Annotated in this window: 45 protein-coding genes and 3 tRNA genes (2 of these 48 only partly in view); 30 read left to right on the top strand and 18 right to left on the bottom strand. The window is 72.6% G+C overall.

The genetic code is table 11. From position 1 onward, the window contains the following. A protein-coding gene (locus F8O02_RS01060) for a GIY-YIG nuclease family protein (RefSeq protein WP_158035329.1) crosses the window boundary here: on the top strand, positions 1 to 1,698 show its 3' portion. 936 nt of this gene lie to the left of the window's left edge; the window shows 1,698 of its 2,634 coding nt (coding positions 937–2,634); its start codon lies off the left edge, out of view; it ends in the stop codon at positions 1,696 to 1,698. 217 nt (positions 1,699 to 1,915) lie between these two features. Here F8O02_RS01060 and F8O02_RS01055 read toward each other — a convergent pair whose 3' ends face one another. The 4 genes from F8O02_RS01055 to serS form a co-directional block, all read right to left on the bottom strand. Next, the gene (locus F8O02_RS01055) at positions 1,916 to 2,956 is read right to left on the bottom strand and encodes a glycosyltransferase (protein WP_225734046.1); all 1,041 of its coding nucleotides are present in this window, start codon (positions 2,954 to 2,956) and stop codon (positions 1,916 to 1,918) included. A 28-nt stretch (positions 2,957 to 2,984) separates the two neighbouring features. Beyond that, positions 2,985 to 3,069 (bottom strand) — tRNA-Ser (locus F8O02_RS01050). A gap of 84 nt (positions 3,070 to 3,153) precedes the next feature. Continuing rightward, positions 3,154 to 4,071, bottom strand: coding sequence for an HAD hydrolase family protein (locus F8O02_RS01045; RefSeq protein WP_158035328.1), 918 nt, complete (start codon positions 4,069 to 4,071; stop codon positions 3,154 to 3,156). A gap of 46 nt (positions 4,072 to 4,117) precedes the next feature. After that, positions 4,118 to 5,386 (bottom strand): serine--tRNA ligase, encoded by a 1,269-nt coding sequence (gene serS / locus F8O02_RS01040; protein WP_158035327.1) that lies wholly within the window; start codon positions 5,384 to 5,386, stop codon positions 4,118 to 4,120. Between the two features lie 96 nt (positions 5,387 to 5,482). Between serS and F8O02_RS01035 the strand changes: the two genes are divergently transcribed. Further along, a complete protein-coding gene (locus F8O02_RS01035) occupies positions 5,483 to 6,469 on the top strand; it encodes a diacylglycerol/lipid kinase family protein (protein WP_179416246.1) in 987 nt (328 codons plus the stop codon). Between the two features lies 1 nt (position 6,470). Here the strand turns inward: F8O02_RS01035 and F8O02_RS01030 are convergent, their stop codons facing one another. Together F8O02_RS01030 and pheA are read right to left on the bottom strand one after the other, a co-directional pair. Beyond that, the gene (locus F8O02_RS01030; RefSeq protein WP_158035325.1) at positions 6,471 to 7,412 is read right to left on the bottom strand and encodes a M15 family metallopeptidase; all 942 of its coding nucleotides are present in this window, start codon (positions 7,410 to 7,412) and stop codon (positions 6,471 to 6,473) included. Then, on the bottom strand, positions 7,409 to 8,341 hold the full coding sequence (gene pheA / locus F8O02_RS01025) for a prephenate dehydratase (RefSeq protein WP_158035324.1): 933 nt from the start codon (positions 8,339 to 8,341) through the stop codon (positions 7,409 to 7,411). Before pheA ends, F8O02_RS01030 begins: the two co-directional genes overlap by 4 nt. 73 nt (positions 8,342 to 8,414) lie before the next feature. Between pheA and F8O02_RS01020 the strand changes: the two genes are divergently transcribed. The 4 genes from F8O02_RS01020 (at position 8,415) to F8O02_RS01005 (ending at position 14,023) form a co-directional block, all read left to right on the top strand. Then, complete coding sequence (locus tag F8O02_RS01020) at positions 8,415 to 9,515, top strand: extracellular solute-binding protein (RefSeq protein WP_158035323.1); 1,101 nt, start codon at positions 8,415 to 8,417, stop codon at positions 9,513 to 9,515. 161 nt (positions 9,516 to 9,676) lie between these two features. Further along, positions 9,677 to 11,038, top strand: a complete 1,362-nt coding sequence (locus tag F8O02_RS01015; protein WP_158035322.1) for an alpha/beta hydrolase — start codon at positions 9,677 to 9,679, stop codon at positions 11,036 to 11,038. Next, a complete protein-coding gene (locus F8O02_RS01010) occupies positions 11,035 to 13,689 on the top strand; it encodes a bifunctional lysylphosphatidylglycerol flippase/synthetase MprF (RefSeq protein WP_158035321.1) in 2,655 nt (884 codons plus the stop codon). The genes F8O02_RS01015 and F8O02_RS01010 overlap by 4 nt, the downstream gene beginning before the upstream one ends. A 73-nt stretch (positions 13,690 to 13,762) precedes the next feature. Then, positions 13,763 to 14,023, top strand: coding sequence for a GlsB/YeaQ/YmgE family stress response membrane protein (locus F8O02_RS01005; RefSeq protein ID WP_158035320.1), 261 nt, complete (start codon positions 13,763 to 13,765; stop codon positions 14,021 to 14,023). Between the two features lie 170 nt (positions 14,024 to 14,193). On the opposite strand, the gene F8O02_RS01000 is transcribed toward F8O02_RS01005, so the two are convergent. Continuing rightward, the gene (locus F8O02_RS01000; RefSeq protein WP_158035319.1) at positions 14,194 to 15,585 is read right to left on the bottom strand and encodes an NAD-dependent succinate-semialdehyde dehydrogenase; all 1,392 of its coding nucleotides are present in this window, start codon (positions 15,583 to 15,585) and stop codon (positions 14,194 to 14,196) included. A 410-nt stretch (positions 15,586 to 15,995) separates the two neighbouring features. On the opposite strand from F8O02_RS01000, the gene F8O02_RS00995 reads away from it, so the two are divergent. Next, positions 15,996 to 17,024: a lipoate--protein ligase family protein gene (locus F8O02_RS00995; RefSeq protein WP_225734069.1), complete on the top strand. Its 1,029-nt coding sequence runs from the start codon at positions 15,996 to 15,998 to the stop codon at positions 17,022 to 17,024. A gap of 155 nt (positions 17,025 to 17,179) precedes the next feature. Here F8O02_RS00995 and F8O02_RS00990 read toward each other — a convergent pair whose 3' ends face one another. Together F8O02_RS00990 and F8O02_RS00985 are read right to left on the bottom strand one after the other, a co-directional pair. Then, positions 17,180 to 17,785: a nitroreductase family protein gene (locus tag F8O02_RS00990; protein ID WP_158035318.1), complete on the bottom strand. Its 606-nt coding sequence runs from the start codon at positions 17,783 to 17,785 to the stop codon at positions 17,180 to 17,182. Then, entirely contained in the window at positions 17,782 to 18,294 is a 513-nt protein-coding gene (locus tag F8O02_RS00985) for a YbaK/EbsC family protein (protein ID WP_158035317.1), read from the bottom strand. Before F8O02_RS00985 ends, F8O02_RS00990 begins: the two co-directional genes overlap by 4 nt. A 322-nt stretch (positions 18,295 to 18,616) precedes the next feature. On the opposite strand from F8O02_RS00985, the gene F8O02_RS00980 reads away from it, so the two are divergent. Next, the gene (locus tag F8O02_RS00980) at positions 18,617 to 20,065 is read left to right on the top strand and encodes a D-alanyl-D-alanine carboxypeptidase family protein (protein ID WP_158035316.1); all 1,449 of its coding nucleotides are present in this window, start codon (positions 18,617 to 18,619) and stop codon (positions 20,063 to 20,065) included. A gap of 12 nt (positions 20,066 to 20,077) precedes the next feature. On the opposite strand, the gene F8O02_RS00975 is transcribed toward F8O02_RS00980, so the two are convergent. Next, positions 20,078 to 22,189: a M13 family metallopeptidase gene (locus F8O02_RS00975; RefSeq protein ID WP_158035315.1), complete on the bottom strand. Its 2,112-nt coding sequence runs from the start codon at positions 22,187 to 22,189 to the stop codon at positions 20,078 to 20,080. 77 nt (positions 22,190 to 22,266) lie between these two features. On the opposite strand from F8O02_RS00975, the gene F8O02_RS00970 reads away from it, so the two are divergent. Continuing rightward, the gene (locus tag F8O02_RS00970) at positions 22,267 to 22,803 is read left to right on the top strand and encodes a YbhB/YbcL family Raf kinase inhibitor-like protein (protein ID WP_158035314.1); all 537 of its coding nucleotides are present in this window, start codon (positions 22,267 to 22,269) and stop codon (positions 22,801 to 22,803) included. Positions 22,804 to 22,807: 4 nt separating this feature from the next. Then, entirely contained in the window at positions 22,808 to 24,214 is a 1,407-nt protein-coding gene (locus F8O02_RS00965; protein ID WP_225734045.1) for an MATE family efflux transporter, read from the top strand. 155 nt (positions 24,215 to 24,369) lie between these two features. Here the strand turns inward: F8O02_RS00965 and nucS are convergent, their stop codons facing one another. Beyond that, positions 24,370 to 25,065 (bottom strand): endonuclease NucS, encoded by a 696-nt coding sequence (nucS, locus tag F8O02_RS00960; RefSeq protein ID WP_158035313.1) that lies wholly within the window; start codon positions 25,063 to 25,065, stop codon positions 24,370 to 24,372. A gap of 258 nt (positions 25,066 to 25,323) precedes the next feature. On the opposite strand from nucS, the gene F8O02_RS00955 reads away from it, so the two are divergent. The 11 genes from F8O02_RS00955 to F8O02_RS00905 all read left to right on the top strand — a co-directional run bounded on the left by F8O02_RS00955 (position 25,324) and on the right by F8O02_RS00905 (position 42,132). Further along, complete coding sequence (locus tag F8O02_RS00955; protein ID WP_158035312.1) at positions 25,324 to 26,694, top strand: LCP family protein; 1,371 nt, start codon at positions 25,324 to 25,326, stop codon at positions 26,692 to 26,694. Between the two features lie 65 nt (positions 26,695 to 26,759). Continuing rightward, a tRNA-Ser gene (locus F8O02_RS00950) sits at positions 26,760 to 26,850 on the top strand. 230 nt (positions 26,851 to 27,080) lie between these two features. Beyond that, positions 27,081 to 28,268, top strand: coding sequence for a PP2C family protein-serine/threonine phosphatase (locus tag F8O02_RS09080; protein WP_225734044.1), 1,188 nt, complete (start codon positions 27,081 to 27,083; stop codon positions 28,266 to 28,268). Positions 28,269 to 28,381: 113 nt separating this feature from the next. Beyond that, a complete protein-coding gene (locus F8O02_RS00940) occupies positions 28,382 to 29,500 on the top strand; it encodes a serine/threonine-protein kinase (RefSeq protein WP_158035311.1) in 1,119 nt (372 codons plus the stop codon). A gap of 25 nt (positions 29,501 to 29,525) precedes the next feature. Next, a complete protein-coding gene (locus F8O02_RS00935; protein ID WP_158035310.1) occupies positions 29,526 to 35,396 on the top strand; it encodes an Ig-like domain-containing protein in 5,871 nt (1,956 codons plus the stop codon). A 64-nt stretch (positions 35,397 to 35,460) separates the two neighbouring features. After that, on the top strand, positions 35,461 to 36,432 hold the full coding sequence (locus tag F8O02_RS00930) for an AAA family ATPase (protein ID WP_158035309.1): 972 nt from the start codon (positions 35,461 to 35,463) through the stop codon (positions 36,430 to 36,432). Beyond that, a complete protein-coding gene (locus F8O02_RS00925; protein WP_158035308.1) occupies positions 36,432 to 37,805 on the top strand; it encodes a DUF58 domain-containing protein in 1,374 nt (457 codons plus the stop codon). Before F8O02_RS00930 ends, F8O02_RS00925 begins: the two co-directional genes overlap by 1 nt. Then, positions 37,802 to 40,273: a transglutaminase-like domain-containing protein gene (locus F8O02_RS00920; protein ID WP_158035307.1), complete on the top strand. Its 2,472-nt coding sequence runs from the start codon at positions 37,802 to 37,804 to the stop codon at positions 40,271 to 40,273. Before F8O02_RS00925 ends, F8O02_RS00920 begins: the two co-directional genes overlap by 4 nt. Continuing rightward, a complete protein-coding gene (locus F8O02_RS00915) occupies positions 40,270 to 41,301 on the top strand; it encodes an FHA domain-containing protein (protein ID WP_158035306.1) in 1,032 nt (343 codons plus the stop codon). The genes F8O02_RS00920 and F8O02_RS00915 overlap by 4 nt, the downstream gene beginning before the upstream one ends. Before the next feature lie 106 nt (positions 41,302 to 41,407). After that, a tRNA-Arg gene (locus tag F8O02_RS00910) sits at positions 41,408 to 41,481 on the top strand. 93 nt (positions 41,482 to 41,574) lie between these two features. Then, positions 41,575 to 42,132 carry a hypothetical protein gene (locus F8O02_RS00905; protein WP_158035305.1) on the top strand — a complete coding sequence of 186 codons (558 nt, stop codon included), beginning with the start codon at positions 41,575 to 41,577 and terminating at the stop codon, positions 42,130 to 42,132. Between the two features lie 21 nt (positions 42,133 to 42,153). On the opposite strand, the gene F8O02_RS00900 is transcribed toward F8O02_RS00905, so the two are convergent. From F8O02_RS00900 to F8O02_RS00890, 3 genes are all read right to left on the bottom strand, one after another. After that, a complete protein-coding gene (locus F8O02_RS00900) occupies positions 42,154 to 44,565 on the bottom strand; it encodes an ATP-binding cassette domain-containing protein (protein WP_158035304.1) in 2,412 nt (803 codons plus the stop codon). Between the two features lie 94 nt (positions 44,566 to 44,659). Continuing rightward, positions 44,660 to 45,514, bottom strand: coding sequence for a nitroreductase family protein (locus F8O02_RS00895; protein WP_158035303.1), 855 nt, complete (start codon positions 45,512 to 45,514; stop codon positions 44,660 to 44,662). A gap of 508 nt (positions 45,515 to 46,022) precedes the next feature. Next, entirely contained in the window at positions 46,023 to 46,679 is a 657-nt protein-coding gene (locus F8O02_RS00890; RefSeq protein WP_158035302.1) for a winged helix-turn-helix domain-containing protein, read from the bottom strand. A 533-nt stretch (positions 46,680 to 47,212) separates the two neighbouring features. Here F8O02_RS00890 and tadA point away from each other — a divergent pair. The 6 genes from tadA to F8O02_RS08945 all read left to right on the top strand — a co-directional run bounded on the left by tadA (position 47,213) and on the right by F8O02_RS08945 (position 51,891). After that, positions 47,213 to 47,680: a tRNA adenosine(34) deaminase TadA gene (gene tadA / locus F8O02_RS00885; protein ID WP_158035301.1), complete on the top strand. Its 468-nt coding sequence runs from the start codon at positions 47,213 to 47,215 to the stop codon at positions 47,678 to 47,680. A gap of 232 nt (positions 47,681 to 47,912) precedes the next feature. Further along, the gene (locus F8O02_RS00880) at positions 47,913 to 48,776 is read left to right on the top strand and encodes a universal stress protein (RefSeq protein ID WP_179416247.1); all 864 of its coding nucleotides are present in this window, start codon (positions 47,913 to 47,915) and stop codon (positions 48,774 to 48,776) included. Positions 48,777 to 49,092: 316 nt separating this feature from the next. After that, complete coding sequence (trxA, locus tag F8O02_RS00875; protein WP_158035299.1) at positions 49,093 to 49,494, top strand: thioredoxin; 402 nt, start codon at positions 49,093 to 49,095, stop codon at positions 49,492 to 49,494. A gap of 62 nt (positions 49,495 to 49,556) precedes the next feature. Further along, positions 49,557 to 51,266, top strand: coding sequence for an FAD-dependent oxidoreductase (locus tag F8O02_RS00870; protein WP_158035298.1), 1,710 nt, complete (start codon positions 49,557 to 49,559; stop codon positions 51,264 to 51,266). 31 nt (positions 51,267 to 51,297) lie between these two features. Continuing rightward, positions 51,298 to 51,624 carry a metal-sensitive transcriptional regulator gene (locus F8O02_RS00865; protein ID WP_158035297.1) on the top strand — a complete coding sequence of 109 codons (327 nt, stop codon included), beginning with the start codon at positions 51,298 to 51,300 and terminating at the stop codon, positions 51,622 to 51,624. Positions 51,625 to 51,714: 90 nt separating this feature from the next. Beyond that, positions 51,715 to 51,891 (top strand): hypothetical protein, encoded by a 177-nt coding sequence (locus F8O02_RS08945; protein ID WP_179416248.1) that lies wholly within the window; start codon positions 51,715 to 51,717, stop codon positions 51,889 to 51,891. A 277-nt stretch (positions 51,892 to 52,168) separates the two neighbouring features. On the opposite strand, the gene F8O02_RS00860 is transcribed toward F8O02_RS08945, so the two are convergent. Continuing rightward, positions 52,169 to 53,077 carry a cation diffusion facilitator family transporter gene (locus F8O02_RS00860; RefSeq protein ID WP_263970868.1) on the bottom strand — a complete coding sequence of 303 codons (909 nt, stop codon included), beginning with the start codon at positions 53,075 to 53,077 and terminating at the stop codon, positions 52,169 to 52,171. Between the two features lie 207 nt (positions 53,078 to 53,284). On the opposite strand from F8O02_RS00860, the gene proC reads away from it, so the two are divergent. Continuing rightward, entirely contained in the window at positions 53,285 to 54,178 is an 894-nt protein-coding gene (proC, locus tag F8O02_RS00855; protein WP_158035296.1) for a pyrroline-5-carboxylate reductase, read from the top strand. A gap of 108 nt (positions 54,179 to 54,286) precedes the next feature. On the opposite strand, the gene F8O02_RS00850 is transcribed toward proC, so the two are convergent. Next, complete coding sequence (locus F8O02_RS00850) at positions 54,287 to 54,955, bottom strand: potassium channel family protein (RefSeq protein ID WP_158035295.1); 669 nt, start codon at positions 54,953 to 54,955, stop codon at positions 54,287 to 54,289. Next, positions 54,948 to 56,399, bottom strand: a complete 1,452-nt coding sequence (locus tag F8O02_RS00845) for a TrkH family potassium uptake protein (RefSeq protein ID WP_158035294.1) — start codon at positions 56,397 to 56,399, stop codon at positions 54,948 to 54,950. Before F8O02_RS00845 ends, F8O02_RS00850 begins: the two co-directional genes overlap by 8 nt. A 202-nt stretch (positions 56,400 to 56,601) precedes the next feature. Here F8O02_RS00845 and F8O02_RS00840 point away from each other — a divergent pair, with 202 nt between their 5' ends. Beyond that, entirely contained in the window at positions 56,602 to 57,093 is a 492-nt protein-coding gene (locus F8O02_RS00840) for an ArsR/SmtB family transcription factor (RefSeq protein ID WP_158035293.1), read from the top strand. A 193-nt stretch (positions 57,094 to 57,286) separates the two neighbouring features. Then, positions 57,287 to 57,385 (top strand): 30S ribosomal protein bS22, encoded by a 99-nt coding sequence (locus F8O02_RS00835; protein ID WP_003792170.1) that lies wholly within the window; start codon positions 57,287 to 57,289, stop codon positions 57,383 to 57,385. 57 nt (positions 57,386 to 57,442) lie between these two features. Here the strand turns inward: F8O02_RS00835 and F8O02_RS00830 are convergent, their stop codons facing one another. Beyond that, positions 57,443 to 57,671, bottom strand: the end of a protein-coding gene (locus F8O02_RS00830; RefSeq protein WP_179416249.1) for an HAD family hydrolase. 461 nt of this gene lie beyond the right edge of the window; only the last 229 of its 690 coding nucleotides appear in the window; the start codon falls outside the window, past its right edge — the gene reads right to left on this strand; it ends in the stop codon at positions 57,443 to 57,445.

Genomic DNA, 57,671 nt, shown 5'->3' with positions numbered 1-57,671 from the left:
GTCAACGACCGCAGCGAAGACGACTTCGTGCCCATCGCCGCACGGTCGTATCTGTACCTCTCGGGCACGCCGTTCAAAGCCCTGGCCACCGGGCGCTTCATCGAGGAGCAGATCTTCAACTGGACCTACACCGACGAGCAGCGGGCGAAGGCGCACTTCACCGCAGAGGACCCCGACAAGCCGAACCCGTATGCCCCGCTGCCCGAGATGCGGCTGTTGACCTATCGCATGCCCGATGAGCTGATCGCGATCGCCAGCCAGGGCGAGTTCGACGAGTTCGATCTCAACACCTTCTTCGAGGCCACCGGTGAAGGCGACGCAGCCAGGTTCGTGCATGAAGACGACGTGCAGAAGTGGCTCGACATCGTGCGCGGCGGCTACGCGCCGACCCAGATCGACGACCTGAAGCGCGGGTCGCGCCCGCCGTTCCCCTACTCCGACGCACGGCTGCTGCCCTATCTGCAGCACTCGCTGTGGCTGCTGCCGAAGCGGGCATCCTGCGCGGCGATGAAGAATCTGCTCGAGGCCCGGCACAACACGTTCTGGCACGACTACACCGTGGTCAACGTGTCGGCTCCCGAGGTGGGCGTCGGGCTCGACGCGCTGCCGCCGGTGCGCGAGGCGATCGGCAACGGCTTCGACACCAAGACCATCACGCTCACCGTGGGCAAGCTGACCACGGGCGTCACCGTGCCGCAATGGTCGTCGATTCTGATGCTGCGCAATCTCAAGGCGCCCGAGACGTATTTCCAAGCTGCCTTCCGCGTGCAGTCGCCGTGGGTCATCCGCAACCCCGATGGGGATGACCCGAGCGCGCTCGAGATTCTGAAGCCGGTCTGCTTCGTGTTCGATTTCGCGCCCACCCGGGCGCTGCGGCAGATCAGCGAGTACGGCATCGGACTCGACCCCAAGGCGCACAACCCCGAACACGCGGTGGAGGAGCTCGTGAGCTTTCTACCGGTGCTCGCCTACGACGGGTCGAACATGGTGCCGGTCAACGCCGGCGAGATTCTCGACTGGGCGATGTCGGGCACCTCGGCCACCCTGCTGGCGCGCAAGTGGGAGTCGGCGATTCTGGTCAACGTCGACAACCAGACACTCAAGAACATCATGAACAACCAGGCCGCGATGGATGCCATCATGCGCATCGAGGGATTCCGCGCGCTCGGCTCGGAGGTGTTCGAGACCGTGGTCAACAAGAGCGAGGCGATCAGCGAGACCAAGAAGACGAAGGGCGACGACCTCGATCGCCCCGAGAAGAAGAAGCTCACCGATGAGGAGAAAGAGGTCAAGTCGAAGCGCAAACAGATTCAGGAGAAGCTGATCAAGTTCGCCACGCGCATTCCGGCGTTCATGTATCTGACCGACTACCGCGAGCAGCGCCTCGACGACGTGATCACGAAGATCGAGCCCGATCTGTTCCAGGCGGTCACCGGTCTCACGGTGAAGGACTTCGAGCTGCTCGTCTCACTGGGCGTGTTCAACTCCACGCACATGAATCAGGCGGTGTTCGCCTTCCGCCGCTACGAGGACGCCTCATTGTCATACACGGGCATCGACTCGCAGCACGGCCAAAGGGAAATCGGTCTGTACAACACCGTGGTGGGCGTGGACGCGACCATGCCGGACTCGGCCGAGGTCGACGCCGCCGGACTCCGCGTCAGCGACATGCCGGTCGTGGCGAGCGGGCGTGACTGAGCAGCAGGGACCGTACCTGAGCGGGCGAGTCTGACTCTGTCGTGACTTGTACGAGCCGGGGACGGCTCGCCTCGCCCGATCGCCGGCGGATGAGACCGGGGTCGTGGCGGCCGTGCGGCGAGGTGGCGCCGCTGTCGCGTGCACGGTCGGTTGAGGTCGGTGTGGTGGTGCCGAGGCTGCGTGCCCGCTGTGGTCGCACACTTCCGCTGTGGGCACCTCACTCCAGCGGCGGCATCGGCTTCCAGGCGCGGTCGCGGTAAATGCGGCGTGCCCCGCGCATCCCGCGCACCAGCGCTCGCGTTCCGCTGCGGAACGAGTGGTCGACGGTCGCGATGCGGATGAGCTCCTTGGCGAGAGTGAGCGCGGTGCCGAGGCCGAACACGAACCGGTTGTAGTCGCCGTGCAGGCGGAAGTACCGGGCCATGTAGCCGCGATTGCGCATGATGTGGAACCGCACCATGTCGCTCGTGCCGTTGAGCTTGCGGGGGCCGAGGTCGAGGCGGCGGATCTCGCGGGTGCGGCGCAGGATGAACGTGTCGACCAGGGCGCACCGCGTCACCGTCGAGGCGAGGTAGCCGTAGACGGTGTCGTCCCAGTAGATGAAGAACCGGGGGTCGGGCAGCCCGATGCGGCGCACGACATCGCGGTGGAAGAGCCCGCCCTCGAAGCAGACCGTGTTCATCGGCAGCCAGCCATCGGCGCCGAAATCGTCCTTCGCCACGGGGTTCGGGATGCCGAGGGGCACGTTGAAATCGAACTGCCAGTAGAACGGCGACCCATCGAAGTTGTAGCGGCGGCCCTGGATGACCTGGAACCGCTTCGTCCACGGCAGCAGTCGGTCGATCGCCGGCGGCAGCACGGCCACGTCGTCGTCCATCAGCCACAGCCACTCGGCGCCGAGATCGTACGCGATGCGCACGCCGGCGCTGAAGCCGCCCGAGCCGCCCGTGTTCTCCTCCTGCGGGGCGTGGACGAGCCGGTCGCGTCCGTCGGCGCGGCGCCCGAGCCGCTCGCGGAACGACTCGATGACCTCGCCGGTGTCGTCCTCGGAGTGGTTGTCGACGACCACGACCCAGGACGGCGGGGTCTGCAGGCGGGTGATGCTGTCGAGCAGCACGCGCAGCAGCTGTGACCGCTTGTACGTGACGACGACGATCGCCACGTCGAGCGCGGGGTCACCGGTCGCATCGCCCAGCGCCGGCGCGGCGTCAGAGGACGCGTTCGGCTCGGGCTGGGTCACGTGCTGCGGTTCGGTCAACGCTCGGCTTCCATCGAGGGTGTGTGTGCGGTGGGCCTGGGATTCGAACCCAGGGAGAGTCGCCCCTCACTTGTTTTCAAGACAAGCTCCTTCGGCCGCTCGGACAGCCCACCTTGTCGCCGGCGTGCGGCGACCAGAGCATTCTACCGTGGCCGCTGCATGTCGGGTGCCTCGTCGCGGATGCGAAGGCGGCCCGCTCACCGCCCGCCGGCGAGCACGAGGTCGATCGCCTCGGCCACGCCGTCCTCAGCGAGCGTGCCGACCACGCGGTTCCCGACCGCCTGCACCTCGGGCAGGGCGTGACCCATCGCGCAGCCCAGACCCTCATCCGCTGCCCAGGCGAGCATCTCGCGGTCGTTGAGCCCGTCGCCGACGACGGCGACGCGGCTGCGAGGGATGCCGAGGCGGCGGCGCACCTTCTCCAGCGCGCTGGCCTTGTTCACCCCGTACGGGGCGATGTCGAGCCACGCCGACCAGCCCACCGCGTAGCTCACCTCGTGCAGGCCGATGCCGCGGATGATCCGCTTGAACTCGTCGGTGTCGCGGCCCGGGGAGAACGCGACGATGCGGGTGACGGGCCGCGCCCGCAGCTCGTCGATCGTGGCGAGGCGGGCCGGGGCGCCGAACGTGCCCGCGGTGAACGGGCGCGAGAACCGCCAGCCCTGGTCGGCGTCCTCGACCGCGTACCGGGCCTCGGGCAGGGCGGGCAGGATCGCGTCGATGACCGGGGCCGGGTCGAACAGGGTCATGTCCACGACCCGCCACCCGCCCACGGCGTCGGCGGGCAGCCCGCGCTCGGGCGTCATGTCGCACACCACCGCCCCGTTGGAGCACACGCTGTAGCGGGAGGTGAGGCCGAGCTCGCGCCAGACGCCCTCGATACCCTGGATCGGTCGGCCGCTGGCGATCATGATGACGTGGCCGGCGGCCTGCGCGCGGTCGATCGCGGCCTGCACGGCGGCGCTCGCGCGGTTGTCCTGGTCGACGGTCGTGCCGTCCAGGTCGAGGGCGATCAGCCAGCGTCCGTCGTCGCGCACGGCGGGCAGCGGGATCGCGCTCGTCTGCGGGAACGGCCCCTTGCCGGGCGCCCGCCAGGGGAGCGCGTTGCCGACCATGGTCACCTCCGTTCGTTCTCCCGGCCGCGGCGTGGACCGCACCCGGTCAGTCCTCCGGCGTGATCGCCTCGAGCCCGCCCAGGTAGGGGCGCAGCGCGTCGGGCACCACGACCGAGCCGTCGGCCTGCTGGTGGTTCTCGAGGATCGCGACGAGCCAGCGGGTGGTCGCGAGCGTGCCGTTGAGGGTCGCCACCGGCGTGGTGGGGCCGCCCGGCTCGGGCCGGTAGCGGATGCCGAGGCGGCGGGCCTGGAACGTCGTCGTGTTCGACGTGCTGGTCAGCTCCCGGTAGCAGCCCTGGGTGGGGATCCACGCCTCGGTGTCGAACTTCTGCGCGGCGGACGAGCCCAGGTCGCCGGCGGCGGTGTTGATCACCCGGTAGGGCACCTCGATCTTCGCGAGCATCTCCTCTTCCCAGGCGAGCAGCCGCTGGTGCTCGGCCGCCGCGTCCTCGGGAGTGGTGTACACGTACATCTCGAGCTTGTCGAACTGGTGCACGCGCAGGATGCCGCGGGTGTCGCGTCCGCTCGCGCCGGCCTCGCGCCGGTAGCACGTCGACCAGCCGGCGAACCGCTGCGGGCCCTTCGACAGGTCGATGATCTCGCCGGCGTGGTAGCCGGCCAGGGCGACCTCGCTGGTGCCCACGAGGTACTGGTCGTCGGCGGGCAGATAGTAGATCTCGTCGGCGTGCGAGTCGAGGAACCCGGTGCCGCGCATGATCTCCGGGTTGACGAGCGTCGGGGTGATCATCGGCGTGAAGCCGTTGGCGACGGCCTGGTCCAGGGCCATCGTCAGCAGCGCCAGCTGCAGGCGGGCGCCCCAGCCGGTCAGGTAGTAGAAGCGGGTGCCTGACACCTTCGCACCGCGCTCGAGGTCGAACAGGTGCAGCCGCTCGCCGAGCGCGACATGATCCTGCGGCTCGAAGTCGAAGGTCGTGCGCTCGCCGACCTCGCGCAGCACCTCGTAGTCGTCCTCGCCGCCCTCGGGCACGCCCGCAAGCACGAGATTGGGGATGCCGCGCAGCGCGGCCTGGAACGTCTCGTCCGCATCGCGCGCTGCCGCCTCGGCCTGCTTCACCCGCTCGGCGAGCTCGCGCACCTGTGAGACGAGCGCCGCCTTCTCGTCCTTCGCCGCCTTCGCGACCCGGCGCCCGAACGCCTTCTGCTCGGCGCGCAGCGTCTCGAAGGCGGTGAGGGCCTCACGTCGGGCGGTGTCGGCCTCGAGCGCCCGGTCCACGGCCGACTCGTCGGCCTGGCGGGCGCGCTGGCTGGCGCGGAGGCGTTCGGGATGGGCTCGCAGCAGTTCGACATCGATCACGCCCTCCAGCCTAGCCGCCCCGGTGACGGGGGAGCGGCCGGGCCGGGGCCTCGCCGGGAGCCCGGCTGCCCTCGGCCCCTCCGATACAGTGGACGCATGATCCGCGTCCGCCGCCATCGCCCCCGCGCCGCGGTCGTGTTCAACCCGGCGAAGATCGACCGGTCGCGGCTCAACCGGGTCGTCGAGCGGGAGGCGGAGCGGGCCGGATGGGGATCGACGATCTGGCTCGAGACCGACCCGGACGACGCCGGGCTCGCGGCCGCGCGGCGTGCGCTCGACGAGGGCGCGCGGATGCTCGTCGTCGCCGGCGGGGACGGCACGGTGCGCGCGGTGGCCGAGGCAGCCGCCGACTCCGGCGTGCCGATCGCGCTCGTCCCCGTGGGCACGGGCAACGTGCTCGCCCGCAATCTGCACCTGCCGCTCAGCGGCGTCGAGACGGCGGTGCGCATCGCCTTCACCGGTCGGTCGCGGCCGATCGACGTGGGTCAGGCGCGTATCCGCCGGGCCGACGGCGCCGACGAGACGCGCGTGTTCATGGTGATGGCGGGCCTCGGGCTCGACGCGGCGATCATGGTGAGCACGAACAGCCGGTTCAAGCGCCTGTTCGGCTGGGTCGCCTATGTCACCGGGGCGCTGCGCGCGGTCAACCGGTTCCAGCGGTTCCGGGCGGCGATCACCGTCGACGGCGAGGCGGGCGCGCGCACCCGCTCGCACACCGTGATGGTGTGCAACTGCGGCCAGCTGCCGGGCGGCCTGCTGCTCGTGCCCGACGCCCGGGTCGACGACGGCGGGCTCGACATGCTCGCGATCTCGCCGCGGCGGGCGATCGACTGGCTCGGCCTGTGGCACCGCATCATGGTCGAACACCGGCTGAGCCGGTCGCGGGCGGGGCAGCGGCTCGTCGAGCTCGGCGGCACCCGCCGGCTGGCCACGCTGTCGCACGCGACCGGGGCGAGTGTCGACGTGCGCGTCGAACGGCCCGTGGCCTGCGAGCTCGACGGGGACGTCTTCGGCGAGGCCGTCGCGTTGCGCACCCGCGTGCTCCCCGGCGCGCTCCTCGTTCGCATGCCCCAAGAGGCATGAGTCACGGATAGTCGGGGGCGTCCGGCAGGCTGAACGCGGCCTCGAGCGTGTGCACGTCATGCTCGTGCATCCACGTGGCCAGGTCGACGCCCACATACCGGTAGTGCCAGGTCTCCTCCATGAAGCCCGTGACATGCTCCTGGCCGGCCTCGTAGCGCTGCACGAACCCGAACCGCCAGGCGTTGCCGGCCAGCCACTCGCCCAGCGGGCTCGAGCCGAACTGGTTGCACACGCTGCAGGACGCGTCCGGCTGCTGCAGGTCGCACGACAGACCCGTCTGGTGCTCGCTGTGGCCCGGGCGGGAGGAATAGGTGTCGGCGGCCGCCTGACCGTCCCGCCGCGCGTAGGCGGCGTACAGGCTCTGCTGCCGCTCGTACGAGCGGTACCCGCTCACGATCGTGATGCCCTGACCCGACTCGTCGCGTGCGGTCTGGTCCATGCGATGCAGGGCCTCGGCGGCCTCGGCGCGCATCTGGTCGCCGCCGGGGTTCGACGTGACGTCGACGGTCACCAGATCGCCGGGCGCCCAGTCCACCGGCTGCAGCGGCCGGACCTTGTTCACCACGACCCAGATCGACGCCGGGTCGTCGATCGACCGGGTGTTCAGGTCGATCGCCCCGGGCGAGGGCGTCGGGGCGTCATCGTCCTCGGGCGCGGCCGGGGTCATCAGCCCGGGGGCCGGGGTCGCCGACGGCGTCGCCGCCTCGTCGCGGGCGTCGGTGATCATCACGGTCGAGGTCGGCACGATGACCGCGGCCAGCAGGGCGACGGCCGCGGTCGCGGTGAGCACCGCGCGCGCCGGCTCGCGCAGCCGCTGGCGCGGCGAGCGACGGGACGGACGCCACAGCAGCCGCCCGACGATCGGCGGGCGTGGCGCGGACGTCTGGCGCAGCCGGGCGCGAGCGGGGCGCCGGCGCCCGGGACGCCTCCTCGGCCACCTCACCGCAGCAGGGCCTCCACCCACCGCCGGGCCGCCTCGTGGTCGGCGTTGCCCTGCCCTGGCTGCACCGACGCGGCCCGCCCGTTCGCCCGGGGGTACGAGCCGAGGAACACGACCCGCGGGCTGAACCGGTACACGCCGCGCAGCGCCTCGGCGACCCGGGCGTCGCACACGTGCCCCTCGAGATCGATCGAGAACCGGTAGCGGCCCAGCTCGTCGCCGATCGGCCGCGACTCGATGCGGGTCATGTTGATGCCGCGGGTGCTGAACTGCTCCAGCAGCCGCAGCAGCGCGCCCGCCTCGTCCACGGGCAGCTCGACGATCAGGCTCGTCTTGTCGGCGCCGGTCGGCTCCGGCACCCCGTGATCGGGGCCGAGCAGCACGAAGCGGGTGACGGCGTTCGCGTTGTCGCCGATGCCTCGGGCGAGCACCTCGAGCCCGTAGTGGTCGAGCACCCGCTCCCCGGCGATCGCCGCGTCGATCGTCTCGTCGTGCAGCGCGCTCGCGGCGGCTGCGGCGTTGGACGGCGCGGGCACGAACTGGTGGCCGGGCACGTGCTCGGCGAGCCAGCCGCGGCACTGCGGGTACGACATCGGGTGGGTGGCGATGCGGCGCACATCGGCGAGCCGGACGCCCGGGCGGGCGAGCAGGTGGAAGGTGATCGGCACCGTGCGCTCCCCGCGGATGCGCACCCCGGTCATCGTCGCCAGCGCGTCGAGCGTGGCCGTGACCCCGCCCTCCACGGAGTTCTCGATCGGGATCACCGCGCGGTCCGAGCGGCCCTGCGCCACGTCGTCGATCGCCTGCACGATCGAGGCGACCGGGCGCCATTCGCCGGCGTGATCCGGGTCGAAGCCGCGCAGCGCGTCCTCGGTGAAGGTGCCGGCCGGCCCCAGGTAGCTGTAGACCATGCTCGTCTCCGCTGCGCCCATCGAACCCTCGTCTCGCCGATCCCCGCTGGCCATCTCGCCAGACCGCCCATTCTAGGCCGGTAGACTCCGAGGCGTGTCCTCCCCAGTCTCCCGCCGCATCCGCTCCCGTCGTGGCGCCCCGTCCGCCCGCAGAGACCGCGCCGTCGCCGGTCGCCGGGCGGCCCGCCAGCTCGTCGCGGCCGTGACGGCGCTCGCGGCCGCCGCGGGGCTCGCCGGCTGCACCACGCCCACCGCGCCGCAGACGGAGGACGGCACGCTCGCGGTGCGCGTCGCCGCCGGTCTCGAGCTGCCCCAGGCCGTGCTCGACCGCTTCCATGACGAGACGGGGGTGACCGTCACGGTCGACGACAGCGCGACCGCCGACGAGCTCTCGCAGCAGGTCCATGACGCCGACACCGATCTCGTCATCGGCGTGAACACCGCCTCCGGCGCCGACCTCTCCGGCGGCGCGGGCCTCGTCTCGTACGTCTCACCCCGGGCGGGGGACGGCGCGGGCGACTTCGCCCTCGACGGTGGCGACCGCCTCACCGCGCTCTCGTACGACGTGGTGTGCGTGGCCGCGGACGACGCGGCGCTCGCCGCCCGGGGCGAGACGGCCCCCACATCGCTCACGGAGGCGCTCGACCGCTCCGCCGAGCTTGTCGCGCCGGATCCCGCCGCCGCCGACGCCGGGCGGGCCCTGCTCGCGATGGCTGACCACGCTGCGGCCGACCAGACCGCGCTCGACGCCGCGCTCGACCGGCTCGACCAGGCCGTCCTGACCGACACGGCCGAGGAGGCGACCGCCCGCTGGGCCGCCGCCGACGCCGCGACGCCGCTCGTCGCCGCCAGCGCGCCGGCCCTGCTCGCCGACAGCGGGCTCGCCCCGGTCGTCGCCGGCACGACCAGCCTCGTCACCGGCAGCTGCGTCGAGGTGGTCGACTACGCCGGCATCGTCGCCCGGTCGCCGCACGTCAACGAGGCCCGCAAGCTCATCGACCTGCTGCTCGCCGACGACGTGCAGGGCGAGCTCGCCACCGCCTGGCACCGGCTGCCCGTGCAGCGGGCGGCGACGGTGCCGGAGACCAGCGCGCCGATCCTCGACGACTACGCCCGCCTCGACTCGAGCGCCGACCTCGGCGTCCTCGCAGCGCGCATGCCCACCCTCGTCGACGCCTGGCGCGCGCGGGACTGACCTGGTCCGGACGCGTCTCGGGGACGTGCGTCGGCGGCCTGGTCGCTCCGCGGCGCCGCGAGGCGGACGTGACCGAGGCGTCCTCGGTGGCTTCTGTGCGTGCGCTGTCAGCGCCACCTCCCCCGCGCGCCGATGCGCACGACCCGGCTAGGGTCTGAGACGTGCTTGACTGGGTGCCGGATGTGAATCTCGTCGACGGGACGCTCGTGTCGATGCTGCGCGTCATCGCGCTCGGCGGGCCCGTGGCTCTGCTCGTGGCGATGGTGCTGCCCGACTGGCGCTCCCGGGCCGCGTGGCGCCGGGTGCTCGTCGTGCTCGGCGCCGGTGTGGCGTCCGGCGCGCTCGGGCTGCTGGTCGCGTGGCTCGTGTCGGACGTCCTCGACGTGTTCGGCGTGAGCATCGGCTGGGTGGCCATGCGCCGGGTGGCGCTCGCCCTGGGCGAGATCGGCCTGCTCGTCGTCGCCGCGATCGTCACCCGGCGCTGGCGCCGCTGGCTGGCGATCGTGCTCGCCGCTGTCGCGCTGCTGTTCGGCGCAGTGCAGGTCAACGGGGCGTTCGGCCAGTACCCGACGCTGCGGCTCGCCCTCGGGCTGCCGCGCTACCAGACGATCGACGCGAGTCTGCTGCGTGGCGCCGATGAGTCCCTCGACGTCTGGCTGGCGCAGGATCACGGAACGACGCCCGGGCAGGGCGTGGTCGCATCCGTCGACATCCCGGCCACGGTCTCCGGGTTCCCCGCCCGCACCGCCGACGTCTACCTGCCCCCGGCCGCGCTCGGCGACACCGTTCCGGCGCTGCCGGTGATCGTCGCACTGGCAGGGCAGCCCGGCTCGCCGGACGACATGTTCGTCGCCGGCGGGCTCGCGGCGACCCTCGACGCATACGCCGCCGCGCACGACGGCGTGGCGCCCATCGTCGTGGTACCCGACCAGCTCGGCGACCCCTACGCGAACCCCATGTGCGTCGACACCGCGCAGTACGGGGCGTCCAAGACCTACCTGACACAGGACGTGCCGGCTTGGATCCTGGCGAACCTGCCCGTCAGCGCCGACCGCACGCAGTGGGCGCTCGGCGGCTTCTCGCAAGGGGCGACCTGCACGATGCAGCTCGGGCCACAGCAGGACGACCGCTACGCGTCACTGTTCGCGATCTCCAGCGAGCTGGAGCCCACGAACGGCACGGAGCAGCAGATGATCGACCAGTGGTTCGGCGGCGACCGCGAGGCGTACGAGCGCGAGACGCCGCTGCGCACCCTCGCCGACGACGCGCCGTCCGGCCAGTACGTCGTGCTCGCGGCGGGGAGCACGGACGCCGAGGCGCTGCGGAACATCGACGCGTTCACCCCGGTGGCCGAGCAGTCCGGGCGCACCGTCGACCGGCTGATCTCCGACGGCACCGGCCACGACTGGTACACCGTGCGCCGGGTGCTGCCGGTGATCGTCGACCGGCTCGGCGTGCGCCTCGGTCTCGACGACCAGGCCACGGCCATCACGCAGTGGAACGGTGTGGAGGAGGGGCGATGAGCGACGAGACGGCGCGGCTCGCGGAGCCGGGACACGGCGGTGCTCGCCGCGGCGGTCCAGCACGCGACGAGGCGACCGTTGGGCACGTGCGGCGCGTCGACGAGCCGCGCGGACGGGCGGGTGACGGTGACCCGTCCCGTCCCTCGCTGCCGGCCCGGCTGGGGGGCGACGCCAGGCGCTGGCTGCGCGGACACCCGCTCACCGTCGCCATCGTCGCCCTGATCCTGCTCGCCAACGTCGTGCTGCGCGTCGTCGACGCCCTCGCCGGGCTGGACCTCGTCGCGCGGCTGGCGACCCTCCGGATCGACGCGCTCGGCCCGCTGTGGCCGCTGCGGGTGCCGGCGACGCTCGTCGTCGACCAGCGCGTGGTCGCGGTGGTCGTGCACGCCCTCGCCGCCCTCGTCGTGCTCGGGGTCACTGAGACCGTGCTCGGCTGGCGACGGGCACTGGTCGCCCTGCTCGTCACCGGCACGGTCGGCGTCGGCGTCGGCGTCGGTGTCGTGAGCCTCGGGATGCACCTGAACGAGCTGTGGGCGCTCGGCGCCGCCGACGAGCTCGCCGCCCCCGTCGCCGTGCCCCTCGCCGGGGCGCTGTTCGCCGCCTCCGGGCTCATGGGCGTGTTCTGGCGGCACCGCGTGCGCGCGATCGGCTACGCCGCGGCGGTGGCCCTGCTGCTGTTCGACGCGGCGCCCGTGGACCTGTACGTGCTGCTCGCCGCGGTGACCGGGCACGCGCTCGGCGCGATCTGGGGCCGGCGCCGCGGCGTCCCGCTGGTGACCCCGCGCAGCTCGCATCGCGAGGCGCGCGTGCTGCTCGCCTCGCTCGTGGCGATCCTCGCGGTCGGCCCGGTGCTCACGGTGTTCTCGCCGGTGAGCCTCGGGCCCCTGACCCCGCTCGGACTGCTGCTGACCGACACGACGGCGAATCCGGCCCGGCTGCAGCGCTGCCTGGACGCCGCGCAGCAGTCGAGTGTGGCCGCCGGCTGCCTCCACCAGTTCACGCTCGGCCGGGTCGGCAGCGTCGGCGGGGTCGCCGTCACCGTGCTGCCGACGCTGCTGATGCTGGTCGCGGCATACGGCATCCTGCGTGGACGCCGCGCCGCCGCCTGGCTCGCGATCGCCGTGAACGCAGGGCTGTCGGCGCTCTCCATGTGGTACTTCCTGATCGGCCCGTATCTCGTCGGCGATCTGGACCTGCCGCGCCACCATCGGGCCGCCGAGCTGACCCTCACGCTCGCCGCGTCGGCCCTCGCGCCGCTCGTCGTCGCCGGCCTGCTCGTTGCGGGCCGCCGCCACCTGCAGCTGCTCGCCTCGCGTCGCCGCGTGCGCGCGGTCACGGTGACGTTCCTTGGGACGCTGCTGGGTGCGTCCGCGCTGTATGTCGCCGTAGGCACATGGCATCCCTCGGGGTTCAGCCCCGAGCCCACGCCGCTCGCCGTGCTCGCCGACCTGCCCGAGCGGCTCGTCCCCGCGGGGTTCCTCGGCCTCACCGCCCCCGGGTTCCTGCCGGTCGACCCGCTGGCCGGCGTGGTCTACCACTGGATCGGGCCGGTGGTCTGGGCCGTCGCGATCGGCTGCGCTATCGCGCTGCTGCAGGTCGTGCCGCCGCGATCGGAACGGGCGGCCCGGGGACGGGCCGACCGGTTGTTGAGCCTGGGCGGCGAGTCGTTGTCGTTCATGGCGACCTGGCCGGGGAACACCTGGTGGTTCTCGGCCTCGGGGTGCAGCGCCATCGCGTACCGGGTGTCACACGGCATCGCCCTGACGCTCGGCGAGCCCTTCGGCGACCCGGCCGAGGCCGACCGGGCCACGCTCGAGTTCGTCCGGTTCTGCGATGATCGGGCGCTCACCCCGGTCTTCTACAGTGTCCACGACCGCTGTCGCGACCTGCTCGTCGCCCGCGGCTGGCGCTCGCAGCCGGTCGGGCTTGAGTCGGTCATCGACCCCCGCGCCTGGGCGACGCGCGGGAAGAAGTGGCAGGACGTGCGCACCGCGATCAATCGGGCCGCCCGCGAGGGGATCACCGACCGGCTGACGACCTTCCCGGACTGCTCGCTGGCCGTGCAGCTGCAGATCGAGGCGATCAGCGAGGAGTGGGTGGGCGACAAGGCCCTGCCCGAGATGGGGTTCACACTCGGCGGCGTCGATCAGCTGCGCGACCGGCGGGTGCGACTGCTGCTCGCCGAGGACGCGGACGGACAGGTCGTCGCCGCGACGAGCTGGCTGCCCACCTGCCGAGACGGCCGGGTCGTCGGCTGGACGCTCGACTTCATGCGCCGACATCCGGAGAGTCCGAACGGGATCATGGAGTTCCTCATCGCGCGCATGGCCGAGCGGCTGCGCGACGAGGGCGAGGCCGAGTTCATGAGCCTGTCGGCTGCGCCTCTGGCCGGGCTCGATCCGGACGACCCGGCCCCGCTGACCCGGCTGCTCACCGTCCTCTCCACCGTCCTCGAGCCGCTGTACGGCTTCCACTCGCTGTTCCTGTTCAAGCGGAAGTTCCAGCCGACCGAACGCGAGATCCACGTCGTCTACCCGGACGCGTCCGTGCTGACGGCCGCCGGGCTCGCGGTCGCACATGCGTACGTGCCTGACATGCGCCTCGACCAGCTGGTCAATACGATCCGGCGCGTGGAGGTGCCGAGCCGGTAGCGTGGGGCCTCCACAGGACGACTCCTCGTGAGCCGCACGGGGGAGCGTCGTCCTCGACGGAGAGGAGGAGGCCATGGGCTTTCTCGGATTCCTGCTGCTTGGCCTCGTCGCCGGGGCCATCGCCAAGGCCATCCTGCCCGGAGAACAGGGCGGGGGATGGATCGCGACCCTGATCCTCGGGGTCGTCGGCGCTGTCGTCGGAGGCTGGATCGGCAGCCTGCTGTTCGGTGTTGGCGTCGACCACTTCTTCTCGCTCGGCTCCTGGGCGCTCGCGATCGGCGGGTCGGTCATCGTGCTGCTGGTGTGGGGAGCCATCACCAAGAGCCGGTCGTGAGCCGGAGGCCGGGCGAGCGGTCAGAGTCATCCGGTGGTGTCGCCGGAGGACGCCGATCGCGACCGCGCTGACCCGTCGGCCGCATGAGACGACGGAGGGCCCCGTCCATGACGGACGGGGCCCTCCGTGACCGATCAGCCGCGACGGTCAGTCGCGAGCCGATCAGCCGATCAGAACGAGCCGTCGATGTCGGTGACGACAACGACCTTCTCGTTGACGAACTCCTTGATGCCCAAGTCGATGAGCTCGTGGCCGTAGCCCGAGTTCTTCACCCCGCCGAAGGGGATGTCGGCCTTCACGCCGGTGGGCTGGTTGATGTACACCATGCCGGTGTCGAGCCGGCGGGCGACCTGCTGCGCATGGTTGACGTCGCGGCTGAACACCGAGCCGCCCAGGCCGAACGGCGAGTCGTTGGCGATGCGGATCGCGTCCTCCTCGTCCTTCGCCCGGTACAGCTGGGTGACGGGGCCGAAGAACTCGGTGTGGAAGGCGGCGGAGTCCTCGCTGATGTCGGTGAGGATCGTCGGCTGGAAGAACGCGCCCTGACCCGGCACCGCGGTGGCGAGGGTCTCGGCCTTTGCGCCGTCGGCGACGGCCTGCTCAACCTGTGCCTTCAGGTCGTCGGCGGCCTTCTGCGACGACAGCGGGGCCAGCGTGCTCCTCGGATCCATCGGATCGCCGGCGACGAGCTTCGCGACACCCTCGCGGTACCGGGCCACGAACCGGTCGTAGACGGAGTCGACGACGATCAGGCGCTTCGACGAGACGCACACCTGCCCGCCGTTCCAGTGCCGGCCGAAGACGGCCCAGTCGGCGGCCTTCTCCACGTCGGCGTCATCGAGCACGATGAACGCGTCGGCGCCGCCGAGCTCGAGCGTGCTCTTCTTCAGGTGCTTCGCGGCCAGCGAGGCGATGATCGAGCCGGCGGCCTCGGAACCGGTGAGGGCCACGCCGCGCACGCGCGGGTCGGCGATCACGCGCTCGGTCTGGGAGTGCGGCAGGAACAGGTTCGTCAGCAGGCCCTTGGGCGCGCCGGCCCGATCGAACAGGTCGACCATCGCCAGCGCCGACTGGGGCACGTTCGAGGCGTGCTTGAGCACGATCACGTTGCCGGCGGTCACCTGCGGGGCGGTGATGCGGATCACCTGGTAGTACGGGAAGTTCCACGGCTCGACGGCGAAGATCACGCCGAGCGGGTCGTTGACGAGCTGCACGTCGGTGTCGCCGAACCCCTGGGCCGGCAGGAAGCGCGGCTTGAGCGTCTCGGCGCCGAAGCGTACGTAGTAGTCGAGCATCTGGGCGCACAGCTCGACCTCGCCCTCGGCCTCGGCGATGAGCTTGCCCATCTCGAGGGTGAGGATCTCGGCGTACTCGCGCTTGTTCTCACGCAGGATGCGGGCGGCGTTGGCGAGGATCCCCGCGCGGTGCTCGAAACTCGTCTCGCGCCAGGCGAGGAACGTCTCGTGCGCCTGCGCGAGTGCGGTCTCGATCTCCGACTCGGTCGCGTCGGGGAATGTCCTGACGACCTCGCCGGTGAACGGGTTGGTGGTTGCGTATGCCATGTCCTCTTCTTTCTCGATGCGGCGCGCTGGGCGCCGGGGCATCAGCGATCACCGGGACGTGACCCGGTGGACGCTGCGGACGCACGGCGCGGTCCTCGGTTCGCTGCGGCGTCGGGGGATGCCGTCGCGTGGCGGTGACGTGCCGAGGACTGCTCGCCGACGGATGTCGGATACCACATCATAGGGCGCGCCGCCCGCCTCGGGCCAGAGGGGAGGCCAGGGTCACGGCGCCGGCCCGGCCGCTGCCGGGGGCGGCCACGGCTAGACTGCGGGTCGTGAACGACAGCATCACCTCAGCCCGGCCCGATCCATTCGACCGGCCTGCCTCTTCCGGCCAGCTCGGCCAGCCCGGCCAGCCTGACCGGCCCACCCCGGCCGCCCACCCCGATCAGCGGCACGGCGAGTTCAAGATCCCCGGTGGCAAGCTCGTCGTGGTGGATCTCACCGACGCGGACGGCGTCATCCGCGACTTCCGCCTCTCCGGCGACTTCTTCCTCGAGCCCGACACGACCCTCGACGCGATCAACGGCGCGGTCGAGGGCCTGCCCACCGACGCGTCCGCGGACGCGATCGGCCGGCGCATCGAGGCCGCCCTGCCCGTCGACGCGCACCTCGTCGGCGTGACCGTCCCGGGTATCGCGACGGCCATCCGGCGGGCACTCACCCGGGCGACGACCTGGCGGGATCATCCCTGGCGGCTCGTGCGCACCGAGCCGCTGCCGCCGCGCGTGCACCTCGCCCTCGACCAGGTGCTCACCGAGGCGGTCGCCCGGGGCGAGACCCCGCCGACGCTGCGCATCTGGAACTGGACCGAGCCCGCGGTCGTCATCGGGTCGTTCCAGTCGGTGCGCAACGAGGTCGACCTCGAGGCCGCGGCCCGGTTCGACATCCCCGTGGTGCGGCGCATCTCCGGCGGCGGCGCGATGTTCATGGAGGGCGGTAATGTCGTCACCTACTCGCTGTACCTGCCCGACAGCCTCGTCGCCGGCCTGAGCTTCGAGGAGTCGTACGCGTTCCTGGACGCGTGGACGGTCGCGGCCCTGCGCGAGCTCGGCATCGACGCCTGGTACAAGCCGCTCAACGACATCACCTCGGCGGGCGGCAAGATCGGCGGGGCGGCGCAGAAGCGCATCCGCGGCGGCGTGCTGCACCACGTGACGATGAGCTACGACATCGACGCCGACCGCATGGTCCAGGTGCTGCGCATCGGCCGTGAGAAGATCAGCGACAAGGGCATCGCCTCGGCGAGGAAGCGGGTCGACCCGCTCAAAGCGCAGACCGGCCTGAGCCGTGAGCAGATCATCGAGCACATGTGCGAGGTGTTCGAGCGCGAGCACGGCCTGACGCAGGGCGCGCTCGAGCCCGCGCTGCTCGACCGGGCCCGCGCGCTCGCCGACACGAAGTTCGCCGGCGACGACTGGCTGTACCGGGTGCCGTAGGCCTGCGGTGCCGCAGGCCGGAGACGGCGGCCCCGCGGTTCTGCGCGGCGGATGCGGGGCCTGTGCGGCGGTCTTGAACGCTCCGGCGGATGCGGCCCGCGGTGCCGGGACCGCTCCGGACCGCTCCGAGCCGCGGGCCCCTGCCCCCGCTCCGATCAGTCCGCCAGCAGCACGAGCTCGTCGAGCGGCAGCCGCTCGCGCGGGGCGGTCTCCCGCTCGCGCGTGCCCGCGTCGAGCTGCGCGGGGTCGCCGGGCACGCCGATGACCGTCACGGTCACCGCGTGCAGGCCGGCGAGCTCTCCGGCGCCGAGGCCGAACTCCGAGTCGAGCGCGTCCGGGTCGATGCCCGAGATCTGGTGGCTCGCGACGTCCGACGCCTGCAGCTGCAGCACCAGGCTCTGCACGGCGAGCCCCAGGTCGTACAGCGCCAGCGGGGCCTTCCGGCCATCGGCCTCGATCACCGCGACGTTCAGCACGAGCGCGGCGGCATCCCGTGCCCACCCCTGGTTGAAGGGGATCAGGTGCGCGAGGATCCGATCGAACACGTGCCCGCCCCGGCGGCCGACGATGAACCGCCACGGCTGCGAGTTGTACGCGGACGGGGCGAGCCGGGCCGCCTCGAGGCCGGCGGCGAGCGTCGCATCCGACACCGTCGCGTCCGAGAACGCGCGCGGACTCCACCTTCCGGCGATCAGGTCGATCACCGGCTCGCTCGTCGGCACCCGCCGCGCTCCCGCGTCCACCGTCTGCTGCTCGCTCATGCCCGCTCCTCGCTCCCGTCCCGCCAGTCCTTGCCCACATCGACCCAGCCGGCCGCGCCGCTCAGCACCTCCAGATCCGGCAGGGTGAGCCCGATCGCGCTGTTCGCGCTGCCACACGCCGGCCACACCACGTCGAAGCGGCGCAGTGACTCGTCGAGCCACACGGTCGCGCTCGCGGGGTTCGCGAACGGGCACACGCCGCCGATGCGGTGACCGGTGAGCGGCTCGACGTCGTCCGGGGGCAGCATGTGCGGCTTGAAGCCGAATCGGCGTTTGACCGCACCGCTGGCCAGCCGCGCGTCGCCGGCCAGGACGACCAGCAGGGCCCGGGGCGGCTCGCCCTCGGCGACCGATTCGTCGGCGATGGCGATCGTCTTCGCGATGCGGGCGGGCTCGGTGCCGATCGCGTGGGCGGCCTCGGAGACCGTCGCGCTCGACTCGTCGAAGACCCGGATGTCGCTGTCGCGGTGCGCCTGGCGCAGCTCGGCGCGCACGGCCTCGAGAGACATGTGGATGCTCCTCGCTCGGTGGGAAGGATGTCCTCCGGCCGCTCGCACCGCGGATCGTCCGGGGGTAACCCCCCTGATCCCTGGGCGGTCGCCCTCCGGCCGCTCGCACCGCGGGTCGTCCGGAACTGCTCCAGTCTAGGTCGCGCGACTCGGCCGACGCGCCGGATGACACTCCATGACGATGCGACGCCGCCGAGCCCCGCGAAGCCGAACCTGCGGATCCGCGGGCCCCGGACGTGTCGGCCTCGCATCCGTGCCACCCGGCCGTAGAGTGGGCGCGGCACGCGGCACGCGTGCGCGGCGATCGAGAGGGCGACTGGTCATGAGCCGACGACGCGACGAGCTGCTGGCCAGCGGCGGCGCCGCCGCATTGACCGAGAGCCGCGGCATCGTGCTGCCCATCGTCGTCGTGGCCACCACGATCCTGCTCGCCCTGCTCGCCTGGGTGGGCTGGGGCCCGCTGCCGGTGCAGTCGGCGCAGCTGACCGCCGGGGCCGCGGACGCGTCCGCCGATGCGACCGGGGATGCCGACCCGGCCGGTGCCGCCACGGACGCCGCCGGTGGCGCCGGGGACCTGGCCGCGACGGCCGTGGCCGCCACCGCTGACACCGCGACGGCTGACACCACGGCCGAGACGGACGCCGCGCTCGCCTGGCCCTCGACGGGCGCCTCCGCCTTCACCCTGCGCACCGTCGGCGACGTGCCCGACGCGGAGCGGGTGGAGCGCACCGTGACCCACGGCGACCAGCAGGCCTGCTCGATCGCGAGCGTGACGAAGCTCGTGACGGTGCTGCGCGTGCTCGACCGCCTGCCGCTCGCGGCGGGCGAGGAGGGGCCGACGATCACGCTCACGCAGGCGGACGCCGACCTCGAGCAGAGCTACATCGCCCAGAACGGGTCGACGATGCCGGTGACGGTCGGGCAGACGCTCACCGAGCGCCAGCTGCTCGAGCTCATCCTGCTGCGCTCGAGCAACAACCACACGGTCACGTTCGTCAACTGGGGGTTCGGCAGCGTCGACGAGTACCTCGCGAGCACCCCGGCCTGGCTCGCGGAGCACGGCCTCGACGGCATGACGATCGCCGACCCCACCGGCATCGACGAGAACAACCGGGCCACCCCGCAGCAGATCGTGCACCTCGGCGAGCTCGCCCTCGCGAACCCGGCCGTGCGCGAGATCGCCGCCCTGCAGATGGCGGACGTGCCGGGCATCGGGCAGATCACCAACCACAACACGCTCGTCGGCCACGACGGTGTGGACGGGCTGAAGACCGGCAGCCTCGCCACCGTGTTCAACCTCGCCTGGTCGGCGCACTTCGACGTCGACGGGGTCGCCTTCGAGCTCGTGGGCGCCTCGCTCGGCAGCACCAACGGGCACAGCACGCTGCAGCCCGAGGTGGGGCGGCTGATCGCGTCGATCAAGGCCGCGATCAGCGGTGCGGACGTCACGGTCGCGGGGGCGAGCGCGGGCACGCTCACCACGGAGTGGGGCGCGACGAGCGAGGTGCGCGCCGCGGCCACGGTGCACGTGCTCACCTGGCGGGGCACCCCGGTGACCACCGCCTTCGTCGGCGGGTCGGTCGACGCTGATGCCGACGCCGGCGCGCAGGTCGGCACCGCGAGTGTCCTCGTCGCCGGGCAGCAGGTCGGCACCGCGCCGCTGCTGCTCGCCGAGGCCATCCCCGACCCCGGTCTCGCCTGGCGGGCGACGCACGTCGATCAGCTCGTCGCGCCGACCTGGGCGCTCGTCACCGGCCGCACCGGCGCCTGAGCCGCCCCGGACTCACCAGATGCGCACGCGCTCCTCGGGGGCGAGCCACAGCCGGTCGCCCGGGGTGGTGCCGAACACCGTGTGGAAGACGTCCAGATCGCGCACCACCTGATTGGCGCGCAGGTCATTGGGCGCGTGCGGGTCGATCGTCAGCAGCCGCACCGCCTCGGCCTCGCGGCGCTTCTCGGCCCAGATGTGCGCCCAGGCGAGGAAGAACCGCTCGGGACCGGTGAGCCCGTCGATGACCGGTGCGGCCGCGGCGACCGCGGCGACGACGTCCGCCGCCCGCTCGGGGTCGGCGCTGCCGGCGGGGTCGACGCCGAGTGAGATCGCGTACGCCTGCCACGCGATCGACAGCCCGGAGAGATCGGCGATGTTCTCGCCCAGGGTCAGCCGGCCGTTGACCCGGTGCCCCGGGGCGTCGAGCGGCTCGAGCGCGCTGTACTGGGCGACGAGCGCCGCGGTGAGCCGGTCGAAGGCGGCCCGGTCGGCGTCCGTCCACCAGTCGTGCAGCCGGCCCTCGCCGTCGTACTTCGACCCCTGGTCGTCGAAGCCGTGGCTGATCTCGTGCCCGATCACCGCGCCGATGCCCCCGTAGTTCGCCGCGTCGTCGGCGCCAGCGTCGAAGAACGGCGGCTGCAGGATCGCCGCGGGGAACACGATCTCGTTGAATCCCGGGTTGTAGTAGGCGTTGACCGTCTGCGGGGTCATGAACCACTCGTCGCGGTCGATCGGCCGGCCGATCTTGCCGAGCTCGCGGGCCTGCTCGAAGCGGCCGATCGCCCGCACGTTCCCCAGCAGGTCGTCGCGCGAGATCTCGAGCGCCGAGTAGTCGCGCCACCGCACCGGGTAGCCGATCTTCGGGGTGAACCGGTCGAGCTTCGCCAGCGCGAGCCGGCGCGTGTCCTCCCCGAGCCACGCGAGCGACCGGATCGACCCGCGGTAGGCCGCGATGAGGTTGGCGACCAGCTCGTCCATGCGCCGCTTCGCCTCGGGTGGGAAGTGCCGGGCGACGTAGGCGCGGCCGACCGCCTCGCCGAGCCCGCCCTCCACGAGCGAGACGCCGCGCTTCCACCGCGGCCGCTGCTGCGGGGTGCCGCTGAGCACGCGGCCGTGGAAGTCGAAGCTCGCCGCCACGAACGCCTGCGACAGGTACGGTGCCGCGGCGCGGATCACGTTCGCCGCCAGCCACGACCGCCAGGCGGGCAGGCGATCCTCGGTCAGCAGCGCGGCGAGCCCCGAGATCGCCGAGGGCTGGGCGACGACCACCTCGGCGAGCACGCGCGACGCGACGCCCGCGGCGGCCAGGTAGGCATCCCAGTCGATCCCCGGGGTGAGCTCGCGCAGCTGGTCGAGCGTGCGCAGGTTGTAGGTGCGCTCGATCTCGCGGCTGGCGACGACGTCCCAGTGCGCCCGGGCGATCTCCGTCTCCAGCGCGAGCACGGCGGCGGCCCGCTCGGCGGGGGACGCGCCGGTGCCGTCCGCCTCGCCGGTCACCCCGGCCAGCTCGAACAGTGTGGTGAGGAACCCGACGTAGCGCTCGCGGACCGGCGCGAACTGCTCCTCGCGGTAGTACGACTCGTCGGGCAGGCCGATGCCGCCCTGCAGCAGGAACGGCACGTAGCGGTCCGGGCTGCCGGGATCGTTGTCCACGTACAGGCCGAAGAACCCGCTCGCCCCGCGCTCCTCCGCGCGGCCGACCGCGACCACGAGCTCGGGGATCGTGCGCGGCGCCAGCGCGGCGGCCACGTCCTCGGCGATGGGGGTCGCGCCGAGCCGCTCGGCGCGACCCTCGTCCATGAAGCTCGCGTACAGGTCGCCGATGCGGTCGGCGTCCGGATCGGCGGGGGCGTCCGGGTCTGCTGGCGCGCGCAGCCCCGCGTCCTCCTCGACGATCTCGCGGATCGCCCGCTCGGCCTCCTCGGCCAGCAGCAGGAACGCGCCGTAACGGGAGCGGTCCTCGGGGATCTCCGTGCGCGCCAGCCAGCGGCCGTCGACGTGGCGGTAGAGATCGTCCTGCGGTCGAACCGCGGGATCGAGGTCGGCGACGGGGATGCCGGAGGCGAGCGGCTGCTCGCGCGCGGCGTCGAATGCGGCGGGATCGGTTGCGTGGGAATCGGCCATGCCGACAGCCTAGCCGCGCCCGCCGACGCGGCCGGGACGCCCTCGACCGAGTCGGCGGCGCCGCCTACCATGAGGGTATGAGCACCACACCGCACGCCTGTGATCCGTACGCCGCGCTGCCGCAGCTGCCCGCGTTCATCCTCACCAGCGACGACATCGTCGACGGCCGGCGGCTCTCGCCCGCCCAGGTCGGGGTGCGCGTCGGCGGTGAGGGGCGCTCCCCGCAGCTGAGCTGGTCGGGGTTCCCGGCCGGCACCGAGAGCTTCGCGGTGACCGTCTTCGACCCCGACGCGCCGACCGCCAGCGGCTTCTGGCACTGGGCCGTGTGTGACATCCCCGCCGCCGTCACCTCGCTGCCCGCCGGCGCCGGAAACGCGGACGGCCCGGGGCTGCCCGCCGGGGCGCAGGCGCTCGTCAACGACTCGCTGAGCCGCGACTTCCTCGGCGCCGCCCCGCCGGTCGGCCACCACGAGCACCGCTACATGGTCGTGGTCCACGCGGTGGACGTGCCGAGCCTCGGCCTGCCGGCGAACGCGACGCCGGCGAACCTCGGTTTCCTGCTCTTCCAGCACGCCATCGCTCGCGCGCGCCTGGTCGGCACGTACCAGCGCTGACCCGGTGCCCGCGGCTCACCCGGCCCGGCTCGACCGCGCCGAGCGGCGGCGGCTCAACCGCGAGGTCACCCGGCTCGCGGTGCCCTCGCTCGTCGCGCTCGTCGCCGAGCCGCTGTTCCTGACCGTCGACGCGGCCCTGGTCGGGCACCTCGGCGCCGTCCCCCTGGCCGGACTCGGCGTCGCCAGCACGGTGCTGCAGACGTTCATCGGGCTGATGATCTTCCTCGCGTACGCGACCACCCCGCTCGTGGCCCTCGAGCTCGGGCGCGGCCGCCCCCGCGCGGCGCTCGCCGCCGGGGTCGACGGGCTGTGGCTGGCCGCGGGCATCGGCGTCGTGGTCGCCGCCGTCGGCTGGCTCGTCGCCCGTCCGCTCGTCGGCTGGCTCGCGTCGGATCCCACGGTGGCCGCCCAGGCTGACGCGTACCTGCGCGTCTCGCTCGTCGGCGCCCCCGCCATGCTCGTCGTGCTCGCCGCGACCGGCGCGTTGCGCGGGCTGCAGGACACCCGCCTGCCGATGCTCGTCATGGTCGCCGGGTTCGGCGTGAACATCGCGCTCAACGCCCTGTTCCTGTATGGGCTGCACACCGGCATCGCGGGCTCCGCGCTCGGCACGGTCATCGCGCAGACGGCGATGGCGGCCGTCCTCGTCGCCGTGCTCGTGACGCGGGCCCGGCGGGCGGGCGCGCCGCTGCGTCCCCGGCTGGCCGGCGTCGGCCGGGCCGCGCGGGACGGCGGCTGGCTGTTCCTGCGCACGCTCGCGCTGCGCGTCGGGCTGCTCGCCTCGGTGTGGCTGGCCGGACGTTTCGGAGCCGTCGAGCTCGCCGGCTACCAGGTGCTGTTCACCCTGTTCACGATGGTCGGGATGCTCTTCGACGCGCTGGCCGTCGCCGCCCAGGCGCTCATCGGCCGCGACCTCGGCCGCGGCGACGTCGCGCACGTGCAGGCCGTGCGCCGCAGGCTGGAGCGCATCGGGGTCGTGATCGGCGTGCTCGCGGGCGTGGCCCTCGCCGCGGGCGCACCGTGGCTCGGCCGCGTGTTCACCAGCGACCCCGTCCTGTTGCAGGAGCTGCCCGCCGGGCTGCTCGCGGTCGCCGCGGGGATGCCGCTGGCCGGCTTCGTCTTCGTGCTCGACGGCGTGCTCATGGGCGTGCGGGACTCGCGCTACCTCGCGATGGCGAGCCTGCTGAATCTGGTGACGATCGCCCCCTGGAGCTGGCTGGTGGTCGCCGTGGCGGTGCCGGCGGGGCCCCCGGCGTGGGCGGCGCTCGTGATCGCCTGGGCGGGGTTCGGGCTCGTCATCATGGGCACCCGCGGGCTCACGCTGGGGCTGCGGGTGCGTCGCGGGGACGCCTGGGTCGCCCACGCCCTCGACGGCGTCGCGTCCGACGCGGCGGGACCATCGGGCCGGTGAGGCCGCCGAGGCGACGGATCGCGCGGGAGCATCCCGCCCGGCGGAGCCGGGCAACGGTCCAGCCTCCGCCGGAGAGCAGCGATCTCCCGGGCGGGGAACGTCCCACCGGACCGCGTCGCGGGTGACGTGATCACGAGCCGGGGCGAGGTCCGTCGCTAGAAGAGCCGCTCGTCGGCGTCGTCGACGCCGCGCATCGCCTCGTAGTCGAGCACGAGGCAGCGGATGCCGCGATCCTCGGCCAGCGTGCGCGCCTGCGGCCTGATCTCCTGCGCGGCGAACACGCCGTGCACCGGGGCGAGCAGGGGGTCGCGGTTGAGCAGCTCCAGGTACCGGGTGAGCTGCTCGACGCCGTCGATGTCGCCGCGGCGCTTCAGCTCGACGGCGATGTGGTCGCCGTTGCCGTCGCGGGCCATGATGTCCACCGGGCCGATCGCGGTGGCGTACTCGCGGCGCACGAGCCGGCAGTCCGGGCCGAGCAGCTCGATCTGGTCGGCGAGCAGCTCCTGCAGGTGGGCCTCCACGCCGTCCTTGACGAGCCCCGAGTCGTCGCCGAGCTCGCGGGCCATCTCGTCGACGATCTCGTGGATCGAGATGACCAGGGTGTCCGGAGTCTTCCGGCTGCGCACCCGCCACAGCTCGGTCACGCCGGCGGCGCGCTGGTCGTCGTCCGGCTCGGCCACGGTCAGCGAGCAGGGTGGCATCATCCAGTTGAGCGGCTTGTAGGAGCCGCCGTCGGCGTGCACGAGCACCGACCCGTCGGCCTTGAGCATGATCAGACGGGTGCCGAGGGGCAGATGGGCGGTGAGTCGGCCGGTGTAGTCGACCGTGCAGCGGGCGATGACGAGACGCACATCGGGGATTGTAGCCGGGGAGTCGGCGGGGCGCTGGCCAGGATCGCGCCAGCGGGCCGGGGACAGCCACGACTCGCCATGCTCTGGCGCTCTCGTGGTCGTCCGCGATGCGGGTAGCGCGTTCGTGATCGGCGCCTCCGCTGTCCGTGTCCCGGTGGTGCGCGGCTCGGCTGCGCACCACCGCGGCACGACCGCACAGGCGCACGTTGTAGAGTGAGATCTCCGAGCCGTCCAGCGCCCGGCGACCGTCCTGTCGCCATGGCTGATGTCGAAGGGGGCATGATGCCGCAGTCGCGCCGTGAGCGACGTGAGGCCGAGCGACGCGCGCAGGCCGCGCGAGCGCGCGCCCGTTCCGTCGGCGGGTCGCGTCTGACCGCGGTCGCCCGGCATGGCGCGCTCGGCTCGCCCGGCGGCGGGCCGAAGGGGCTGCTGAAGTGGGTGGCGCTCGTGATGGCGATGGTGATCGTCGGCGGCGTCTCCCTGGCTGGCATGCTCGTGTGGTCGGTCAAGAAGGACATCGACTACTTCACCTTCCCCGACGAGGACGGCCAGGAGCAGATCGCCTCGGTGGACGGGGCCGTCAACTTCCTGCTCATCGGGTCGGACACCCGCAAGGATCAGGGCGACGGGTTCACGGCGTCGGACAAGGACACCGACCTCGCCGACGTGATCATGCTGCTGCACATCTCCGCCGATCACAGGACGGCCATGGCGGTGAGCTTCCCGCGCGACACCATGGTGTCGATGCCCAGCTGCCCGAAGACCGACGGCAGCGGCGGCTCCTACCCGGCCCAGTCGCGCGTCCAGATCAACTCGACGATCACCTATGGCGGGCCGAGCTGCACCGCGTTGACGGTCGAGAAGCTCACCGGCGTCGACATCGGGTTCGTCGGCAAGATCGACTTCAAGGGCGTCATCGAGATGTCGAACGCGATCGGCGGTGTGCCCGTGTGCGTCACGAAGGACATCGACGACGACGACTCCGGCCTGCACCTCACCGCTGGCGAGCACACCATCCAGGGCTCGGACGCCCTGGCCTTCCTGCGCAACCGGCACGGCGTCGGCGACGGCAGCGACCTCGGTCGCATCAGCTCCCAGCAGGTCTATCTCTCGTCGCTCGTGCGGAAGATCAAGTCGGAGGGCACGCTGACGAACCCCGTGCGGCTGTACGACCTCGCCTCCGCCGCCGCACGGAACATGCAGTTCTCCTCGAACCTCGAGGACACCGGCACTCTGGTTTCCCTCGGCGCCACTGCCGCGGGCATCGAGCTGTCGGACGTCTCGTTCGTGCAGGCCCCGGTCAAGGAGGATTCGATCGATCCCAACCGGGTCGTGCTCGACCAGACGCTCGCCCAGCCTCTCTTCCAGGCGATCGCCTCGGGCGAGGGCGTGCGCCTGAACGACAACACCGAGACCGGTGTGGGCTCCACCACGGTCGGCGAGGCTGAGGAGGACGGCACGACCGCGTCCCCGGAGGCCTCGGCGAGCGCGTCCGCGGCGCCGTCCGCGTCGACGTCGGCCGGGGCGAGCGCCTCGCCCTCCGCCTCGGACGGGGTGACCGTGCTGCCCGAGGGGATCGTCGGGCAGACAGCCCGCGACGAGACCTGCGCGGTCGCGAATGGCGGCTGAGCCGTCGGCGTGGCGGCGGGTGCGCATCCGCTATAGTGGCATGGTGCCTCCGTGCGGGGCGCCTTGGAGACGTCGCATAGTCTGGTCGAGTGCACCACCCTGCTAAGGTGGAGTCCCGGGTTTCCGGGACCGAGGGTTCAAATCCCTCCGTCTCCGCAGAGGATCGATGGCCTCGCTTCCACGTGCCCACGCGGAAGCGGGGCCATCGTCGTCCCGGTGTCATCCCTCGGCGCCCACGTCCTGCCCGCACTCCTCGCGGATGACGTGGTCGAGGGCGCCGGTGCCCGCGGCGCTGTCGGCGGGACGGATCGCTGCCCCCGGCGAGCGCGTCCGATCGGCCGGGCAGGATAGTCTGGGTGCGGATTCCGCAGGGGGAGAGGGCGATCGTGACATCCGGAGAGACCACTGACGTGCGGGTCGCCGCGGCGCTGGCGACCGATGTCGGCCTGAAGCGACGGCTCAACGAGGACAGCGGCGTGGCCGAGTTCCCGGTCTTCGCCGTCGCCGACGGCATGGGCGGCCATGACTCCGGCGAGATTGCCAGCGCGATCGTGGTCGAGGAGCTGCGGACGCTGGTCGGACCCGTGCCGGCGCGCGCCGACCGGGTGGCGGCCGCCCTCGACCGAGCGCAGCGCCGGGTGGCCGAGCTCGGCGCCGCGCGCCCGCACGGCGCCGGGTCGACCGTGTCCGGCGTCGCCCTGGTCGAGGCGGACGGCGCACCGCACTGGCTCGTGTTCAACGTGGGCGACTCGCGCGTGTACCGGTCGCGCGGCGGGTCGCTCGTCCAGTGGACGCGGGACCACTCGCTGCTGCAGCAGTGGCTTGACCAGGGGGCGATCACGCCTGAGCAGGCCGCGGTGAGCCGGCGGGGCAACGAGATCACCAGGGCCGTCGGGTCCGAGGACTCCGTGCCCGACTACTTCCTCGCCCCCGTCGTCAACGGCGAGCGACTGCTGGTGTGCACCGACGGGCTGCACGGGCTGGTCGGCCCGGAGGCGCTGCGGGCCTCGCTCGTGATGGGCGGCACCCCGCACAGCACCTCCGCCGCGCTCGTCGAGCGGGCGCTGGACGCCGGCGGCCGGGACAACGTGACCGTCATCGTCGTGGACGTCGTCGCCGGCGGGGCGCCGTCGGATCCCGGGGATGCCTCGTGGAGTCTGTCATCGGCCGCCGTGGGCGTCGAGGCGGAGTCCGCGCCGATCGCCGCACCGGTCGCCGGTGCGGCCGGACGGCCCATGGCGGCGTCGGGGGACGCCCCGGACGAGACCGCCTTCGTCCCCCTGCGCCGGCGTCGACGGGTGGATGACGACACCCACGTCGTCCAGCGGGCCCCTGGCGAGGCGGAGGCCGGGTGCGAGGAGACGGAGACGACCCGGGCCGACGAGGCGACCAGGCTCCTCCACGGTCGGGGCGGCCGAGGACGACATGCCTCGCCCGCCGGCCGGGAGCCGGCCGTGGACGTCGCCGACGAGGCGACCCGGCTCGTCTCCCGCGGGCGTCGGCGAGCCGACCAGGAGCCCACGGAGGACACGGTGCCGATCGCCGTCGTGCGGGGACGGACGCGCGAACGCTGAGCGCGTCACACGCCGTTCACGCGGCTGTGGCATGCTGGGTGCTTTAGAATGCTCACAGCCGTGTCTCGCCGACGTATGCGGGCCGGCGGTCAGAGCTGTCGGGAGGGGGGGCCATGGCCAGGCGACTGCCGTCGACGCCGCCGACGCTGCCGGGCTTCACCCCCGTGCGGCCCCTGGGCACCGGCGGGTTCGCCGACGTGTTCCTCTACGAGCAGGACATGCCCCGTCGCCCCGTGGCGGTGAAGGTGCTGCTCGCCGACGTGGTCGACGACGACGTCGTGCGCATGTTCAACGCCGAGGCCGACATCATGGCCCGGCTCAGCTCGCATCCCTCGATCCTCACCGTCCACCAGGCGAGCATCGCGCCGGACGGTCGGCCGTATCTCGTCATGGAGTACTGCCCCACGGGCGTCTCGCCCGCCTACCGCGACCAGATCCTGCCGCTGCAGACGGTGCTCGACATCGGCGTGCGCGTGGGGTGCGCACTCGAGACCGTGCATCGTGCCGGCGTGCTGCACCGTGACATCAAGCCCTCGAACATCCTCTTCACCTCCTTCGGCACGCCCGTGCTGGCCGACTTCGGCATCGCCACCTCGCTCTCCGGCCGGCACGCCACCGACCTGTTCGCCATGTCGGTGCCCTGGAGCGCCCCCGAGGTGGTCGGCGAGCGCACCCAGGGCACCGTCGCCACGGAGGTCTACTCGCTCGGCGCCACGATCTACACGCTGCTCGATGGGCACTCCCCGTTCGAGATCCCCGGGTCGGGGCGCAACGGCACGGCCGAGCTCAAGCGGCGCATCCTCCGCGGGCGCGTCACGCCGGCGCGGCGCGAGGACGTCCCGCCCCAGCTGACGCAGACGCTGCTGCGCGCGATGTCCGTCGACCCGCAGTCGAGGCAGCCGACCGCGCTCGACCTCGCCCGGCAGCTCCAGGGCGTCCAGGCGCAGCTCGGGCTGCCCGCCACGCCGCTCGAGGTCGCCTCGTCCGACTGGGCCGGGGCCGGCGCGGTGCTCGGCTTCGACGACGCCCGGCTGCGGGGGCCGATGCGGGCGCAGGTGCCGGTCGCGTCATCCCGCCGGCGGCAGGGCATGAGCGTGCAGCAGCTGGCCACCGAGGCCGAGGTCGCGGAGTCCGACGCCCCGCGGCACGGCGGACGTTGGCTGTGGGCTGCGGCGACGGCGGCGCTCGTGGCGCTCGCGATCATCGTGACGCTGGTGGTGGTGCGCGCATGAGGACGGCAGGGGAGGTGGACTGCTGATGCGGCTGCGGGGGGATGATCTGGCCGGGCTGCTGCACCGGCGCTGGATGCGGTGGGCTGCGGTGGGGCTCGTCGCGGTGCTCGCACTGACGGGCATCCTCGTGTGGCGCGGCGTGCCGACGCAGCAGACCGAGCTGGAGCAGACGTCGGTCTGGTCGATCAACAGCCGCGGTCCGCTCTACGGGCGGGTCGACACGGACATCACCGAGCTCGCCCAGGTCCACTCCGGCGACCCGAGCGCATTCCGCATCAGCACCGTGCTCCAGGACGGCTCGTCGGTCGTGCTGCTCAGCGACCAGCAGCGGATGAAGGTCGTCGACCCGGGCGATCCGCAGGATGTCGAGGACGCCAAGGACGCGACCTCCGCGCCGCTGGACGCGGACGCGGTCGTCCCCTCCGGCCCGTATGTCGCCTTCCTCAACCGGCGCACCGGCGCGCTCGGCGCGATCGCCGTGTCGGATCTCGCCGCGGGCGGCTCCCCGACCGCGATCAACGAGCGCGACGGTGACGTGACGGAGCGGTTCGTCGCCGCGGCGGTGACCGCGCAGGGCGTGCTGTACGGGCTGAGCGACCGCGGTGAGATCGTCACCTGGGACGTCGCGCAGGGCGAGCAGCGCTCGCGGAAGGGCACCGACGCCCCCACGGACGGCGACAGCGACGACCTGACGGTGTTCGGCGACCACTGGGCGCTGCTGCAGCACGGCGGCGACACGTCGACGCTGTGGGTCGACGGGCAGCGGACGGAGGTCTCGCTGGATGCGAACGCCCGGCTGGCCCGCGCCGACGCCGACGCCGACGAGCTCGCGGTCGCCGACGGCTCCGGGCTCCACCTGGTCGACGCGAGGGGCGCCGAGACCGGGTCGGTGGACGCGACCGGCACCGCCGCGGCGCCGGTGTGGCGTGACGGCTGCCTGCACGCGGCCTGGGGCGCCTCCGGGGCGATGTCCGTCTCCGACTGCGGCGGCGACGCGCAGTCGCTCGAGTTCCCCTCCGCCTCGGCGGTCTCCGGCTCGAGCCCCATCTTCCGGGTCAACGGTGATGGATTCGTGCTCAACGACGGCGCCTCGGGGCTCGTCTGGGAGCTCGACGGCGACACCTGGCGACTGGTGCCGTCGTCGACGAGCTGGCAGCGCGAGGACGACCAGCGGGAGACGACCGACACCAAGCAGGACCAGAACGCGAAGCAGAACGAGTGCCCGACCCCGGCGATCGGGGCGAGCGCCGAGTTCGGCGTGCGCCCGGGGCAGCTCGCCACGGTGCCGGTGCTCGTCGGCGCGCTCGACCCGAACCCGCAGGACACGATCACGATCGTGTCGAGCGCGGACAGCCCAAAGTGGTCCTCCGGCGGTTTCGGCACGCTCGCCGCGGTCAACGACGACCAGGCGGTGTCGCTCCAGCCGGACGTCTCCAGCGGGTCCGGCACGATCTCCTACGTCATCACCGACGGCTCCGACTGCCGGGTGACCGGCGAGGCGCAGGTCTCGGTGCATCCCGAGGACGTCAACGCGGCCCCCGAGTACCGTGCGGTCAACGACCGGTCGCTGGCCGACCTGCAGGTCGCCCCGGGCGGCTCGCTCCGGTTCAACGGGCTTGACGGCTGGGTCGACCCCGACGGCGACCCGCTCTACGTCACCGGGGCGACGGCCACCGCGGGGACGGCGGCGGCGACCCCGCAGGGCATGGTCGCCTACAAGGCCGACGAGGACCAGGCCGCCGGCCGGGTCACCGTCACCGTCGAGGTCTCCGACGGCCGCGGGGGCACCACGAGGCGGGACATCGGCATCACGGTGACCGACTCGCCCCTGTTGAAGGCGCGGTCGTTCGCGCGCACGGTCACCGTCGGCTCCTCGCCCGCGATTGACCTGAGCGAGTACATCAGCGGCGTCGCCGGCGGCGGGGTGGAGAACACCCGCGTCGACCTGGCCCGGGCCACTGTCGACGGCGATCTGCAGTCGCGCATCGCGGTGCGGCCGAGCATCGACTCGCTGTCGGTGAGCGTCACCCCCGTCGAGGCCGGGGTCTATCCGATCACCTACGAGGTGCGCTCCGGGGCCAGCACGGCGACCGGCACCCTGCTCGTGACGGCCACCGCCGATGACACCCGGCTGAGCACCCCGCCGATCACGGTGTTCCTGCGGCCGGACGAGGACGTGACCGTCGATCCGCTCGCCCCGGTGAGCAACCCGAGCGGATCGGTGCTGATGGTCGGCGACGGGCAGGAGTACCAGCTGGACGACTCCCGCTCCTCGCTCAGCGCGTCCGCCGTCGGCGGCAGCGAGCTGCGCGTCACCGGGCGCACGCCGGACGGCTCGCCCGGCCGCATCGGCACGTTCACCTACGCGGTCACGGACGGGTCGCAGACGGTCACCGGGCTGGCGACCGTGTTTCAGATCGACGACGCGGTCTCGGCGAAGCCGGTCGCGGTCGCCGACCAGGTGACCGTGCGCGCCGGGGGCCAGGTCGACATCCCCGTGCTCGACAACGATGTGGCGCCCGCCGGGGGCACGCTTATGCTCGACCCGCGGCAGACGACCGACGACCTGCCCGGCCTCGCGTTCCCCTCCGGCTCGTCGCTGCGCTACCTCGCGACGACCGAGCCGGGCAGCTACACGCTCACGTATCGCACCTACGTCTCCGGGCATCCCGGGCAGGGCTCGCTCGGCCGGGTCACCGTGCGCGTCACCGCCGACGACGGCAACCAGGCGCCGGAGGCGACGAACATCGACGCCCGCGTGCAAGCGCACAGCAGCACGATGATCTCCGTGCCCGGCTACGGCGTCGACCCGGACGGCGATGACGTGAGCGTCGTCTCTGTCACCCAGCCGGACGCGAACGGTTCGGCGCAGGTGCTCTCCGACGGGCGCATCGAGGTCGCGAGCACCGCCGACGGCGGACCGATCTCCTTCGACTACACCGTCGCCGACGCCCGCGGGGCGACCTCCACCGCCACCGTGCGCGTGGGGGTGATCACGGACGCGACGCTCGCCCCGGTCGCGTACAACGACTACGTCGAGGCGACGCCGGGCGCCGAGTCCGTCGCCGTCGACCCGACGCTCAATGACACCCGGGTGGGCGACGAGAGCCTCGAGGTCGAGTCCGTCGACCAGGTCGTCTCGAGCCTCGCGGCCGACGGCGCCGCGGGCACGCCGGCGGACGTGGACGGGAACACGGTCACGCTGCACCCCTCGGCCGCGGTCGGCAGGACGGTCTACCAGTACGCGGTGCGCAGCGCCGGCGGCAGCACCGCCGTGGGCAGCATCGTGCTCAACGTCACGAACGACGCCCTGCCGCAGTACCCGCAGCTGGTCGACACGCAGATCGGCGCGGACGACATCGACGGCGACGACTACAGCGCCGACGTCGTCTCGGACAGGCTCATCTGGTCGGGGTTGGGGAAGGTCGACGTCGCGCTGTGGGGCGACCAGGACGGCGTCTCCCTCGACGGCGACACCGTCAGCGGGACGCTCGGCGACAGCCGGCGGATCATCCCGATCTCCGCGACGGCCGAGGACGCGCAGGGCCAGACCGACCCGCCGCGCACCTGGGCGTTCGTGCGCGTGCCGAAGAAGGACACGATCCGGCCGCAGCTGAAGGACCCGGCGAAGACCTATGAGGTGCACGAGAACGAGTCGGTGACGGTCGATCTCGCCGACGAGATCGGCCAGCTGAGCGGGCGCACCCTGCAGGTGAACGCGGCGAAGGCCTCCGGCTCCCGCCCCGAGGCCTCCTGCACGGTGAGCGGCACCAGCGTCACCTACGCCGCCGGCGGCGACTCGACGAGCGAGCGAGACAGCTGCGGCGTCGAGGTGCAGTGGGCCGGTGACGACGGCACGAGGTCGACGGTGTCACTGCCGATGCGCATCGTCCTGGACGATCCGCCGCCGGTGATCCGCTCGGCCCAGATCGCCGTGGTCGACCCGGCCGAGACCGGCGAGGCGAACCTCGCCGACAGCGTCGACTGGACGGGCGACAAGGGCACGCTCGGCTACGAGTGCGGCCAGGCCACCGGCGCAAAGGGTGTCACGGTCGCCTGTTCCGGCGGGCAGGTCAGCATCATGGTCGCCCCGGACGCGCAGCAGGGCTCGGTGGCCTCGTTCGACGTGCGGATCACCTCCCCGTCGTTCACCCCGGTGCCGCAGGCGCGGATGACGGTGCAGGTCGGCATGCTGGCGCCCGCGACGCTCGACCCGGCCGGGCTCTCGCTCGGGCTCTCGGAGGGCTCCGGCTCCGGATCGGTCGACGCGCTCGGCCCCAACGGCTCGGTCTCGAGGTACACGCCGGTGAAGCTCACCGAGGTGAGCTTCTCGGACGCGGGCGTGAGCGGGTCCGTGAACGGCTCGAGCATCCAGGTGCAGGTCGCCCAGGGCACCCAGGGCGGGGTCAAGTCGGGCACCTACACGCTCGAGGACGCCCAGGGCAACACCGGCCACGGCCGCATCGAGGTCGACTACCGGGCGCTGCCGAACAAGCCGGCACGGGTCGCCCTCTCGTCGGTCGGCGACGGCACGGTGACCTTAGCCATCGAGCAGAGCGAGACGCTGAGCTCCCCGGCGGTCACGGGCTTCCACGTCACGTGGGAGGGTGGCTCACAGGACTGCGGCCTGGGCGCCTGCACGATCTCGGGGCTGAAGAACTTCGACCACAAGACCTTCGTCGTCGCCGCGGTCAACGACGTCGGCCAGTCTCGCGACACGGTCTCGGTCGAGGGATGGGCGTACCGGAAGCCGGGCGGGGCGCCGCGGCTGGACTGGAGGCCCTCGGCGGCCGGGGAGGTCACGGTCACCGTGACGAATCCGGACACCGACGGCGTCTCCGGGATCGTCCTCGACGGACCCGGCGGCGCAAGGACGCTTGCGGCCTCCGGTGGCGAGGAGGCGTTCGACGTGGCCGGCGGCTCCTCCGCACAGATCACCGCGACCTCGACCGGGCAGGAGAAGCCCGCCGTCGACAATGTGAGCGCCCGCGACACGGCGGTGTCGCAGGTCACGGTCGAGGGCGTCGAGGCCCCGGTGATCTCCGAGGTGAGCGCGCAGGCCAGCGGGTCGGACGCGGTCACCGGGTCGGCGACCATCACCGCCAGGGGAGGTGACGTCCGATACGGGTGGGCGCTCGATGGCGAGGCGTGCTCCGCGGCGGAGACCCTCGTCGACGGATCGGTCACCGTGACGAGGCAGGCGGCGTCCAACATCGGGCACACCCTCACCCTGTGCGCCGCGGCCGGTCTGCCCGACGGCCAGACACCCGAGTGGGCGCAGGGCGTTTCGAGTCCGAGTCCATCAGTCACCCCCATCGCGTTCCCGGGCGATGACGGCGGGGTTGCCTACCACATCGACCCCTCGACCGGATCGGTCTCGCTGACCGGAGGCTCGCATGAGGATTTCACCGCCGAGCTCGTGACCGGCTCCGGCCCGACGCGGGGCTCTCACGAGGTGAGCTACCGGTGGAGGTTCACGGACGGGACGGTGGACCAGACGACTCATCAGGCCGGCCCCTCGGGCACTCCAGCGTACGTGCCCGAGGTCGGGTCGGGCTGGAACGCCACGGAGGTCACCCATGCCTTCGCGGACTCGAACGCCTGGGCGTACACGCTTCCCACCCTGTCGGTCGAGGCGGACTCCGACGACTACGAGACCTCGATCAGATACTGTGCCGATGGCACTGAGGCCTGCCATGACGTGCCCTCGGGGCAGAGCTCGGTCAGCCTCCCCGATGCGGACGAGAGGTACACGTTCACCTGGACGGTCCGCTTCACCGGTGACCTCGCGGGGCTTCCGGATCGGACGTTCACGAAGACCGTGATCACGCAGAAGCATGCAGAGACCCCCGAGACGCCGGAGTCCACTCCGGGCACGACCACCTCCGGCGGGTGAGCCTCGCCGCGGCGGCCGCACCCCGCCGCCTGACGAGCACGACCATCATCGAACAGGAGAGAGCATGAGCAGCAGCATCACCGCCGAGCAGTCGGCGTGGTTCGGCGAGACCTTCGGCCGCCTCGTCAGCAACGTCGAGCAGGCCATCGTGGGCAAGCGGCACGTCATCGAGCTCGCCTTCGCGACCCTGCTCACCCGCGGGCACCTGCTGCTCGAGGACGTGCCCGGCACCGGCAAGACGGCCCTGGCCCGGGCGATCTCGCGCACCGTCCGGGGCACCTCGTCGCGCATCCAGTTCACCCCGGACCTGCTGCCTGGTGACATCACCGGCATCAGCATCTACGACCAGAAGCGCGGGGAGTTCTCCTTCCACGAGGGGCCGGTCTTCGCGAACATCGTGCTCGCCGACGAGATCAACCGCGCCTCGCCGAAGACCCAGTCGGCGCTGCTGGAGGTCATGGAGGAGCAGCAGGTGACCGTCGACGGCGTCACCCATCGCATGCCGAGCCCGTTCATGGTCATCGCCACGCAGAACCCCGTCGAGCAGGCCGGCACCTACCGCCTGCCCGAGGCGCAGCTCGACCGCTTCCTCGTCAAGATGTCGCTCGGCTACCCGGACGCGGCATCGACCCGCCGCATCCTCGAGGGCCAGGCGGTCGGCACCGAGGCGATCGCCGAGCTCATCCTGCCCCAGGCCGTCGGCGAGATGATCGCCCTCGCCCGCCTGGTCACCATCGAGCCGGCCATCGTCGACTACATCACCCGGCTCGTCGAGGCCACCCGCGACGCGGCCCAGACCAGGCTCGGCGCCTCCGTGCGCGGCGCGATCGCGCTCGCGAACATCTCGCGCACCTGGGCGATCGCGCACGGGCGCCCCTATGTCATCCCGGATGATGTGAAGGCCATGGCCGTCCCGGTGCTCGCCCACCGGCTCATCCTCGACCCCGAGGCCGAGTTCGACGGCGTCACCCCGGAGTCCGTGATCGGGCAGATCCTGCTCGACACCGCCCCGCCCACCCAGGGGGCCGTGGCCTGATGCCCGTCGACCCCACCACCCGCACGTCGACGAGCGCGTCGACCGGCACCGCCACGCGCACCGAGACGATCACGAGCTTCACCCACGGCGGCGCTACCCGGCGCGCCGGGGCCCGCCTCGCGATCATCGGCTCGCGCACCTGGCGCAGGCTGCGTCGGCGCGCCCGGCGGATGCGCGGGTGGCTGGGCGAGACGGTCACCCCCGCCGGCTGGATCGCCGTGGCCGCCGCGCTGCTCGGCGTCGTGCTCGGCCTCTCGCTCGCGATCGTCGAGTGGCTCGCCGTCGGCCTCGCCGCGTTCGTGCTGCTGCTGATCGGCGGGCTCTTCCTGCTCGGTGGCAACGCCTACGAAGTGGACCTCGGCGTCCTGGCGGACCATGTGGTCGCCGGTGAGGAGGTCGCCGGGGACATCACGGTGCGCAACGCCTCCCGCCACCCGGTGTTGCCCGGCCGGCTCGAGATCCCGATCGGGGCCGCGGTCGCCGACACCCTGGTGCCCTTGCTCGCCCCGGGGGCCGTGCACCGGGAGCGCCTGCTCATCCCGGCGCAGCGGCGTGGCATCATCGACGTCGGCCCGGTCCGCTCGGTGCGGGAGGACCCCATCGGCCTGCTGCACCGCGACATCATCTGGGCGAAGCGGCACACCCTCTACGTGCACCCGCGCACCGTGGGGCTGCCCACGACGGCCACCGGTCTCACCCGCGATCTCGAGGGCATCCCCTCGAGGGTGCTCGTCGACGACGACATCTCCTTCCACGCGATCCGCGAGTACGTGCCCGGCGATTCGCCGCGCAACATCCACTGGAAGTCGACGGCGAAGACCGGTGCGCTCATGGTGCGCCAGTACGAGGAGACCCGGCGCTCGCGGGTGGGCGTGCTGCTGAGCCTCGCCGCCGAGGAGTACGCGGAGGACGACGAGTTCGAGCTCGCCGTGAGCGCCGCCGCCTCGATCGGCGTGCGGCTCGTGCGCGACCGCCGAGAGCCGCAGGTCGTCGTCAGCGGCGAGGTGCCCGAGGGTGCCCGACGGGTGGTCCGCGCGGTCCGCCGTCTCGCCACGGCGACACCCGTGCTGCTGCTCGACGACTTCAGCGGCGTCGACCGCACCCCGCTGATGATGGGTCTCGCTGAGATCACCGCGCTGACCGCGCGCCAGCTGCCCGACCTATCGCTCGTGTTCGTCGTCTGCGGATCGGTGCCGACCCTGCGCGATCTGCGCGAGGCCACCCGGCGGCTCGACCCCGGCACGACGGTCGTCGTGGTGTGCGCCGATCCGACCGCCCGCCCCGGCGTGCGGCGCGTCGACGACGTGCTCGTGCTCACCCTCGGCGCGATCGACGACCTGCGCCATCTGATGTCTCGGGTGGTGCAGGCATGACCCGCGGCGCTGAACCCCTCGCCGGCCTCCGGCGCACCGTGACGACGATCGTCGTGGTCGCGCTGGTCGGGGCCGTGACCGTCCTTGGCGCCTGGCCCGTCCACGCCCGCCCCGGCGTCCTGCTCGCCGGCGGCGCCGCGCTGGTGACCGGGCTGCTCGCTGGGATGACGATCGTGCGCGCCCGCCTGCGTGCCCTGCCCGCCGTGGGGCTCGCCCTCGCCGGTTACCTGGTCGTCGGCCTGCTCGCCGCTGTGCCCGACGCGTGGACGGCGCTGCCCGGCTCCCTGCTCGGCGGCATGCTGGACGTCGTGGTCGCGCCTGTCACCGGGTGGAAGGACCTGCTCACCCTCACCCTGCCCGCCGGCGACGGGCAGGGCGTGCAGCTGCCGGTGTTCATCGTCGTGTACACGAGCACCCTGCTCGCGCTTGTGTTCGCGCTGCGGACGCCCCGCCTGTGGGGCCTGGCGCCCGCCGTGCTCGCGCTCGCGGCGCTGTTCCCCACCGTGTTCGGCCCCCGCACGGTCTCCGACGGCCCACGGGTGCTGGGGATGACGCTGCCGGCGCCGCTGCCGGTGGTCGCGGGGCTCGTGCAGCTGGCCCTGCTGATCGGCTGGACCGTCTCCCGGTCCCGGTCCCGCCGCGTCGCCGCGCGCATCACGGCGACCGAGACGGCCGTGCCCACCGACCGCGGTCGCGCCCTGGCCACGCGCACCCGCCGGCTGGGGCTCGCGGCGGCCATGGTCGTCCTCGCGGTCGTCGTCGCGGGGCTCGCCACGGCCCCGCTCGTCGGCGACCGGCAGCGCGTCGTCGGGCGCACCGTCGTGCAGCCGGAGACGCGCACGCCGCCGCTGACCAGCCCGCTGTCCTCGTTCCGACGGAACTTCACCGCGGACGAGCTGCACCGCACACTGCTCACGGTCAGCGGCGACGCCCCGCAGCGGCTGCGCCTCGCGGCGCTGGGCCAGTATGACGGCGAGGCTTTCCGCACCGCCGACCCGGAGCGCCCCGATGACACCTCGACCGCGTTCGCCCGGGTGCCCTATCGGGCGCCGACCGCGGGCGGCACGACGCACACGATGACCGTCACCGTCGACGGGTACAGCGGTGCCTGGCTGCCGCTGGCCGAGCAGGTCAGCGAGGTCGACTTCCAGGGCGGCGACCGTCGTGCGCTCGCCCAGGGGCTCTATCTGAACACGGATCTGCAGGCGGGGGTGGAGCTCGCCGCCCGCGGCGACGCGCAGGGACTCGCCGCAGGCGACGCGTACACGGTCACCTGGGTCGATGCCGAGGCGGAGGTCTCCGACGACGCAGGGCCGGGCACCGGCTCGCTCGACGGCGTGGACGCGGAGAGCATGCCCGAGCTCAATCAGTGGGTCACCCAGCAGCGGCAGGGCGGGGCGACCGTCGGCGAGGTGCGCCGGCTGGCCCGGCTCATCATCCAGCGCAGCTACCTGGGGCACAGCAAGGACGACCCGGGCACCGGCGATGACTCGTGGCTGCCGAAGGGCTACCAGTTCCGCGCCAGCGACGCCGGCCACGGCCGCGGCCGCATCGACGGACTGTTCGGCAGCATGCTCGATAACCGCTACCTCGACTGCTCCGACACGGTGACACAGTGCGCGGCGACGGTCGGCGACCAGGAGCAGTATGCGACCGCGACGGCGCTGATGGCGCGCGTCGTCGGCTTCCCCTCCCGAGCCGTCTACGGTGCCCGGGTGGGCGACGACGGCACGGTCACCGGCGGGGACATGACGGCCTGGGCCGAGATCCTCACGTCGGACGGCACCTGGGTGGCCATCGACACGGAGCCGCGCACCGACAACCGCTTCGTCGAGAACCCGGATCAGAACGCCTACAAGCGCTACAGTCCGACGACGGCGCAGCAGAACGCGCAGCAGGTGCCGCCGCCGGACAAGGACCCCTCCGGAGGGGTCGGCGGCGGTGAGACGGACGACGCGAACCGGGTCTGGGCGACCGTGCTGCACGTCGCCGGCGTGGTCGGTCGCACGGTCTTCTGGATCGCGCTGGTCACCCTGCCGGTTTGGGGCGTGCTGCTGTACAAGGCCCTGCGCTGGCGTCGGCGGTGTCGTCACGGCACGCCGGACGAGCGACTGCTCGCCGGCTGGATGGAGTACGTCGACCGGGTCGTCGACGCCGGCGGCGACGTCGGGCGGACACGGACGCGGCTGGAGGTCGCCGCGCCGCTCGGTGCCGGGGCCACCCGTCTCGCGCAGCTCGCCGACTGGGCCGCGTTCGCCGGGGTGGAGATCGGCGAGGCCCAGACCAGGGAGTACTGGGGGCTCGTGGACGCCGAGCGGCGGCGGCTGTTCGAGGGGCGCACCCGGGCACAGCGCTGGCGGGCGCGGCTGTCGCTGCGATCTGCAACAGGTTATGTTAGACGCATGCGCGAGCGTGCGCAGATTCCCCGGCGGTTCCGCCTGGGGTCGGGAAGAGGAAGAACACGATGACCTATTCACCCCAGGGCGGCTGGTCCGCCGGCGGCCAGGGACGCACGCCCGCCGAGGAGGCGGCGGATCCGAGCACCACGCCGGAGCGGATGCGTGAGCTCGTCCAGATCGACCCTCTGGTCACCTCGACCCTGCTGGCCAATCCCAGGATCGACGAGCCGCTGCGCGAGTGGCTGCTGAGCCCCGGGTTCCAGAGCGCGCTGCAGCAGTACGCGCAGACGTCTCAGGGGCAGGGCGCCTCAGCGCAGGCGGCGCAGGATCCGTATGCTGCTCAGCCGGGGTATGGCCAGCAGGCGGGGTATGGCCAGCAGGGCTGGGGGCAGTCGGTGCAGGATCCGTACGCGCAGCAGGGCTACCCGCAGGCGGGGTATGGCCAGCAGGGCTGGGGGCAGTCGGTGCAGGATCCGTACGCGCAGCAGGGCTACCCGCAGGCGGGGTATGGCCAGCAGGGCAGGGGACAGTCGGTGCAGGATCCGTACGCGCAGCAGGGGTATGCCCAGCCCGCACCTGCGGAGCAGGCGTCGCAGCTGATCTCGTCGGTCCCGGGGTTCAGTGATCCGACCCCCGGACCCGCGCCCGCGGAGGTCGTGCCGGCACCCGCTCCCGCCGACGCTGATGACGACCGGACGGTGCTCAACGTGCCGGTGGAGAACGAGGACGACGCCGAGAAGACCGTGCTCGTGCGCTGGGGGCACCGGCCGGTCACCCGGCTGCGTCTCGAGTCCGGTGACAGCGTCGAGCTGACCGAGGATGCCGCCGTGCTCGGCCGCAACCCCCGGGGGGTGCAGGCGCGCGGCACCCAGGTAGTGCGCATCCCCGATGCGCAGAAGACGATCTCGAAGACGCACGCGCGGCTGGAATGGGACGCCGAGGCGAGCACCTGGATGATCACCGATCTGGAGTCGACGAACGGCGTCACCCTCGGCGAGGCGAGCTCCGAGGCAGAGATCTCACCCAACGTGGCCACGCCGATCGATGGGCCGTTCGCGCTCGGGCTGTACCGGCTGACCCTGGAGGTCGACCGCTGATACGGGGCCGCCGGCTCTCCATGACCCGGTGGCTCCGTGCGGTTCGGCGGCGTGATTTGCGCGGAATGCGGATGCGGCGTATAGTCATCTTCTGTCTTTGAGACATGCGCCCGTAGCTCAGCTGGATAGAGCGTCTGACTACGGATCAGAAGGCCGGGGGTTCGAATCCCTTCGGGCGCACGATAGAGCGAGAGGCCCCGGCTGCTGCAGCCGGGGCCTCTCGCGTCTGCAGGGGGCTGCGAGGCAGGGCGTCGGCGTGAGGAGCGTGCGGGCATGACCGGGACGACGGACGACGCGGCGCATCCCGCCTGCCCGCTCACCCCGGATGACATCGCCCGCATCGTCACGCTGCTGCAGGCCGCCGTCCGCCGGCTGCGCGAGGCCGGCGTGCCGGACGAAGCCCTGGCCCGGTACGAGCCGGAGCGCCGCCGTTGGATGCTCCGCCGAGGCCCGCGCCTCGTCCCGGTGACCCGGGTCTGGCGCGTCGGGGCCCTGCTGGCCGACGCCGCGGGGAACGCCTGGCTCGTCGGCGACGCCGTGCGCGTCGTGGAACCGCCTCGACCCCGCAACACCGCGGTGGCCATCGAGCGGCGGCGGCGGATGCAGGAGCTCGCCTGGCAGGGCCCCTTCCCGCGCGGTGACGTCGTCGACTTCGACGCGGTGCCCGTCCCGCTGCGCCCCGGGCACGGGGAGACCGAGGCGAACCCCTTCTGCGTCGTCGACGGGGAGCTCATGATCCGCTGGGACCCCCGAGACGCGGGCACCGCCCTGCGGCCGCTCGAGGGCTATCTCGTCGAGCAGACGGCCCTGCGCATCGACCCCTTCGCCTGACGTCGCGGCCACCGCTCCCGCTCAGACGTGCTGGCGACGCAGACGCGCCCACGCCCACACCAGCGAGGCCACGCCCATCCCCGTCGCGATGCCGAGGCTCTGCCACCACCGCTGCAGGTCCTGCTCCCACAGCGGATCCGTCTCCGGCAGGCTCGCCGCGACCGCGGCCCGCTCCTGCTCGTCGGCGATGGTGAGCAGCTGGGGCAGATCGATGCTGATCGCGCCCATGGCCATCGTCCACCGGGTCGGCACCGCACGGGAGACCGCGTCGAGCGCGGCGCTGTCGGCGAGCGGGACGAGCCCGCCGTTCATCACCAGCTGGACGAGGAAGACCACGATGATCACGGGCATCACCTGGCTCTGCGAGCCCACCAGCGCGGAGAGCAGCAGCCCGAGCATGAGGCTCACCGTGATCGTGACGCCCAGGGCGATGACGAGCTCGACGCGCTCGCCGAGCCCGAGGACGCCCGGGCCGGTCGGCGGCGGCTTCACCACGCCCGCCATGAGCACGATGACGATCGCGCCCAGCCAGCCGAGCACCCCGTAGACGACGACCTTCGAGGCCAGGTACGCCGTGGTGGAGAGGCTCACGGCGCGCTCGCGCAGGAAGATCGTGCGCTCGCTGACCAGATCGCGGATCGTCATGGCGATGCCGAGGAACGACGCGCCGATGACGAGCAGGGTGAGCACGAGCTGGGGCTCGGTCGCGTTCTTCGCACCCTGCACCTGGGTGAGCCCGACGTCCCCGGGCACCACGATCGGCAGCAGCCCCACGAGGAACGGCACGGCGAGCAGGAACAGGCTGTACCCGCGGTCGGCGCGCAGCAGGGCGACCTGCCGGCGGATCAGCGTGAGCGTCTGCCGCAGCCCGCGCCCGTGGGCGCGCGGCTCGCGGGTCTCCGTCGCGGGCGGGCTGCCGTGCCGCAGCGCGGGCGCGTGCCGCCGCCAGCGCTCGCGGCACTCCTCCGGATGGTCCTTGAGCCGGTCGAAGATCCGGGACCAGTCGGCGGTGTCGAAGAAGCGCGCCGCCTGCGCCGGTGAGCCGATGAACGCGGGCGCTCCGCCCGGCACCAGCACGACGATCTGGTCGCACATGTCCAGACAGGCCACGGAGTGGGTGATCACGAGCACCGTGCGGCCGCCGTCGGCCAGCTCGCGGAACTCCTGCATCAGCTGCCGGTCGAGCGCCGGGTCGAGCCCCGAGGTGGGCTCGTCGAGGATCAGCAGCGAGGGCTCGGTGAGCAGCTCCATGGCCACGGACGCCCGCTTGCGCTGTCCGCCGGAGAGCCGGTCGATGCGGGTGTCCAGATGCGCGCGGAGGTCCAGCTGGTCGACGGCGCGGTCGATCTGCCGCTGGCGCTCCTCGGCGGTGACGTCGCCGTCCAGTCGCAGCCGGGCCGCATAGGCGAGCGCCTGGCGCAGGCGGAGCCGACGGTGGATCACGTCGTCCTGCGGGACGAGCCCGATGCGTCGCTTGGCGATCGCGTACTGGCGGTGGACGTCGAAGCCGTCGAAGGAGACGCGCCCCGCAGAAACCCGGGTCAGCCCGGACAGGGCGCGGGCCAGCGTGGACTTGCCCGCGCCGGAGGGGCCGATCACGGCGGTGAGGGAGCCGCGGGGCGCGGAGAAGTCCACGTCATCGAGCAGCCGGCGGCCGCCGCGGATGGTGAAGCCGATGTGCTCGACCTCGAGTCCGGGGCGGCCCGGGTACATCTCGCTCGCCGGGATCATCCGCTCGCTGCTGACCGTGAAGTCGCTCGTGCCGACGGTCAGCAGATCCCCCTGATGCAGGGGCGCGCGGTCGACCGGGATGCCGTTGAGGTACACCGGGTCGCCGCCGAGGCGCTGTACCTCCGGTGCGGTGCCGGCGCCGACGTGGACGCGTGCGTGGGTCAGCGAGGTGAACAGGTCGGGCACCTGCACCTGGCAGGCCGGGCTGCGCCCGATGAGCAGATCCGCGCACGTCGCGGCGGGCGCGGCCGGGCGTGGCGGCGGCCCGGGACGGCGTTGCTGGGCCGCCGGTCGGGGTGGGCGCGCCATGGCCGCCGGCGCCGGCATCCGCGGGGCGCCGGCGGGGGCGGACGTGCCGTGCGCCGCTGCCGGCACGGGTGGCAGCCCGCCGGGCGTGGCCGCCGAGCGCGTCACGCGCAGCTCGACGGGCACGCCTTGGTCGGGGTCGCCCAGCCGGATCACGGTGTCATGGGTGACGGGCAGGTGGGAGATGCGCCGGCCGTCGACGAAGGAGCCGTTGCTCGAGGCGAGATCCTCGACGTACCAGCCGTCGCGGTGCGAGACGAGCAGGTGGCGGCGTGAGACGAGCGGCCCGCGGACGACGAGCCCGGCCTCGCCGCCCCGCCCGAGGACGAGCCAGGCGCCGGGGGAGAGCCGCACCGTGCGCCCCGCGCAGGTCACCGTGATGACGTCCGGATCCATGCTCCCCCTCGTTCCGCCCCGGCATGATTCCTCGATCCTAGTCGAGTCGCGCGGGCCGTCCCGGCAGATCGGCGCGAGGGCGGGCCCGGCGTCGTCAGCGGGAGGGCAGGCCCAGCGCCGTCAGCGCCTCGCGCAGCCGCTCGCGGCCGTGCAGGTCGTGGTAGTCGCGGAAGTGGTCGGTGATGTAGGCCACCCAGTCGAAGTCGCGGCCGTAGGCGGCGAAGAAGGCGTTCGTCCGTGTGGCGAACGCGTCGAGCTCGGGCAGCATCCGCGCATCGTCGTACCGCTCGTGATGCACGACCATCGCCGGGGCGGGCCGCGGGCGGATCCTCGCCCGGTCCGTGGGGCTCGGCCAGCCGAGGGTCATCCCGAACGCGACGGCCGCGTTCGGCGGCAGGCCGAGCGAGGCGGCGGTCTCCTCGGGGTGGTTGCGGGCACCGCCGATGTAGGTGATGCCGAGGCCCAGCGACTCGGCGGCCACGGCGGCGTTCTGCGCGGCGAGCGCGGCGTCGACGAAGCCGACGAGCGTGGCCTCCAGCAGCTCCGTGGCCGCGGCGGGCACGCCGGCGCGATCGGCGAGCAGGTGGAAGCGGTGCAGGTCGACGACCCAGAACAGCAGGACGGGGGCCTTGTCGATGAAGGTCTGGTCGCCGATGAGCGGCTTGAGCTCCTCCTTGTGGGCCTGGTCGCGCACCACGATGACGCTCCACGACGTCTGGTTCGAGCTCGTGGACGCCGCCTGCGCGGCGGTGAGGATCGCGCGCAGCTCGTCTTCGGTCACGGGGCGGTCGCTGAAGCGACGCACCGAGCGGTGGCGCAGCTGATGCAGGATGGTCGGGGTCACGGCGTCGAACGGGGTGACGTCGTCTGTGCCGTAGCGGGTGCGCAGCGCGGCGACGAGCTCGTCGCGGGTCGGCTGGGGTGGTGCGGGAGGGATCGCGTCGGTCATGCGGCCATGCTAGCGGAGGCCGTGCACGTGGCGGCCGGGCGGGCGACCCGCCCGTGCTCGCGGACGGCCCGGGCGATGCGGCGTGCGGCCTCGACGAGGATCGGCCGGGGCGGTGCCGAGGCCGGACTCGGCGATGAACAGCCCCGGGGCGTCGGGATGCTGGCCCCAGCATCGGCCTCCTGCGGCGCGGAGGCGGCCGACGGTGATCGCGTCCCAGCGGGCGACCTGCCGGGGGAGATGGTGTGCGTGGGTGCGGGAGACATGCGGATGGTTCCTCGAGGAGTGATGCAGGGGAAGAGGGGCGCATCGTCGGGTCTCAGGAGGAGTGGTCGCCGGCCGTGGCCTGAGCCAGCCGCCCCAGGGGAAGAGGGCGGCCGGCCCGCACTCCGAGGAGTGCTGCGCCACAGCAGGCGACGTGCGTCTCCGCACGTCCCGGTGCCGCAGAGGCACCGGGCGACCACAACGATACGCGTCGGCGTCGCGGGCCGGCAAGGCGCCGGCCCGCGGGTCAGGCCGTGCGGACGATGACGTCGGTGCGGCGGTCGAACCGGTAGCCGATGCCGCGGACGGTGCGGATGATGTCCTGGAAGTCGCCGAGCTTCGCGCGCAGGCGGCGCACGTGCACGTCGATGGTGCGCTCGCCGGGGGTGCCCTCCTGGTCTGGGTCCCACAGCTCGGCGAGCAGGTCGTGCCGGTGCACGGTCTCGCCCGCGTGCTCGACGAGGTGGCCGAGCAGGCGGAACTCCTTGTAGGTGAGCGAAACCTCCTCGCCGTCGACGAGCACGTGCTGGCGGCCGAAATCGATCACCACGCCGTGGCGGGCCTGTCGGGGGGAGGCGATGCGCTGCACGGCGGGGTCGTGCAGCGCCACGCGGGTCACGTCGAGGTCGCGGCCGCCGGCGCCGCGCGGGGCGATGGCGAGCGTGGCGTGGGTGCGGATGCCGGGGACGAGCTCCTCGGCGGTGCGCCTCAGGGCGGCGACGAGCTGCTGCAGGCTGACGCCGGCCTGCGCGGCGCCGACCTCGTCGAGGCCGACGTACAGGGCGAACCCGCGCGCCTCGACACGGTCGTCGTGGGTGGCGACGGACTCAGTATCCACGGGACGGATCCGGCTGTGGGCGGGACGGGCGGTGCGGGCGATGCGAGTGGTGGTGATGGTGGTCATGAGCGTGCTCTCCTAGGACTGTGCTGCTGCGATGGCGCACGAGTCGCTCCGGCATCCGCGTGACGGGCGCAGGGGTGCGCGAGGTCACGGTGACCTGATGGATCTGATGGAAGAGGAGGCCGGGCATTCGTCGTGCGGTGATCCGCCGGGGATCGGGGACGAAGGCGGTCAGCGGCACATTCGGCACGCTCCACCCGCGCAGCACATCATCGAGGCGACCGCCGGGGTCACCTCGAGTGATGTCAGAGCTGCGTGGGTACGAGTGATCATGTGGGAGATTGTGCCCGATCACGCCGCGCGCGTCAAGCACGTCCTCGCGGGCCGCTCGGCATGGCGGCCTCGCGGGGCGCCGGGGCCCTGTCCCGGGGTGATCACGACGGGGGTCGCGGCGGGTCGGCCGCCGCGACCGGGGCGTCGAGGCGGGGCGACCGGACGCCGAGGCGGGCGGGCTCGTGCGGGCCGCGCCCGCGCGTCTCCCTGCGGTACGATGCATGACCGTGGCGCGGTCCGCGCGCCGGGAACGAGAGGGAACCGTGAGCCTGCCAGTGTCTCCCGTCTTCGAGGAGTGGATGCGCGCGGCGATCACCGAGGCCCATCGGGCTGACGCGACCGGCGACGTGCCCGTCGGCGCGCTCGTGCTCGACGCGCTGGGCAACGTCGTCTCGGCCGCGTGCAACGAGCGCGAGGCCCGGCAGGATCCCACGGCGCACGCCGAGCTGCTCGCCATCCGCCGTGCCGCGAGGGCCTGGCACAGCTGGCAGCTGCCGAACACGACGCTCGTGGTCACCCTGGAGCCCTGCGCGATGTGCGCCGGGGCGATCCTCGCCGCGCGCATCCCGCGGGTGATCTTCGGCGCGTGGGACGAGAAGGCCGGCGCGGTCGGGTCGGTGCACGATCTGCTGCGCGACCGCCGGATGAACCACCAGGTCGAGGTGGTCGGCGGCGTGCTCGCCGAGGCGTGCGCCGAGCCGCTGCAGCGCTTCTTCGCCGAGCGGCGCTGACCTGACGGGAGCCCCGTCCATCCAGTTCGTCGCCGGGGGCGGGGACGGCCCGGCCGGTCCCCCGCGGTCGGCCATCGCCGCCCGGTCGCCCGCGATTGCCCTGATGGGCTGCACTCGCCCGTGACGGGAATCGACGCCCGGACGCCCGCCGGATGCGCGGAACGGGTAGCCTGAATGGTGGCGGAGGCATGCCAGGCCCCGCATGACCGTTCGTTCGAGGAGGCAGGCCAGAATGACCAAGAAGATCGTGATCGGTGTCGACGGATCCGAGCCAGCCCGCGCAGCACTGCGCTGGGGTGTGGGCTTCGCCGAGCGGACGAAGTCCGACGTCGAGCTGTTCTACGTGATCGACCTGACGCCGTTCAGCGACACCCCCGTGTTCGAGAGCGAGGCGCTCGCGGAGGGGCAGAAGATGCTCGACCAGGAGCTCGCGTACGCGAAGAGCATCGCCCCGGGCGTCACGTTCACCACCAACCTCGCCCCCGGCACCCCGACCGCCGTGTTCGAGGACGAGTCGAAGGGCGCCGAGCTCGTCGTCGTCGGCACCCACAAGGGCAGCAAGCTGCCGAACGTCATCTTCGGGTCGAAGCCGATCCGCCTTGCCGCATCCGCACACTCCCCGGTGGCCGTCGTGCCGACCTATGATCTCGGCGAGCGGCATGACGTCGTGGTCGCCGTCGACGGCAGCGAGACGGCCAACAAGGCGCTCGACTACGCGGCGCGCGCGGCCGCGCTGCTCGGCGAGAGGCTGCGCATCGTCGCCGCGTGGACGATCCCGGCCCTGCCGGCGACCGACGTCGCCTGGAGCGCCCAGATCATCGAGGAGGTGCGCAACGAGACGCGCGCCGTGTTGCAGGGCGCCAAGGAGCTCGCGGCCAAAACCGAGCCGGGCATCGAGATCGAGACCCAGCTGGTCGAGGCCGAGCCCGTGCGCGGCATCGTCGAGGCGGCGAAGGACGCCGCGCTGCTCGTGGTCGGCAACCGTGGCCGCAAGGGTCTGACCCGGCTGTTCCTCGGCTCGGTCAGCCATGGCGTGCTCAACAACATCCCGGCGCCGGTGATCATCATCCGCGCCGACGAGCAGGCCGGGCTCTGAGCCGGAGCCAGCCCTCTCCTGACGGACGCCGCAACGCGTCCGCCTGACCGCTGTGAGGCCGTCGTGCGATCCCGCCGACGGCCTCGCGGCGTCTCGAGCGCGCTGCCACGGCGCGCAGGGCTCGCTTGGCCGCGTGCTGTCCGCATGTGAGGGATAGGCGGGCTGAACGCGCGCCGCGGTGCGAGCGGAGCGCTCCGCCGGATGCGGGCCGGGCCGTGGTGGCGGGGCGCCGCCGTGATGCTCGCCCCTCCACTGCGAGGGGCGCCGGCGGGCGACGACGCTGGACAGTAAACCCCCGGGGGTATATCATCGGGGCATGAGCACACGACAGATCACCCTGGCGAACCTCGAGGAGGTCGTCACCGGCAACGACATCGTCCTGCTGGATTTCTGGGCCGCCTGGTGCATGCCCTGCCGGATGTTCGGCCCGGTGTTCGAGGCCGCCTCCGAGCAGCACCCGGACATCGTCTTCGGCAAGGTCGACACCGAGACCGAGCAGCAACTCGCGGCGATGTTCCAGGTCTCCTCGATTCCCACGCTGATCGTCTTCCGCGAGGGCATCCCCGTCTTCGGCCAGCCCGGCGCGCTCGTCGGCGAGCAGCTCGAACAGCTGATCACCGCCGTGCAGGCGCTCGACATGGACGAGGTGCGGGCCGACATCGAGCAGCACCGCGCCGAGCAGGCGGCGAAGGCCGAGGGCGCCGAGGCACAGGCCTGATCCCGGCACCGCTGACCGGAACCACGGACACCGAGCACAGACAGAGAGAAGGGGAGACCCACATGAGGATCGTCGTCGTCGGCGGAGTCGCCGGAGGGATGAGCTGCGCGGCTCGCGCCCGTCGCCTGGACGAGCAGGCCGAGATCATCGTCCTCGAGCGGGGCGAGTACGTCTCGTTCGCCAATTGCGGCCTGCCGTATCACGTCGGCGGCGAGGTGCCGCGCTCCGCGTCGCTGCTCGTGCAGACGCCGAAGACGCTGCGCGAGTCGCTCGACCTGGACGTGCGCGTGCGGCATGACGTCATCGGCCTCGACGCCGCGGGGCGGACGGTCACCGTCCGCACCCCCGAGGGCGAGGAGCGCATCGCGTACGACCGGCTCGTGCTCTCGCCCGGGGCGAAGGCGTTCGTGCCGCCCATGCCGGGCATCGACTCGCCCCGCGCGCACACGCTGCGCACGGTGGACGACGCGGTCGCCCTGCGGGCCATGGTCGACCAAGGCGCCCGGCGCGCGGTCGTCCTCGGCGGCGGGTTCATCGGCCTCGAGGCGGCCGAGTCGCTCGCCGTGCGCGGTCTGGAGGTCAGCGTCGTCGAGCTCGCCCCGCACATCCTCTCGCCGCTCGAGCAGGAGAGCGCGGCGATCATCGCCGACGAGCTGCGCCGGGCCGGCGTGCACATCCACGAGGGCGTCGCCGCCGAGCGCGTCGAGCCGGGCGCGGACCACGACGTGGTCGTGCTCGCCGACGGCACGACCATCGACGCCGACCTAATCGTGCTCTCGGTCGGCGTGCGCCCCGACACCGCGGTGTTCGAGGCCGCCGGGGTGACGTGCGAGCGCGGTGCGATCGTCACCGACGAGCACGGGCGCACGAACCTGCCCGACGTGTGGGCGGTCGGTGACGCCGTGCTGTCGACCGACGCGGTCACCGGCGCCCGGCGGCCCGTGGCCCTGGCCGGGCCGGCCAGCCGCGCCGGCCGCGCCGTCGCCGACGACATCCTCGCGCCGGAGCGTGCCCGGCCCATCCCGACCGCCGTCGGCACGGCGATCGTGCGGGTCGGCTCGCAGGCGGCCGGGATGACCGGGGCGAACCGGCGGGCGCTGGACGCCGCTGGCATCGCGTACCACACGATCCACCTGCATCCGTCGTCGCACGTCAGCTGGTTCCCGGGTGCGGAGGAGGTGCACCTCATCGTGCACTTCGCGCAGGACGACGGCCGCATCCTCGGCGCGCAGGCGGTCGGCCGCGACGGCGCCGACAAGCGCGTCGACGTGCTCGCGACCGCGATCCGTGCGGGACTCGGCATCGCCGACCTGATCGATCTCGACCTCGCCTACGCCCCGCCGTTCGGTGCGGCGAAGGATCCGATCACGATGGCCGGCATGATGGGCGAGAACGTGCTCGACGGCACGCTGCGCCTCTGGTACGCGCAGGATCTCGACCGGGTGCTGGCCGAGGCGCTCGTGCTCGACGTGCGCCGCGAGGACGAGTGGGTCACCGGGCACGTGCCCGGTGCGCTGCACATCCCGCACACCGAGCTGCGCGGACGCCTCGACGAGGTGCGCGCCGCGGCGGCGGGGCGTCCGGTTCGCGTGCTGTGCGAGTCAGGGGTGCGCTCGTACATCGCCCATCGCGTGCTCGACCAGGCCGGATTCGACTCGGCGAGCCTGTCGGGTGGGATGATCACTCTGCGGCTCGTGCTCGGCGAGCGCGCCGACGACCTGCTGGTCACCGGCGCGGACGCCGGCGAGCGCGCATCCCAGCCGGTGGCCTGAACCACCCCGTCGATCGAGAGGAGTCAAGGACATGACGAAGAGTCCCCAGAACCCGCAGCGCCACATCCTCAACCGGCTGCGCCGCGCGCGCGGCCAGCTCGACGCGGTGGTCGCCGCCGTGGAGCGGGGCGGGTCGTGCCGTGACGTCGTCACGCAGCTCGCCGCGGTGTCCAGCGCCCTCGATCGCGCCGGCTACGCCATCATCGCTAGCGCGATGAAGGACTGCCTCGTTAGCTCGACCGACCGGGAGGGGTCGGCCGAGGAGGGCGAGGGCGTGCGCTCCTCGAGCGGGCTGCGGCTCGGTGAGGACGAGCTGACCGCCGAGGAGCTGGAGAAGCTGTTCATGATGCTCGCCTGAGCTCATGGATGCGGGGCCGCGGGAGGCACGGCTCCGGTTGGAGGGACGGCCGGTGACCCGGCCGTCGACTGAGGAAATGGGAGAACGACCATGTGCTATGCAGTGACCTGCCCGAAGTGCGGCAAGACGACGTGGGCCGGGTGCGGCCAGCATGTCGACCAGGTGATGCGCAACGTGCCGCCGGCACAGCGCTGCACCTGCGAGGAGAACGCGCCGAAGGGCACCAGTGCCGAGAGCGGCCTCTTCTCGAAGCTCTTCGGGCGCTGACACAGACCACTGGCGCGGCTCCGTGGGGGCGGATCGCACCAGTCTGGGGGAACACGAGGGCCGGGCGTATGCCCGGCCCTCGTCGTGTGCGCGTGAGCGTGCGTGAGCTGTGCGTGTGCGTGAGGGTCGACCATGATCGCGCCAGGGAGCCATGGCCCAGCCACCGATGCGCCACGACGCGGCGCTCCAGTGGCTGTGTGTGTCGGGCTGGCGCAGACGTGGTCGTGCCGTGTCGGGCTCGGGGCCGAGCCGCACCGCTCGGTCGTCCGATGCGTGCTCAGTGGGCCGCGGATTCGTCCTCCGCCGCCCGATCGATGTCCGGCTCGACGAACATGAGCGTCACGATCGGCGCGGCCTCGCGCACCCGCTGCTCGAGGGCGTCGATGATCCCCGCCACGTCGCAGGCCGTTCGCTGCGGGGCCACGGCGATCTTCATGGCGACGAGCAGCTCGTCCGGCCCCAGGTACAGCGTGCGCATGTGGATGATGCGATCCACGCCCTCCCCGTCGAGCGCGGCCTGACGGATGCGCTCCAGCCCGGCGGTGGAGGCGCCCTCGCCGATGAGCAGGCTGCGGGTCTCGGCCCCGAGCAGCAGGGCGACCGCGATGAGCAGCACGCCGATGGCGACGGTGCCGAGGCCGTCCCAGACCCCGTTGCCGGTGACCACGGTCAGCACCACGCCGAGCAGGGCGAAGGCGAGCCCGCACAGCGCCGCGGTGTCCTCGAGCAGCACCACCGGCAGCTCGGGGGCCTTCGCTCGGCGCACGAACGCGATGATGCCGGCGCCGCCGCGGGCGGGGCGCGACTCCTTCAGTGCGGTGCGCAGTGACAGCGCCTCCATCACCATCGAGACGAGCAGCACCGCGACCGGCAGCCACCAGCTCTCCATCGGATGGGGCTTCGCGATCTTGCCGATGCCCTCGTACACGGCGAACAGGCCGCCGAGGCTGAACAGCACGATCGACACGACGAAGGCCGACACGTACCGCTCGCGGCCGAAGCCGAACGGATGCTCGGGTGTGGGGGCGCGTCTGGCGCCGCGGCCGCCGATGAGCAGCAGGATCTGGTTGCCGGTGTCGGCCAGCGAGTGCACCGACTCGGCGAGCATCGACGTCGACTGCGAGAGCAGGTAGGCGATGAATTTCGTCACCGCGATGCCCAGGTTCGCGAGCATCGCCGCGATGATCGCCGTGGTGCCGGAGTGGCCGTGCTCGCCGGACGGCGCGGCGGTCGCGGCCGGCGCCTCGGTGGACGGCGCCTCGGCCGGGCACGGGGACGCGTCGCTCGCGCGTCGGGACGGTTCGGGTGCGTCTGCTGAGGTGCTCACCAGCTCATCCTATGGCCCACCGCGGGCCGCCCCGCCCGGCGGCGCCCCGATTGTAGACTGCTGGTCATGACCGACGCCACCACCGCATCCGCATCCACCACCCCGATCACCGGCCTGCCCGCCCTCGCCTTCCTCGGCGTCGGGTCGATGAACGGCGCGATCCTCGACGGGGTCATCGCCTCCGGGCTGCCGGTCGCGGACGGGGCCGAGGGTGGCATCCGCACGACGAACCGCTCTGCGGCGCGGGCCGACGCGATCGCGGCCCGGCATCCCGGCGTGCGGGCGCTGGCGGGCGAGCGCGACCCCGAGGCGAACCGGCACGCGGTGGCGGGTGCCGGGATCGTCCTGCTCGGCGTCAAGCCGTACCAGGTGGCGGACGTGCTCGCACAGGTCCGTGACGTGCTCGCCCCGGGGACGATCGTGGTGAGTATCGCGTCGGGCGTGACCATCGCGTCCATCGCCGCCGCGCTGCCGGAGGGGACGGCCGTGCTGCGCGTGATGCCGAACACACCCGCCAGCGTCGGCGCCGGGGTCACCGGGCTCGCCGCAGGTCCGGGCGTCACCGGCGCGCAGCGGGCGCTCGTGCACGCGCTGTTCGACACGGTGGGGGTCGTCGTCGAACTCGACGAGGCGCGCATCGACGAGCTCTCGGCGGTGTCGGGATCGGGGCCGGCGTATCTGTTCGCGTTCGTCGAGGAGCTCGAGCAGGCCGCACAGCGCATCGGGTTCAGCGCCGAGGACGCGCGGGTGCTCGCCGACCAGACGGTCATCGGTGCGGCGCGGCTGCTCGCCGAGAGCGGGCGGACGGCCGAGGAACTGCGCACCGCGGTGACGAGCCCCGGCGGCACCACGCAGGAGGCGCTCGCCGTGCTCGCCCGCGGTGGACGCGTCGAGAACATGACCGAGGCGCTGCAGGCGGCCGTCGACCGCGCCCACGAGATGGCGCGCGAGAACGCCTGAGCCGGCGCGGGGCCTGGCACGGGTCTGCCGGAACCGGGCCGTCTGACACGGGTCTGCCGTCTGCTGGCGGGTCCGCGCCCCGCGGGCAGGCCGACGCGGAGGGGCCCGCTACCGGTCGAGGCTCGCGAACCGCTCGATGTCGCCGACGTGGCCGGAGACGATGACCAGGTCGTGGTTCGTGATCACGGTCTCCTCGGTGGCGTAGGTGAACTCCTTGCCCGGCGACTTCACACCGACCACGGTCACCCGGTACTTGGTGCGCACGACCGAGCGCCCCAGCGGCTTGTCGCGGATCACCTTCGGCGGGTAGAGCTTCGCGATCGCGTAGTCGTCGTCGAACTGGATGAAGTCGAGCAGCCGCCCGCTGACCAGGTGCGCCACGCGGGTGCCCGCCTGCGCCTCCGGGTAGACGACGTGGTTGGCGCCGATGCGGGCGAGGATCTTGCCGTGTGATTGCGTCGACGCCTTCGCCCAGATCTGCGGCACCTTGAGATCGACGAGGTTCGCGGTGATGAGCACGCTCGCCTCGAGGTTGCCCACCGCGACAACGACGATCTGGAACTCGCCGATGCCGATCTGGCGCAGCGCCTCGGGGTTGCGGGCGTCAGCCTCGATCGTGTGGGTGACCCGGTCAGCCCACTTCTGCACGAGCGCCGGGTTCGTGTCGACGGCGAGCACCTCGCGGTCCAGCCGGTTCAGCTGCCCGGCGGTGGCGGCGCCGAAGCGCCCGAGCCCGATGACCGCCACCGGGGCGTCGACGGGGATCCTCTCAACCAACGATCGGCCTCTCTTCCGGATGCTTGAACAGCTGGCGGTTCGGCGATGACGCGATCGCGGCCGCCAACGTCACTGTACCAACGCGTCCGGCCCACATCGTCGCCGAGAGCACGAGCATCCCGACGGTGGGCAGCTCGGCGGTCACCCCGGTGGACAGGCCGCAGGTGGCGAACGCGCTGATCACGTCGAACAGCACGTCGTCGACGGGCTGATCGGTGAACGGCAGGATGACGAGCGTGGCGGTCAGCACGATCGACACGCCCCACAGCACGATGCTCACCGCGACGCGCAGCACGTCGTGCGGGATGCGCCGGTCAAACGCCTGGATCTCGGTCTGGCCGCGGGCCTCGGCGAGCGCGGCCAGGAACAGCACGGCGATCGTGGTCACCTTGATGCCACCGGCGGTGGACGCCGACCCGCCGCCGATGAACATCATCAGCTGGCTGACCAGCAGCCCCGAGTCGCTCAGCTGGCTCGGGTCGAACAGCGAGAATCCCCCGGAGCGGGTCATCGTCGCATAGAACAGCGCCTGCCAGGGGCGCGTCCACTCCGCGCCCATGCCGATCGTGCCCGGGTTCGACCACTCGGTCAGCGTGAACATGAGTGTGCCGAACGCCGCGAGCACGAGCGTGGTCACCACCGTCAGTCGCACGTGCAGGCTCCAGTGCGGATGCCGAGTCGCTCCCGTGATGACGGCGCGCAGATTGCCGATCGCCGCGTACACGACCGGGTAGCCGAGCGAACCGGCGAACACCCCGATCACGAGCACGGCCATCAGGTACCCGTCGCCCGCGTACGAGGCCAGCCCGTCGTCGAAGGGGGTGTAGCCGACGTTGTTGAACGCGCTCACGGAGAGGTACAGGGCGTCGTAGAGCGCCACCGGAAGGTCGGTGCCGCGCCAGAGCAGGTGGGGCAGGATGCTGACGAACAGCAGTGCCTCCACGGTCAGCGAGCTGTACAGCACCGTGGCCAGCAGGCCGCCGACCTCACCGAGGCGGATCGCCTGCCCCTCGCTGACCGGCCCGGCGTGGGTGCGCAGCGGGTTCGTGTCGCTCGCGGCGATGAGCCGCTGGCGCAGGCTGAGCCGACGGGTGACGACCATGCCCATCATCGAGGCCATGGTGAGCACGCCGATGCCGCCGATCTGCGCGCCGATCAGGATGACGGCGTTGCCGAACGGCGACCAGTGCGTCGACATGTCCACGACCGTCAGGCCGGTCACGCACACGGTGCTCGTGGCGGTGAACAGCGCGGATGGCAGGTCGGTCCAGCGTCCGGTCGCGCTCGCCCAGGGTGTCGCGAGCACGAGCGTGGTCAGCGCGATGATCGTGGTGAATGCGAGGATCGCGAACCGCGAGGGCGAGTGGCCGGCGAACGTCTCCGCATGCTCCTTGAGCACGCGGAGCGCGGTGCGTGCCACGCCCGAATCGGCATCTGCGGCCATGCGTGCTCCCGCTCCCGAGTCTCCACCGCCGGCCGCCTCAGCCGGGCGTCTCCCCAGCGTATCGCGCCCGCGAGGGGCGTGCGGGCGCGCGGGGAGGTCTCGCGCCACGGGACGGCGGCGGCCCCGGTGACCCGGTCGGGTCCGTGCCGGTCGATCGCATCCGCATGCGGCGTCGGTCGTCCGGATTGGTAGCCTAGACCGCATGAGCTCTGTTTTCGAGGCGCTGAGCGATCGCACCCGGCGGAGGATCCTAGAGGCGCTGCGTGACGCGCACGGCGAGGTGAGCGTCTCCGCGCTGGTCGACGCGCTCGGCGTGAGCCAGCCGACGGTGTCGAAGCACCTGCGCGTGCTGCGCGAGCACGGCCTCGTCGAGGTGCGCGAGGAGGGGCAGCGGAGGCTGTACCGCGTCAGCGCGGAGCGGCTGCGGCCGGTCCGGGACTGGGCGGCGTCGTTCCTGCCGGAGCTCACGCCGACCTCCCCGGTGGTGCTGGCGCAGGAGGCGCTCGCCGAGCAGGCCGAGAGCGTCCGCCCCGCCGAGCGCACGCCCTCTGATCACGTCTGGGGGCGCCTCGGCACCACCGAGCCTCACATCAGCGGCGAGGTGGCCCGTGTCGTGGGTCGCGCGGCCGCCGTCGTCGCGCTGCCGTTCCGGCGTGCGACACGGTGGCTCCGGGCGCGCCGGCATCGCGGGTGATGGCGGCGTGGTGGATGGCGGGCGCGAGGCGTCCTGCGGCGCGCATGGTCTGCGCCGGGCGGGCCGTCGAGGGATGTGACGGTGCCGTGCGGTGTCCGGGCCGCGGCCGAGTGGTGTCCCCACCATGCGGCTGGTAAGATGACGGGGTTGACGAAAAGGTCGGCTGCCGGCCGCAGATCTGTGAGGTTTCCCTATGGGTTCAGTGATCAAGAAGCGCCGCAAGCGCATGGCGAAGAAGAAGCATCGCAAGCTGCTTCGCAAGACGCGGCATCAGCGCCGCAACAAGAAGTGAGCGTTCTCGCCTGAGCGACGGGGCGTCGGCCTGCAGGTCGGCGCCCCGTTCGCGTTGTCAGCGCCGCCGCAAGCGCAGCACGGGCCATCCCTCGTGCCCGGCCAGCCGCCGCAGCCGGGTGTCCGGGTTCACCGCCACGGGGTTGCCGACGAGCCGCAGCAGGGCCTCGTCGTTGATGGAGTCGGTGTATGCGAAGGAGGCGGCCAGATCGAGGTCGCGCTCCCGGGCCAGGGCGGCCACCGCATCCGCCTTGCTCTGTCCGTGGCGCACGGGGCCGCTGAAGCGT

The organism is Pseudoclavibacter caeni, from assembly GCF_008831125.1.
GTDB lineage: Bacteria > Actinomycetota > Actinomycetes > Actinomycetales > Microbacteriaceae > Pseudoclavibacter_A > Pseudoclavibacter_A caeni.
The sequence above is the reverse complement of the archived record's forward strand: the minus strand, read 5'-3'. Positions and strand labels throughout refer to the sequence as shown.

Excerpts from the sequence above, each read along its gene's own strand:
- F8O02_RS01045 (WP_158035328.1), bottom strand. The coding sequence starts at position 4,071 with ATGGTCGGCAACGCGCTCCCCTGGCGGGCGCCCGGCAAGGGGCCGTTC.
- F8O02_RS01035 (WP_179416246.1), top strand. The coding sequence starts at position 5,483 with ATGATCCGCGTCCGCCGCCATCGCCCCCGCGCCGCGGTCGTGTTCAAC.
- pheA (WP_158035324.1), bottom strand. The coding sequence starts at position 8,341 with ATGGGCGCAGCGGAGACGAGCATGGTCTACAGCTACCTGGGGCCGGCC.
- F8O02_RS01010 (WP_158035321.1), top strand. The coding sequence starts at position 11,035 with ATGAGCGACGAGACGGCGCGGCTCGCGGAGCCGGGACACGGCGGTGCT.
- F8O02_RS01005 (WP_158035320.1), top strand. The coding sequence starts at position 13,763 with ATGGGCTTTCTCGGATTCCTGCTGCTTGGCCTCGTCGCCGGGGCCATC.
- F8O02_RS01000 (WP_158035319.1), bottom strand. The coding sequence starts at position 15,585 with ATGGCATACGCAACCACCAACCCGTTCACCGGCGAGGTCGTCAGGACA.
- F8O02_RS00990 (WP_158035318.1), bottom strand. The coding sequence starts at position 17,785 with ATGAGCGAGCAGCAGACGGTGGACGCGGGAGCGCGGCGGGTGCCGACG.
- F8O02_RS00985 (WP_158035317.1), bottom strand. The coding sequence starts at position 18,294 with ATGTCTCTCGAGGCCGTGCGCGCCGAGCTGCGCCAGGCGCACCGCGAC.
- F8O02_RS00980 (WP_158035316.1), top strand. The coding sequence starts at position 18,617 with ATGAGCCGACGACGCGACGAGCTGCTGGCCAGCGGCGGCGCCGCCGCA.
- F8O02_RS00975 (WP_158035315.1), bottom strand. The coding sequence starts at position 22,189 with ATGGCCGATTCCCACGCAACCGATCCCGCCGCATTCGACGCCGCGCGC.
- F8O02_RS00970 (WP_158035314.1), top strand. The coding sequence starts at position 22,267 with ATGAGCACCACACCGCACGCCTGTGATCCGTACGCCGCGCTGCCGCAG.
- F8O02_RS00955 (WP_158035312.1), top strand. The coding sequence starts at position 25,324 with ATGGCTGATGTCGAAGGGGGCATGATGCCGCAGTCGCGCCGTGAGCGA.
- F8O02_RS00940 (WP_158035311.1), top strand. The coding sequence starts at position 28,382 with ATGGCCAGGCGACTGCCGTCGACGCCGCCGACGCTGCCGGGCTTCACC.
- F8O02_RS00935 (WP_158035310.1), top strand. The coding sequence starts at position 29,526 with ATGCGGCTGCGGGGGGATGATCTGGCCGGGCTGCTGCACCGGCGCTGG.
- F8O02_RS00930 (WP_158035309.1), top strand. The coding sequence starts at position 35,461 with ATGAGCAGCAGCATCACCGCCGAGCAGTCGGCGTGGTTCGGCGAGACC.
- F8O02_RS00925 (WP_158035308.1), top strand. The coding sequence starts at position 36,432 with ATGCCCGTCGACCCCACCACCCGCACGTCGACGAGCGCGTCGACCGGC.
- F8O02_RS00920 (WP_158035307.1), top strand. The coding sequence starts at position 37,802 with ATGACCCGCGGCGCTGAACCCCTCGCCGGCCTCCGGCGCACCGTGACG.
- F8O02_RS00915 (WP_158035306.1), top strand. The coding sequence starts at position 40,270 with ATGACCTATTCACCCCAGGGCGGCTGGTCCGCCGGCGGCCAGGGACGC.
- F8O02_RS00905 (WP_158035305.1), top strand. The coding sequence starts at position 41,575 with ATGACCGGGACGACGGACGACGCGGCGCATCCCGCCTGCCCGCTCACC.
- F8O02_RS00900 (WP_158035304.1), bottom strand. The coding sequence starts at position 44,565 with ATGGATCCGGACGTCATCACGGTGACCTGCGCGGGGCGCACGGTGCGG.
- F8O02_RS00895 (WP_158035303.1), bottom strand. The coding sequence starts at position 45,514 with ATGACCGACGCGATCCCTCCCGCACCACCCCAGCCGACCCGCGACGAG.
- F8O02_RS00890 (WP_158035302.1), bottom strand. The coding sequence starts at position 46,679 with ATGACCACCATCACCACCACTCGCATCGCCCGCACCGCCCGTCCCGCC.
- F8O02_RS00880 (WP_179416247.1), top strand. The coding sequence starts at position 47,913 with ATGACCAAGAAGATCGTGATCGGTGTCGACGGATCCGAGCCAGCCCGC.
- trxA (WP_158035299.1), top strand. The coding sequence starts at position 49,093 with ATGAGCACACGACAGATCACCCTGGCGAACCTCGAGGAGGTCGTCACC.
- F8O02_RS00870 (WP_158035298.1), top strand. The coding sequence starts at position 49,557 with ATGAGGATCGTCGTCGTCGGCGGAGTCGCCGGAGGGATGAGCTGCGCG.
- F8O02_RS00865 (WP_158035297.1), top strand. The coding sequence starts at position 51,298 with ATGACGAAGAGTCCCCAGAACCCGCAGCGCCACATCCTCAACCGGCTG.
- F8O02_RS08945 (WP_179416248.1), top strand. The coding sequence starts at position 51,715 with ATGTGCTATGCAGTGACCTGCCCGAAGTGCGGCAAGACGACGTGGGCC.
- proC (WP_158035296.1), top strand. The coding sequence starts at position 53,285 with ATGACCGACGCCACCACCGCATCCGCATCCACCACCCCGATCACCGGC.
- F8O02_RS00845 (WP_158035294.1), bottom strand. The coding sequence starts at position 56,399 with ATGGCCGCAGATGCCGATTCGGGCGTGGCACGCACCGCGCTCCGCGTG.
- F8O02_RS00840 (WP_158035293.1), top strand. The coding sequence starts at position 56,602 with ATGAGCTCTGTTTTCGAGGCGCTGAGCGATCGCACCCGGCGGAGGATC.
- F8O02_RS00835 (WP_003792170.1), top strand. The coding sequence starts at position 57,287 with ATGGGTTCAGTGATCAAGAAGCGCCGCAAGCGCATGGCGAAGAAGAAG.